The organism is Luteimonas aquatica, assembly GCF_022662575.1.
Classification (GTDB): Bacteria; Pseudomonadota; Gammaproteobacteria; order Xanthomonadales; family Xanthomonadaceae; genus Luteimonas; species Luteimonas aquatica.
In genome coordinates this window covers 75,473-130,699 of the sequence record NZ_JALBFU010000005.1, presented here as the reverse complement: position 1 = coordinate 130,699, position 55,227 = coordinate 75,473, and the positions used below count along the sequence as shown (strand labels likewise).

The following is a 55,227-nucleotide window of genomic DNA, read 5'->3' as shown; positions in this document are numbered from 1 at the left end:
CGGCCAGCACCGCCGCGCGATACAGATCGTCGCCGCCGTGGCCGCCGGCGCGATCGGAGAAGAAGTACAGCCACTTGCCGTCGGCGCTGAAGAAGGGATCGAATTCCTTGGCCGGCGTATTGATCGACAGCGGCCGCGCGTCGGCCCAGCGCCCGTCGCGCTTGTCCGCCTGCCACAGGTCGTAGCTGCCTGCACCGCCGGCGCGTTCACGGCTGCCCCAGACGATGTGCTGCCCGTCGGGACGCACCGCCGCGCGCACCTCGGCCGACGGCGTGGACACCACGCCCATGCCTTCGATGCCGAACTCCTGCAGCGCGGCGGCGGCCGTGCCGCAGGCCAGCGCCGTCAATGCCCATCCCCATCGCCGTACGCGCATCGCCGTTCTCCCCAATGGTCGGCGCGCAGCCTAGTGCACGGCCGACGCGGCGAACAAGTGCGCTTGGTCAGGCCGCCGCCGAGACGGAAACGTGACCGACGGCATAGAGCTGGCGCAGCGGCCGCGCCAGATCGGGGCGCGGCCGATCCCACAGGCGCAGCGCCACCAGGCTCCAGGTCTGCGGATCGAACGCGCTCACTGCCGCCAGCGCGCCGTTGGCCAGGTCTTCGTGCGCCTGCGCGAGCGCCTGCGTGCGGATCTCGCCCAGATCGGCATCGACGGGCAGCGCCCGCAGATCGCGGCTGGCGCAGACCGCCTCGCGCAGCCGCGCCGTGCCGTTCGCCTCCCACGCCGACCACGTGCGCACGTGCGGGCGGCCGAAGGCGTCCGTCAACGCCGCGAATCCGGGACCGGCCAGGAACGCATGCATGCCGGCGGCCTCGCGCCAGGCGTAGAACGGCGCGTAGAGGTTGCCGCGCGTCGGCAGCGCGGCATCGTCGCGGTCGGCGTAGAGGTAGGCCTTGAAGCTGAGCCCCGGGAACCCGTCCAGTTGCGGCCCTTTCTGCGCGATGCGGCGCCGGACGATGTCCATGTCGTAGTCGGCCGGCAGCGCGATGCTGTACTGCATCGCGATCATCGCGGCGGCCCGGACAGGCCGGCATCGGCGGCGGTGATGCCGGCGCGGCCGCCGCCGAAGGACCAGTCGTCGCCGCCGGTGGTCTGGATCACCACCATCACGTCCTCCGGCGCGATGCTCGGCGCCTGCCCCAGTAGCTCCACCAGACGTTTGTAGAAGGCGCGCTTGACGGCGCTCTCGCGCGGCCGGCCGGCGACGATGGCGATGTGCACGAAATCGTCCGAGCGCGGGCCGCCGAGATAGTCGCGGTCGAAGATCAGCTCGCCCGGATCGAGTTGGTGCAGGATCTGGAAACGATCGTGCGCCGGCACGTCGAAGGCCTCGTGCATGGCGCGATAGACGTTGTCGGCCAGTTGCCGCAGATACTCGGGCGACTTGCCGCGATGCAGGCTGATGCGGGCGTAGGGCATGGCTCAGGCTCCGGAAGGTTCGAGCTGGCGCAGCACGGCCAGCGCCGAGAAGGCCACCGGCCAGCCGCCGTAGAAGGCCAGGTGCGTGATCAGCTCGGCCAGCTGCTCGCGCGTCACGCCGTTGTCGACCGCGCGGCGCAGATGGAACGGCAGCTGCTCGAGGCGGTTGAGCGCGATCAGCGCCGACACGGTGGCCAGGCTGCGCTCGCGCGGCGACAGCCCGGGGCGCGTCCAGATGTCGTCGAACAGCAGACCGTCGGTGAGTTCGGCCAGCTTCGGGGCGAGGTCGCCGATGTGGTCGCGGGCGTAGTGGGGATCGTGGGGCATGGCGGGCTCCTGGACTTGACGCGGCCAGCCTAGGCGCGCAATTTAATAAAGAAAATCGGGAAATTTCGAATCAATCGTTCGAAAATTCAGGACTATCTCGCATGCGCGCCCCCCACTTCGACCTCGACGCCCTGCGCAGCTTCACCATCGGCATCGAGCTGGGCAGCTTCGCCAAGGCGGCCGAGCGCCTGAACCGCTCCACTTCGGCGGTCAGCGCTCAGCTGAAGAAGCTGGAGGAACAGGCCGGCGCGCCGATCCTGCGCCGCGCCGGCCGCGGGCTGGCGCTCACCGATGCCGGCGACACCCTGCTCGCCTACGCCCGGCGCCTGCTCGAGCTCAACGACGAGGCCGCCGTGGCGCTGCGCGGCGCCCGCCTGGAAGGCTGGGTGCGGCTGGGCCTGCAGGAGGATTTCGGCGAACGCCTGCTCGCCGACGTGCTCGGCCGCTTCGCGCGCGCCCATCCGCGCGTACGGATCGAGGCGCGCATCGCCCGCAACGCCGAGCTGCTCGATCGCCTGCGCGGCGGCCAGCTCGACCTGGCGCTGGCCTGGGACACCGGCGAGCGGCCGGCGCACGGCGAGCGCCTGGGCGAGGTGCCGATGCGCTGGATCGGAGCCGACACCGGCGACGCGGGCGTGGATGCCTTCGACCGCACGCAGCCGCTGCCGCTGGTGATGCTGGAATCGCCCTGCCTGATGCGCAGCGCCGCGACCGCCGCGCTCGACCGCGCCGGACTGCCCTGGCGCCTGGCCTTCACCAGCGCCAGCCTCGCCGGCGTCTGGGCCGCGGTGAGCGCCGGCCTGGGCCTGAGCCTGCGCACGCCCATCGGCCTGCCCGCGAGCGTGCGCATGCTCGACGGCGCCGGACTGCCGGCACTGCCGGCGCTGGGCCTGGGCCTGTATCGCGGCGAGGCGGCGCCGCCGCCGGCGGTGGCGCGCCTGGCCGAACTGCTGCGTGCCGGCGTACGCGACGCGCTGTCGGCGCGCGATGCGGCGGGCCCTTCCGCGCGGCGCCGTGATGCGGTCGTGGCGCGGGAGTAGACTGCCGTTGTCTCGCGCCGGCCCTCACGCGCCGGCGCCTCCTTGTATCCGCCACGAGGCCGCAATGTCCCCATCCCGCCATGCCGTGTTCGGTCATCCGGTCGCGCACTCGCTCTCGCCGCGCATCCACGCCGCCTTCGCCGCGCAGACCGGCATCGCGCTGCAGTACGAGGCGATCGAAGTCGCGCCGGAAGCCTTCACCGCCTCGCTGGCCTCCTTCGCCGCCGCCGGCGGCAGCGGCGCCAACGTAACCCTGCCGCTGAAGGAGGCCGCGTTCGCCCTGTGCGCCGACACCAGCGCGCGCGCCCGGCGCGCGGGCGCGGTGAACACGCTGATCCGCGAGAACGGCGGCTGGCGCGGCGACAACACCGACGGCGCCGGCCTGCTGCGCGACCTGGGCGACCGCCAGGGATTGGACCTGCGCGAGCGCCGCACGCTGCTGCTCGGCGCCGGCGGCGCGGCGCGCGGCGTGGCGCCGGCGCTGCTGGATGCCGGCATCGGCGAGCTGTTCGTGATCAACCGCGACAGCGCGCGCGCCGATGCGCTGGTCGATGCGCAGGAACAGCCCGGCCGCGTGCATTCGCGCTACTACACCGACCTGACCGCACTCGGCGAATTCGACCTGATCGTCAATGCGACGTCCGCCGCGCGCAACGGCGGCCTGCAGAAGCTGCCGATGTCGCTGGTCGGCGCGCGCACGGCGTGCGTGGACCTGAGCTACGGCGAGGCCTCGATCCCGTTCCTGGCCTGGGCGCGCGCCGCCAGCGCGCACGATGCCGTCGACGGCCTGGGCATGCTGGTGGAGCAGGCCGCCGAGAGCTTCGCGCTCTGGCACGGCGTGCGGCCGGAAACCGACGGCGTCTATGCGGAGCTGCGCGGGCGCAACGCGGCGCTGGTCACGGCCGACTGATCGCGGCGGCGTCAGCCGTGGCTGGACGGTACGACGCCTTCTCGGGTGAAGTGCCAGGACGCCGGCGCGGAAACGCCAGGCACGGCACGATTAACGCGGATCCCCTAGGGGCGGTGACAATCCGCCGGCCGCCCGGCATCAGTCGAAACCCTTGCGAAGGGCGAGCCCGATGATGCGGGGATCCTGAAGGAAGACGTTGGCGGTCAAGCCGTTATCGTCGCCGTTGAGGTAGGTCCCGGTGATCGCTTCGCCATCGAGCGCATTCTTCACGTACAACTGCACGGTCAGGTCGCTTCGCGGTTGATACCAGGTCAACGACACGTTGACGTTGCCCCAATCGTGCAGGCGGTCGATCCTGTCCTGGTAGATGCGTGCCCAGCTTTTGCTCTGGTAATACAGATCCGCGCGCAGGGTCAGATCGCCCCCCTTTAGCGCGAAGGTGTACTGCGGACTGAGATTGACGGTGAGCCTGGGCGCATTGGGCAGTTCGTTGCCGCCCACGTTCTTGGCGAAACCGGCGCCCTGATTGGGCGCGTCCACGAGTGGATTGTAGTAAAGCCCACCCAGGAAGGGCGCGTCGTCGCCGGGTCCGCCATTATTCCCCCCGTCCCTGGTGAATCCCCCCAGCGAAAATAGCGTGTTGACGGTGCAGAAGCTGTTCAGCAGCAGTGCGAGCGTGTCATCGGGATATACGGCATAGAAATTCCTCAGCGCCGTCTCCACCAGCGCCCTGGGTGCGATGCAGTTGGATGCAAGCTGCAGCCAAGGACGCACGACCATCCACCCGGAGTTCCCCGCCGTGCGATCCATCACGTCTATCGAATACTGGTTCGCATCGATGCGCGTGCGAAGCAGGCCGAGATTGCCGCCGACCTGGAAGCGCGATGTCGGCTTCCACAAGGCCTCGATCTCGACGCCCCAGGTCTTGGCGTCGAAATTTTCGTTGAATGTGGCGCGATCGTAGAGCTGCGACACCTGGTAATCGCTGTAGTCGTTGTAGAACATCGTGGCGTTCAGGACCAGCTTGCCGTCCGCCATCACGTTCTTCATTCCCGCCTCGAAGGTCACGACGGACTCCGCCTTGAAACGGGGATCGCGCTGCGTGAAGCTCAAATAGGCCGGATTGGCTCCGATCCCGGGCGCATTGGCGCCGCCGGCCTTGTAGCCCCGCGCCAGCGACCCGTAGAACAGGGTGCTGTCGGAAAACGCCAGATCCGGCGACCAGTCGAGTACCAGGCGCCCCGTAGGTTCCTGCCAGGCCTGACGGATCCTGGGACTCTCCGGATAGCCGTACCCGGCATAGCCTCCCCCGAAGAGGCCCTTGGCCAGCAAAAGCTGGCTCGGCACGGGGGTCGCGACCTTCACGTCGCGGGTCAAGCGCAAGCCCGCGGTCATTCGCGCGGAGTCGGACAACCGCCAGTAGCCTTCGCCGAATATCGCGGTCGAATGCATGGCGGCGAGATTGCGGTTGCGAAAGTAATTGTGCCCCTGCCCGCTGATGCTTCGCAGCGGATTCGGATCGATATAGACGCATGGAGCGTAGTCGCCATTTGCGTTCGGCTTCTCCAGGACCGCCGTTACCGGCAGGCAATCGACTGGGGTGCTTGTCGCGGCATGGCGATTGAACATGCCTTGCGCCATCGCGGTGAAGATGTTGTTGAATATGTAATAGTTCTCGTCGATTCCGTAGTCCAGAAAGTTGGCGCCGACCTTGAAGTCGAACGGGCCGCCAAAGGAGGACTGCAGACGAAATTCCTGCGACCACTGCCTGGCGCCAGAATCGACGAGATCGGCCTGCAGCAGGCGGTTCGAGCAGCCCAGCTGCGGATCGCAATACACGCCTCCGGGAGCGAAGGGATAGACAAGGCCGGGCGCATGGCCCGGAATCATATCGACCAGCAGATTGGTGTCGGTGAAAATCGGGTTTGACTGGAAACGACCATAGTCCTGCGTCGAGTAATAGCTGTCCCGCGTATAGGTGGTCTGCGAAGAAAGCCTCAGGCCTTCGCCGACATCCGCCTCCAGGTTGAGCTGCCCGACATCGTTGACAGCCTGGAATTTCGGATCGTAGCTGGTCGCGATCCTGCGCAAGTCGCGCGATTGCCTGACGCCCGCGTAGGGATCGGTTCCGGGCGAAATCAAGAAAGCCAGCCGACCGGTGTCCGGATAGTCTCCGACGTATCCCCCGATCGATTGCGCAGCGAGCACGAACGGAAAGCCCGCGGCGTTCGGGGCGTCGAATGCGTCGCGATCGTATAGCGACCCGTCCTTGCACCCCTGGTTCAGATAGCCATGATCGATGGGGCGCACGGGCTGATTGCCCACCATCGACAGCTTCGGGTCCCTGTGGCAGAGCTGCTTGCCCGTACGCGATCGATTGTCATCCTCCTGGAAGTGGTCCCAGGTCAGATCGGCGGCGATTTTTTCGCTCGGCTTCCAGGCCAGCGAAGCGCGCACCCCCAGAAGATCGCGGTCGTTGACGTGCTTCCCGGTTACTTCGTTGTAGTCGTACCCGCCCCGCTGCGTATGCTGCATGGCCACGCGCAGGGCCAGCCGATCGCCCAGCGGCGCATTGACCATGCCGTTGATCCGCGCCGTATCGTAGTTGCCCACCTCGCCCATGACACTGGCTTCGAATCCGTCCGGGCTGGCGATGTTCGGGACCATGTTGATCGCGCCGGCGGTGGCGTTGCGGCCTTGCAGGGTGCCTTGCGGACCGCGCAGCACCTCCACCCGGTCCAGATCGAAGTACTCCAGCTCGTACAGACGGCTGCTGATTATCGGCGCGCCGTTGAAGCCAATCCCCACCGCCGGGTCGGCATTCACCGACAGCGTCTGCGTGCCGATGCCGCGGATCTGGAAGTTGTGCGTGGCGAAGTTGGTCTTGGTGAAGCTGGTGTTCGGCACCGCCCGCACCAGCTCCGGCCCGCCTTCGATCTTGTATGCCTCCAGCGCCTGGGCATCGAGCACCGACATCGCCATCGGGACGTCCTGGATGCGTTCGACGCGCTTGCCGGCGGTGACGAGCATGGTGTCGAGGGTGACCGGCCCGGCGTGCGATCCAGGCGCGGCGACCCCCGATTCGCTGCGCGGTTTGGCGGCTGTGACGGCGGGCAAACGGGTCGCCGCCATGGGAACCAGCGCGATGGCGCCAGAGGCATCCTGCTCCGCCGTCAGACGGGTACCGCGCAGGAGCACCGCCAATGCCTGTTCGGGCGAATAGGTGCCGGCGATGCCTTGCGTGCGCAGCCCCCGGACATCGGCCATCCGGTAGATCACCTGTTTTCCGGACTGCCGAAGATAGGCTTCAAGCCCCGTTGCGAGCTCACCGGGAGGCACCCGGAACACCATCCTTGGCGGCTCCGCGGCATATGCCCGCAATGTCGACCCGAAAAGGCAGATCGCCAGCCCGGCAGCGAAGAATCTGAAGTACCCCACGCTTATACGACGATCATGCGCCCCACCGGCCTGGTGCGCACTTTACCCATTCCTTGGGCGAAAGGAATAACGACCCGCGCCTGGCCCCTCCCGGACGGCAACGTTTCCTATGCCATCCTCCCGGGCTTCCCCAACCTTCGTCGCTTGCGCCGCTCCAGGATCGAGCCCGCCCATATCATGCCTCCGCAGGCGACCAGCCCCATGCCGATCCCGAACAGGCCTGGCAGGCGCCAGTTCGATTCGGCGATAACTCCACGCACTCCGCCCCTTTCCACGACCAGACCCGCGGCCAGGCACGCGATCATGTCGAACGCGCCAAGCAGTACGAGCAGGGATCCGCTTTTTTCCCCATGCATCCGTCTTTTCCCGAACAGGATCAGTGCGAGGATGAAGGCGCCCAAGGCCATGCCTGCGATCTCGTAAACCTTCTCGTCGAATCCCATAAGTCTCAGGCGTTGAATGCATGTCCCGTCCACCTGAATGCGGTGAACGGGTCGGGCCGCGCGGGTCATCGCAACCAGGCGGTGATCGCGCCCCCTCTTCCGAACGTTTCAGCCACGCTTTTGCTGCGTGGCGACGATCAAGGTCACCACGATGGCGGGCCACGCGGTGCGACTTGGCTTTCCCCGGCCGCGGGGACCAGCGCGACGGCGCCGGACGCATCGCGGGTGGCGCGCAGCGGCGTGTCCTGCAGCAACAGCCCCAGGGCGTGGCGTGGCGCGTGGTTGCCGGTGACGCCATGCGTCTTCAAGCCCTTGAGGTCGCCGGGGCGATAGATCAGCTGCTCCCCCGACTGACGGATGTACAGGTCCAGGGCCGGTTGCAAGTCCCCCGCCGGGACGACGAAGGCGCGCACCGGCGCCGGCTCCGTCCGCTGCGCGTGCAGTTGCGGTGCCAGGATCGACAGGCAGCCCGACAGGCAGGCTGCCTGCCATCGCCTGGCTCGTCCCATCCGCCTCGCGTTACGCATTTCCCCGCCCTTCGCCGTCGCTTCGGCGCATTACCGGCCATGATCGAAGCCGTGCGCGAGCCGGCCTGCCTCGCCGGCGATCGGCAATATTCCGGCCATCCAGATCAGGTAGACACGCGAACGGGCCAAATCCGGAACATCGCCCGCCCGATCGCCGCGGCGGACGATTGTTGGCGGACGGCAGGGTGTCGCTTGGTGCGCCTCAGCCGGAAATCTCGATCCGCTCCCCGTGGTCGCGCACCCGCAGGCCATAGGCGCTCGCCAGCAGGCGCGCGAAGGCATCGACGTTGGCCGCGTTGAAGCTCCCACTGATGCGGGTCCCTCCCGCCTGCGCGCCGGAAATCTGCAGCTTCCTGCGGTTGTAGCGGTTGAACTCGCCGGCGGCTTCTTCCAGGGTCACGTCGTCGAAGACCAGCAGGCCGCGGCGCCACGCCAGCTCGTTGTCGACCCGCGCCGCGGACGCGGCGACCGAGACGGCGGCGTCCGCGCGGGTGAGGACGATCTCGCCGCGCGTGGCCACGACCGTCCGCGCCGCGGGTGCGGACGCCGGCGGCTCGACGCGCACGCGCCCGTCCACCACCGCGACCTCCAGCCGGTCGCCGTCGCTGCGCACGGAGAAGCGCGTTCCCAGCACCACGACGCGGCGCTCTCCCGCATGCACCACGAAGGGCCGCGCGGCATCATGGGCGACTTCGAAATAGGCCTCTCCCCGCTCCAGCCAGACATCGCGCGCGTCCGAGCCGACCTTGGCGCGCAATTGCGTATCGGTATTGAGCTCCAGACGGGAGCCGTCATCCAGGGAAACGGACGTCCGTCCGCCGATCCCGGTGCTGTAGCGCTGCGCGCCGTCCACGACATGCAGGATTGCCGCGACACCCATCGTCACCGCGCCAAGCGTGGCGGCCAGGGCCAGCCAGCGCAAGGGCCGAGGCCTGGAGACCGGCGCCGCCGCCGGCGCGCGCAATGCCGCCAGGCGATCGATGCGCCGCCAGCCGTATTCCATGCGCAGCCAGGCGACGCGGTGCGCGGTGGAGGCCTCCAGCCACGTGTCGAGGGCCGCCTGATCCTGCGCGCTCCACTCGGGCTCGTCGCGCCGCGCGCGCCAGGCGGCGGCCGTCTGTTCGATGTTCCGTGCCTCGCTCATAGCATTGCCTCGTCGGACGGGGACGCGGCATCGGCATCGCGACGAATCCGGCCGGCGCCCCCCAGCATGAAGTCGGTCAGCGCGCGCAGCCCATACGCCATCTGCTTTTCCACGGTGCTGACCTTCACTCCCAATCGCTCCGCCACCTCGCGCTGCGACAATCCCTCGATCCGGCGCAGCATCACCACCTTGCGGCACCTCGGCGGCAGGCGCTCCAGGCCCGCCTTCAATCGGCGCAGCTCCTCGCGCGCGGTGGCTTCGCGCTCCGGCGTGAGAACGTCCACGGCGGCGCTCAGAGCGTCCAGGTCGGCGATCGACTCCATCGACACCACGCGCGCGCGCCGCACCTGGTTGATCAGCAGATTGCGCAGCGCCCGGAAGGCGAACGCCCGCGTGTGCCTGGGCAGGCCCTTGCGCGCGGACTCGTAGAGCTGCACGTACAGCTCCTGGCGCAGGTCGACCTGCTCGCTCTCGCTGTAGCCGCTGCGCCGCAGCAGGCCCATCAGCGCCGGCTCCAGGGGCAGCACTTCGCGCATGAACCACTCGTCGACCTCGTGCAAGCCCGCCCTCCTCAATGCACCCTGGTTTACTAGACGGTCGAAGCGGCCGAATCCGGAACATCGGCCGCGCAATGCGCGAAACGAATCACAATCGCGCGAACCGGTGAGACCCAATCCCGAGGCAAGATTGCTGCGGCTCGCTCCAGGGCCTTGTGCGTCGCTTCGGAGTTCACCGCTACAGCAAGCCGTCGCGCTTGATGGCGAGGTAGCGCTCCACCAGCGCGGCCGGCAGCTGCTCGCAGGTGACATCGAGCACGGCGACGCGGTGCCGGCGCAGGGCGTCGTGCACCGCGGCGCGCTGGGCGAGGTAGCGCGCCGCCTCGGCGGCGCGGACGGCGCCGGCGTGGTCGTCGGCGGGCCCCTCCAGGGCCTCGTCGACGGCGCGCTCGCGCAGCGAGGCGACCACCACCAGGTGGCGCTTGTGCAGCATGCGCACCGCCGCCAGCAGGTCTTCGCTGTCCTCGTCGCGCAGGTTGGTCACTAGCATCAGCAGGGCGCGGCGGCGCTGGCGCAGGGACAGTTCGGTGGCGGCGGCGAGGTAATCGGTCGCCGCCGCCCGCGGCTGCAGGTCGTAGCAGGCGCCCAGCAGCGTGTCGATCGCGCCGAGGCTGCGCTGCGGCGCGACCCAGCGCCGGCCGTCATCGGCGGTGGCCCCGCCGGCCGTGAACAGGCCGACCGCATCGCCCTGGCGCAGGGCGAGATAGGACACCACCAGGGTGGCGTCCAGGGCATGGTCGAAATGCGCGAGCGCGCCGTCGCGCGCGCGCATGCGGCGGCCGGTGTCCAGCACCATCACCAGCTGCTGGTTCTTCTCGTCCTGGTATTCGCGCGAGATCAGCTTGCGCGCACGCGCCGTGGCCTTCCAGTCGATCTGGCGCAGACTGTCGCCGACCCGGTATTCGCGCATCTGGTGGAAGTCGGTGCCCTCGCCGCGCCGCCGCTTCAGGTGCGCGCCGACCATGCGCGAGGCCTGCTCGGCGCTGAGCAGGGCCATGCGCGCCAGCGGCGCGAAGTTGGGGAACACGCGCACCCGCTGCGGCACGCCCGCCACGCGCGATTGCCGCCACAGCCGCCACGGCGACAGCAGCCGCAGCTGCACGCCGTCGAAGACGAAATCCCCGCGCGCATCCGGACGCAGCCGGTAAGGGAAGCTGGAGACCGTGCCCGGCGCCAGCGCGAGCGCGCGCGGCAGCCCGTGCGCCTCCCAGCCGCCGGGATGCAGGTCGTGCACGTCGACACGCTGGCGCCGCGGCCCGCCTTCCACGTGCAGCAGCACCTCGCGCTCGATGCCGATCGGCAATGCCTCGGGAATCTCGCGCACCACTTCCGGCGTCGCGCGGCGGCGCAGCCGCCAGGCATCGACCAGGGCGATCAGCGCCAAGCCGGCGCCGCCGCAGATCCACGCGCGCGCCGGCAGCCAGCCGAAGCTGGCCAGCGCACCCGAGGCCGCCCACAGCGCGAGCGCGCCCACCAGCAGCGGCGCCGGGCGCGGAAGTCGGGTGTGCAAGGAATGGGACATCTGGAAGGCTCGCGGGTCCTGGGAGGCGGCGCTATTGCGGATCCGGCTTGGCCAGCAGCGCGCGCAGCACGCGCTCGAGGCGGCGTTTCTCGATCCAGAACCAGGCGACCGGACCGAGCAGCGCGACCGCCAGCAGCCCCACGCCGATCGCCATCTCGCCGGGCGTCCCGCTTGGATGCAGCAGCAGCCAGACCAGCGCCGCGATCGCCGCCAGGCACCACGCCAGCAGCAACGGTGAGAGCAACACCCCGGACACCACCGCGCCGTCGCCGCTGGGCCGGACGCGCGCACGCAGCCGGGGCGATCTCAGCGGCGCGCCGTCGCCCGTATCCACAGGTTCCAGCGCCACCGACACCCCCGCACCCTTCACGCGGCCCTCCAGCACATTGCCGCCGGCATGGCGGGCAAGGCGGCGGCGGGCTTCCTCGACGGGAAGGTCGACGGCGATGCGCAGGGGCAGGATCGGCATGCGAGGGACTCCGGTTCGATCAGCGGCAAGCCTGGCCGGTCACTGCCGCGGCGCCTCGACCTTCGCCAGCAGCGCGTGCAGCACCTGGTCGGCGTCCTGCCCCTCGATCTGCAGCTCCGGCGCCAGCTCGATGCGGTGGCGCAACGCCGGCCTGGCGATGTCGCGGATGTCGTCGGGGGTGACGAAGTCGCGCCCCATCAGCACCGCCTGCGCGCGTCCGGCGCGCACCAGCGCCAGGCTGCCGCGCGGCCCCGCGCCGAGCGCGATGCCGGGCCAGGTGCGCGTGGCGGCGGCGATGCGCACCGCGTACTGCACCACGGCATCGTCCACGACGGTGGCGGCGGTGCCGAGCTGCATGGCGACGATGTCCTCGGCCGAGGACACCTGCGCCACCTGCGAGAGATCGAAGTCGGCGGCGGTGCGCCCGGCGCTGACCGCGGCCACCATGCGCGCCTCGTCGGCCTGCGAGGGATAGTCGATCAGCACCTTGAGCAGAAAGCGGTCCAGCTGCGCCTCCGGCAGCGGATAGGTGCCTTCCTGCTCGACCGGATTCTGCGTGGCCAGCGCCATGAACGGCGGCGACAGCGGGAAGCTCGATCCCTCGATGGTCACCTGCTGCTCCTGCATCACTTCCAGCAGCGCCGACTGCGTCTTCGCCGGCGCGCGGTTGATCTCGTCGGCCAGCAGCAGGTTGGTGAACACCGGGCCGCGCCGGATCATGAAGCTCTCGGTCTTCGGGTCGTAGACGGCGTGGCCGCTGACGTCGCTGGGCATCAGGTCGGGGGTGAACTGCACGCGGGCGAAGCCGCAGCCCAGGGCCTGCGCGAGGGCGCGCACCAGCAGGGTCTTGCCGAGGCCGGGGACGCCCTCGATCAGCACGTGCCCGCCGGCCAGCAGCGCGACCAGGATCTGGTCGAGCACCTCGGGCTGCCCGATGAAGGCCTTGCTCACCTCCTCGCGCACGCGCGCCACGCGCTCGGCGAGATCGTTGCCGGTGATCGGTTGGGGATGCGGGGCGATGGCGTTCATAGGATCGGGCTCATAGTGTCTGCCTCATCAGAAGTTGTCTCATCAGCGCCAGTTTGGCGATGCGGTGCCGGAAGTCGGCACCGTCGAAGGGGCGGGGCGGTTGCAGGGCGTGGGCGATCTCGGCGGCCGGCAATCCGATGCGTTCGGCGATGGCCTGCGCCTGGACCTGGCCCTCGAGGGCGGCGGCGAGCGGATCGCACCGGCGCAGGCGCGCCAGGAAGGCTTCGCGCATGGCGTGATGCAGCACCTGCGCGCGGCCGTAACGCCACAGGTGTTCGCCGCTGGCCTGCACGTGCTCGAGCAGGGCGCGACGGCCGGGCTCCGGCGTGGGCCGCAGCGGGCCGAAGCGCTGGGTGCGCATCCACAGCCAGGCCAGCACCGCCAGCAGCAGCGGCACCCAGGCCATCCATGCCTTCTCCAGCAGCAGCCGCCACAGCGGCGGCATGCTAGCGGCATAGATCAGATGCACGGTGCCTTGCTTCCATCCCGGCTGCAGCAGCTGCCGCGCGAAGGCCAGCTTGGCGGGGTGTTCGAGCTCGTCGTTGTCGAGGAAGTCCATGTCCGAGAGCACGTCGACCGTGCCCATGCCGTAGACCAGGCGCGCGTAGACGTAGCCGGCCTCCAGGTCGCCCCAGCTGTGCTGCGGCTCCACGCCGTCCATGGTGAAGCGGGCGCTGCCGCAGAACAGCAGCGTGGCGGCCTGCTCGCCGCCCTCGCCCTCGCCCAGCGGCGCGCAGGCGACCTCGTCCGGCATCGGGCGCAGGTCCAGCGCCCACAGCAGCTGGTCCTCGCGGATCTCGTTGCCCAGGCGCTCGGCCGGCGGCATGCGCAGCAGCAGGTGCCCGCCGGCCTGCACCCAGTCGAGCACGGTGTCGACCTCGTCGCCGGACAAGGTGCGCGGATCGCTGAACAGCAGCAGGGTGTCGCGCCGGCCGGGCGGCGACCGGTCGAGCTGCAGGCGCTGCCGCGACTCGACTTGCACGCCGTCGGCGCGCAGGGCGAGCTTCAACGCATACAGCGGGTTGTAGCTGGCCTCGCCGCGCGGCGGCAGCGGGATCGTCCTTTCCACGCGGTGGTAGGCGTGGCGCCACCACAGGCCGATCAGCACGGCCAGCGCCGCCGCGCCGAGGACCGCGAGCGCGAGCAGGCCCCGCTTGCGCGCCCGCGTGCTCATGCCGCCCAACCGAATCGCCGCGCCAGCGTGCCCAGCAGGGTCTCGAATTCGGTCTCCTGCGGCAGCCGCTGCGCGTAGGCCGCGTACTGCCACACGCGCACCACGCGCGCGAAGGCCTCGCGGTCCTCGCCCTCGGGCATGCGCCGCGAGGCGCGCAGGCATTCGGATTCGGTGGCGCCGGGCACCAGCAGGATGCCGGCACGCTCGGCCATGGCCTCGACGCTGGCGCGGTACAGCAGGGCCAGCGCGCGGCGCGGGCGTCCCTCCCGCCACAGCGCGCGCGCCGCGGCGGCGATGTCATCGGGCAGCACGTCGGGCAGGCTGGCTTCGCTCGTCTGCACCGGCGCCGGCGCCCGCCGACGGGCCGCGCCCGCGCGCAGCCATGGCCACCAGTGCCGCGCCGTCAATGCCAGGGCCAGCACCAGCAGCGCCAGCAGCAGCCACAGGCCGGCCTCGCCGATGACGCCGATCGGGGCCAGCAGCGAGGCAAGCCAGGGCGGCAGTGCGGACGAGGTCGCCTGCCGCCGCTGCTGCAGCTCGCGCGGCTCCCAGCGCATCACCTTCTGCTTGGGACGCAGCAAGGGATCGCGGTAGGCGCGGCCGACGGCGTCCCGGAAGGCGCGCTCGTCGACCAGCTCCTTGCCGAAGATCTCGCGCAACGCGCCCGCCTCGACCTCGGTCTTGGCGGCCTGCAGCGGGCACATCGCCTCGCCCTGCGCATGCGAGGGCGGCGCCAGCGCCATCGTCGCCGCAATCGCGACCAGCAGCGTGGCCGCGCCGGCCTGCAGGCGCGCGCGCAGGCGGCGGAAGGCGATCTCCACGTCCCAGGCCTCGATCTGCGTGCGGCGGTTCAAGTACAGGCCGAAGCCGGCGCCGACGTAGAACGGCTCGACGAGGCTGGTCGCCAGCCACACCAGCAGGTGCAGCAGCACCTGCAGCCAGCCCGGCGGCTCCACCCGCGCCATCGACCAGAGCGCGCGCCCGGTTTCGGGCAGGTATTCGAACGGCACCAGCAGCAGGCCGACCGACACGGCCGAGAACGCCAGCACGGCGACGAAGCCCAGGCAGGTGAAGGTCAGCAGCGCGGTGGTGCCGCCGATGCCGCCGGCCAGCACGCCGCGGCGCTCGCGCAGGCGCCGCGGCTCCACGCCTTCGAGCAGGTCCACCGGCAGCGTCAGCGCGCGCATCGGGCTGAAACGGCGCCACAGCAGCATCGGCCACATCGCGCGCCAGCCCCAGCGCCACTGCGCGCGCAAGGTCTCCCGCGTGTCCGGGGCCTCGCCGAAGACCGCGCGCGAGAGCACGTACATCGGCACGCGGTCGAACACCGGCTTGAGCCACCACATCGCCAGCCACGCCAGCCACACCGCGCCCAGCATCAGCGCGAGCCCGTTGAGCAGCGCGAACACCGGCAGGGTCAGCAGCAGCCAGGGGCGCCAGATCGCCCCGGCGTGCGTGCGCACCAGGGCCATGCCCAACTCGACCGCCTCCCACGGCGAGCGCGGACGCAGTTCCACGCGCAGCGACTCAAGGCGCATGGCGGGGGCTCCTGTCGCCATCCATGGCGCGACCTGCCGGACGCCAGAACGCCCGGCCCGGCCATCCCCGGACGGGCGTGCAGGGCCCTCGCCGCGCGAACGGCGCGGCTCGATGCCCATGCAGCGCGACGATGTCGCGTTCAGCGCGCATGGGCTCCCCCGCGCCACAGCCAGCCCAGCACCAGCGCCCACAGCACGCCGCCGACGCTGAACTTGATCCATGCCGGCATCCAGCCGATCGAGGACCAGAACGCCTCGACGAAGGCCGCGAACACCAGCATCGCGAACACGCCCAGGCACAGCTGCCCGAACACCTTGCCGCCCTCCACCAGCGCATCCAGGCGCCGCCGCCGTCCCGGCGCCAGCACGTCCAGCCCCAGGCGCAGCCCGGCGGCGCCGGCGATCACGATCGCGCTCAGCTCCGGCGCGCCGTGGCCGACCACAAAGCGCCAGAACGGATCGCCGTGCCCGACCGTCTGCAGGTGCGCGGCCAGGCCGCCGAAGATCACGCCGTTGAATCCCAGCGCCAGCAGCGCGCCGATCCCGGCGAAGAAGCCGCTGGCGGCGGTGCGGAAGGCGATGCTGACGTTGTTGAGGATGTAGTAGCCGAACATCGCCAGATCGGTGCCGCTGTCGCGGCCGAGCTTGGCGTCGGGCGCGGCCGGGTCGTACATCGCCTCGAACTGGGCGATCTGCTGCGGATCGAACAGGCTGTGGATCAGCTCCGGCTTCCAGGTCACCGCCAGGTACATGCCCACGGTGGCGGCCACGAACAGCGCCGCCGAGATCCACAGGCAGCCGCGCTGCGCGCGCACCAGGCGCGGGAAATCGGCGATCAGGAACTCCATCGCGCGCCGCCAGTGCAGCGGCCCCGGCCGGTACAGCGCGTTGTGGCCGCGGTGCATCAGATCCTGCAGGCGCGCGGTCACCACCGGGCTGTAGCCGCGGCTGCGCGCCAGCGCCAGCTGCTGGCACAGCCGCCGATAGTGCACGGGCATATCCTCGTCGCGCATCGGCGGTATCGACGGCGCCGCGTCCGGCTTGGCGCCGGGCTTGCCCTTGCGCTTGTCCTCGCCCGGCCGCGACTTGTCGGCGCGGACCTCCAGCCAGCGCTCGAAGGCCTGCCACTCCGCCTCGTGCTGGATGATGAATTGCGATTGCCTCACGAAAGCCGCCTCATGCAAGCCGCCTCACCGCCGCCCCAGCAACCAGGCAGCAATGCCCGCCAGTCGCACCACGCCCAGTTCGCCGCGCGCGCCGGTGACCGGCTCGACGATGTCGGCCAGCTCGCGCTGGCGCTCGGCGGTGAGCTGGGTGGCGCGCTCGGCGAAGGCGATCACCGCCACCTGCTCGCCCGGCCGCAGCGGCGCGGCCGGCGCATGCACGCTCACGCTCGGCGCGGTGCGCGGCAGCTGCAGGCGCGGGGCGTGCACCACTAGGGTGCCGGCGACCAGATCGCCGAGCCGGCGGCCGTACGGGTCGGCCAGGCCGGCGATCACGCCGAAGCCGTAGGCGAACGGCAGCATGTCCACAGTGCGCATCAGGTTGCGCACGATCGAGGCCATCCAGCCGACCGGCGCGCCGTCGGCGGAGACCACGCGCAGCTCCAGCGCGCGCTTGCCCGGCGTCTGCCCGTTGAACACGGCCTCGCAGACCACCGGGTAGGCCCACATCAGCAGGAACATCACGATCAGGTACAGGCCCATGCCGGCGGTGCCCAGCAGCGCCATGAGCATGCCCACGGCGGTCAGCATGCCCAGGCGGATGCCGGCGTCGATCAGCCAGGCCAGCGCGCGCGGCACCGGCCCGGCCGCCGGCAGCTGCAGGGCGACCCCTTCCGGGGTATGCACCTCGCGGAACGTGTCGAGCATCAGGCGTCGACGACGATGGTGTCGGCGAGCATGTCGTGGATGCAGCGCCGTTCGCGGCCGAAGATGAAAAGCACGTCGATCAGCGAGAAGAACGGCACGATCCCGAGCACGCCCTGCGCCAGCAGGTAGCGCAGCCCGAACAGCCGGCCGAGCCCCGTCCGGCTGCCGTCGCTGCGCACGATGCGGATCGCGCACCAGCGCTTGCCCAGCGTCTGCCCCTGCCGCTGCAGCAGGATCAGGTCGACCACCAGCAAGGCCAGCAGCGTGGCCAGCATCGCCAGCACGGCGGCATCGGACATCTGCTCGCTGTCGAGGCGCCCGACGCCGTCGACGGCGATCACCGGCAACAGCACCGCGGCGAAGAACAGCGCGGTATCGATCAGGTAGGCGCCCAGGCGCCGCCAGCGCGACGCCGGCGCGGTCGTCTCCCCGGCCTCCACCCGCGCGAGCGCCGCCTCCGGCGCCGAGTACGGGTTGAACGGCGGTCGAACCTCTTCCATGCGCGACGTCTCCCTGCGCCGTCGACGGGCGAACCCCGCGCACATGCTACTACAGCCGATTGCGACGAAAGTCCGCCGCAATCGCGCAGCGCGCCGCGCCGGCGACGCACGGAACTTGCGCGCGCCGACCGGCGGCGTCACCGGTGTCATCCTGCCGACATCCCGGCCCCGGCCCGCCTCGCGCCGCCGCTGTTTCGCCATCGACGGAACGGGTACCTTGGCCGTCCCGCCGCCCGACTCCGCAGATGCGCCCCCGCTCCCCACCGTCGCCGAGCTTCCGCCATGCGCTGCCGTGAGGGCTGCGGCGCCTGCTGCATCGCCCCGTCGATCGCCTCGCCGATCCCGGGCATGCCGCACGGCAAGCCGGCCGGCATCCCCTGCGTGCAGCTCGACGAGGACTATCGCTGCCGCCTGTTCGGCTCGCCGCTGCGGCCGGCCTTCTGCGCCTCGCTGCGCCCGGCCGGGGACATGTGCGGCGCCTCGCGCGGCCAGGCCCTCTCCCTGCTGACCGCCCTGGAGATCGCGACTTGTCCCGCCGCGCCGGAGGCGTAAGATGGACGCATGGCTAGGAAATCCGCCACCGGCAAGGTCGTCATCAAGCATCTGGGCAAGCGCAGCGGCAATCTCTCCGCGCCGGCCCTGCGCCGGATCGTGCGCGAAGCCAGGAGCCGCGTGCCGGTGAAGAAGGGCGGCGACCTGAAGGTGCGCGACACCGCCACCGGCAGCGGCCACATCGGCTTCGACCGCGATCGCGACGGCAGGTCCGCCAGGGCGCACGCCGCCTGAACCCGCGCATGGCCGGGACGCCAGGGTTCAACGACAACGTCTTCATCAACTGCCCCTTCGACGCCGGCTACTGGCCGCTGTTCGAGGTGGTGGTCTTTACCGTCTATGCCTGCGGCTTCGTGCCGCGCTGCGCGCTGGAGGAATCCGACAGCGGCGACGTGCGCATCGACAAGATCGTGCGCCTGATCCGCGAATCTCGGCTCGGCATCCACGACATCTCGCGGGTCGAGCTCGACGGCGGCCACCAGCTGCCGCGCTTCAACATGCCCTTCGAGCTCGGTCTGGACCTGGGCTTCAAGAAGTTCCACGCCGAGGGCGGGCGCAAGCGCCTGCTCATCCTCGACACCGAGCCTTACCGCTACCAGAAGTTCCTCTCCGACATCGCCGGCCAGGACATCCGCGCCCACGGCAATGCGCCGGAGAAGGTACTGCGCGAGGTCCGCGAATGGCTGCGCGTGGCCTCGCGGCGCGAGACCCTCAAGCCGACCACCTGGATCCGCGACCAGTACCGCGCCTTCGCCACCGCCCTGCCGGAGATCTGCGACAAGTCCGGGCTGGAGCGCGATTCGCTCAACTACCTCGACTACGCCCAGCTGGTGGAGGAATGGCTGCAGCAGGCGGTCAGCTGACACCCTCGCCGCGCAGGTACTCGTCCTTCAGCCGCACGTAGTGCTTGGCGCTGTAGTACAGCGCGTCGATCTCGGCTTCCGAGAGCATCCGCACCTTCCTGGCCGGATTGCCCAGCCACAGCTCGCCCTCGCCCACCACCTTGCCCGGCGCGATCAGCGCGCCGGCGCCGACGAAGCCGTGGCGGCGCACCACCGCACCGTCGAGCACCACCGCGCCCATGCCGATCAGCACCGCGTCCTCGATGCGGCAGGCGTGGATCACCGCCTTGTGGCCGATGGTCACGTCGGCGCCGACCACGGTGGCGAAACCGCCGAGCTTGGCGTGCGGGCCGTCGTGGCTGACGTGCACCACGGTGCCGTCCTGGACATTGGTGCGATCGCCGATGCGGACGAAATTGACGTCGCCGCGGATCACCGTCTGCGGCCACACCGACACATCCTCGCCGAGGACGACGTCGCCGATCAGGGTCGCGGCCGGGTCGAGGTAGGCGCGGGCGCCGAGCACGGGGCGCTTGTCGCGGTAGGGGCGGAGATTGGCGGGCGATGGGGGCGTCATGGGGGGATTTTAGTGCGCGACGGGTGGGCGGCGCGGACAAAAACGCGACCGGCGCCGGATTCGCGCCGGCCCGCTTGCCTGCGCGCTTTCGCCTCGGCCTATAGTGCGGTGCATGGACATGCCCGCCCAGACGCCCGTCGCCGACCTGCACCCCACCCTCGAACGCCTGCGCGGCGCCTGGCGGCGCCACCGCCCCGACGCGCGGCAGCGGCTCGACGACCTGGCGCGGCTGCGCGAGGCGGTCAAGGGCAACACCGAGTCCATGCTGCGGGCGATCTCGGCCGATTTCGGCCACCGCTCCACCCACGAGATGCTGCTCGCCGAGACCATGACGGTGGTGGCCGAGATCGACCACCTGCGCCGCCACCTGCGTGGCTGGATGAAGCCGCGCCGCGTCGGTGCCGGCTGGCGGCTGTGGCCGGCGCGGGCGCAGCTGCGGCCCGAGCCGGTGGGCGTGGTCGGCGTGATGTCGCCCTGGAACTACCCGGTGAACCTGGCGCTGATCCCGCTGGCCACCGCGATCGCCGCCGGCAACCACGTCTTCCTCAAGCCCTCCGAGCACGCGCCGCGCACCAGCGCCTGGCTGCGCGAGGTGCTGGCCGAGGCCTTCCCGGCCGACCGCGTGGCGGTGGCGCTGGGCGATGCCGCGCTCGGCGCCGCCTTCGCCGCGCTGCCCTTCGACCACCTGGTCTTCACCGGCTCCACGGCGGTCGGGCGCAAGGTGATGGCCGCGGCGGCGCCCAACCTGACGCCGCTCACGCTGGAGCTCGGCGGCAAGTCGCCGGCTTTAGTCATGGCCGACTATCCGGTCGAGCAGGCCGCCGCGCGGCTGTCGACCGGCAAGTGGTTCAACGGCGGCCAGACCTGCATCGCCCCCGACTACGTGCTGGTCGAGGAAAGCCGCCGCGACGCCCTGGTGAAAGCGCTGCGCGCGCAGGCGCAGGCGCGCTACGGCGACCTGCGCGAGGCCGACGACTACACCCGCATCATCAACGAAGGCCAGTACCGGCGGCTGCGCGGCTACCTCGACGACGCCCGGGCGCGCGGACTGGAGGTGATCCCGCTGGCCGAGATCGATCCGATCCGCGCCGAGGCCGAGCATCTCATCGCGCCGACCCTGGTGCTGGAACCCGGCGACGACGCCAAGGTGATGCAGGAGGAGATCTTCGGTCCGATCCTGCCGATCCGCAGCTATCGCAGCCTCGACGAGGCATTGGCCTGGATCGAGGCGCGCGACCGGCCGCTGGCGCTGTATCCCTTCAGCCACGACCGCGGCGTGGTCGAGAAGATCCTCGGCCGCATCCTCGCCGGCGGCGTCACCGTCAACGACACCCTGCTGCACTTCGCCGCCAGCAACTTGCCCTTCGGCGGCGTCGGCGCCAGCGGCATGGGCCAGTACCACGGCCGCGCCGGCTTCGACGCCATGACCAAGACCATCCCGGTGCTGTGGCAGTCGCGGCGCTCGGCCACCGACCTGCTCAAGCCGCCGTATCGCGGGCTGGCCGACCGCATGGTGAAGCTGCTGTCGGGACGGAAGTGATTCCCACGGCGTCCCGCCACCGATACCCTCACGCCGTCATTCCCGCGCAGGCCGGAATCCAGCGCCTTCCATTGCGTCGCGGCGGCGTCGGGGCGAGGCCGCCGGATCCCTGCCTGCGCAGGAATGACCGACCATAATCAATCTTTCCACCGGCTCCTCGACCAGACCCATGAAAATCGCCAGCTGGAACGTCAACTCGCTCAACGTCCGCCTGCCGCACCTGCAGCAGTGGCTGCAGGCCGCGCAGCCGGACGTGGTCGGCATCCAGGAAACGAAGCTGGAGGACAGCAAGTTCCCGGACACCGCGCTCGCCGCGCTCGGCTACCGCAGCGTGTTCTCCGGGCAGAAGACCTACAACGGCGTGGCCCTCCTCGCCCGCGAGCGCGCCATCGAGAACGTGCAGGTCGGCATCCCGGATTTCGAGGACGAGCAGAAGCGGGTGATCGCCGCCACCGTCGACGGCGTGCGCATCGTCAACCTGTACGTGGTCAACGGCCAGGACGTGGATACCGAGAAGTACGCCTACAAGCTGCGCTGGCTCGAGGCCGTGCACGGCTGGCTGGCGCGCGAGCTGCAGGCGCATCCGCGCCTGGTGGTGCTGGGCGACTTCAACATCGCCCCCGACGAGCGCGACGTGCACGACCCGGCGATCTGGAACGAGAACCACATCCTCACCTCCACCGCCGAGCGCGCCGCGCTCCGGCGCCTGCTCGATCTCGGCCTGCACGACGCCTATCGCCTGCACCACGAGGCGGGCGGCAAGTTCAGCTGGTGGGACTACCGCCAGGCCGGCTTCCGCCGCGACCTCGGCCTGCGCATCGACCTCACCCTGGTCTCGGACGCGCTGCGCGAGAGCGACGGCGCCGACATCGACCGCGAACCGCGTACCTGGGACCGGCCGAGCGACCACGCGCCGGTGTGGGTGAAGCTACGCACATGACGCTCGAATGACATGAAGCCGCGTGTCATCTTCGTCGATGTCGACGACACCCTGATTCGCTCCTTTGGCACGCGGCGCATTCCGATGCCGGCGATGGTTGAGCGCGTCCGCCAACTGCACCGCCAGGGCGACATGCTCTATCTGTGGAGCTCTGGAGGCGCTGATTACGCGCGCATGTCGGCGATCGAACTGGGCATCGAGCAATGCTTCACGGCCTTCCTGCCCAAACCGGAGGTTTATGTGGACGACCAAGCCGTTGCTGAATGGCGGGGCTGCCGGCATGTGCTCCCGGGAAACGCGGCCGACGCCTGACGCCTCGCTCGCAACCCGCAAAAAAGAAAGGCCCGGCGATGCCGGGCCTTTGCGTCACGCGTTTTCGCGTTTCGAAAAACTGTCAGCGCGCGCGGCCGCGCGTGAACAGATTCACGATCAGCAGCAGGATCACCGCGCCGATCAGCGAGGAGACCAGGCCCATGATGCTGAAGTCGCCGCTGTTGACGGTGCCCGTGCCCAGCATCGGCGCGATCAGCCAACCGCCGAGGAACGAACCGACGATGCCGACGATGATGTTCAGCAGGATGCCCTGCTGCGCATCGCGCCGCATGATGATGCTGGCGAGCCAACCGATGATGCCGCCTACCACCAACCAGATAATGATGCCCATGCTGCGACTCCTGAGAAAGTTGAGCGGGATGCACGCCTCGCTCTACTCCGAGGCCAGCCCAGCGTAGAAGCGAGGCCGTTATGACAGCGTGGGCGACATGAATGCGGGTGCAACACGCCCTTGCGCGGGTGACGCTCAGTTCATGTTGCTTTGCAGCACGCGCAGCAGCTCGGCGCGCGGCAGCTTGCCGGTTTCGTTGCGCGGCAAGGCGTCCACGCGCACCAGGCGGCGCGGCAGGAACACCGGATCGACACTGCGGCGCAGCGCTTCCAGGATGTCGCGCTCGTGCAGGTCGGGCGCGACCACCAGCGCGGCGATGCGGCGCACGCCGCCCGGATGGCGGGCGTCGTCGGGTTCGTCGAGCTGGAACACCACGCCGTCGCGCACGCCCGGAATCGCCAGCAGCCGCCGGGTGAGATCGCCCAGCGACGCGCGCTTGCCGGCGATCTCCAGCAGGTCGGCCTGACGGCCGCGCAGCAGGAAGCGGCCGTCGTCCTGCACTTCCATCAGGTCGGCCAGCACTACCGGCTGCGGCAGATGCGCCGCCTGCACCTGGGTGCCGTCGGGCTGCGGCGTCAGGCGCACGCCCGGCAGCGGCGTCCAGGCCTGCTCGTGCGCGGTGCGGCGGCGCGCGATCACGCAGGTCTCGGTGGAGCCGAACACCTCGCGCACCTCGCAGCCGAAGCGCGCCTCGGCCGCCGCGGCGAGCGCCTGCGGCAAGGGCGCGGTGGCGGTGACGATGCCGGCCATCGGCGGCCAGTCGATCTGCGATTCCACCAGCGCATGCAGGTGCACCGGCGTGGTCACCAGCAGGCGCGGGCCGCGCGCCTCGCCCAGCGCCTGCGCGACGTCCTGCGGGAAGAACGGGCGCCCGCCATGTACGGCGACGTTGCCATGCAGCGGCAGCATCACCGACATCTCCATGCCGTACATGTGCTGCGGCGGCACGGTGGCCACCACGTGCAGCGTCTGCTCTTCCGGCCACAGGCCCGCCAGCGCCGCCAGGTTCTGCGCGGTGCTGGTGCGGAAGTTGCGCCAGGTCTTCGGATTGGGCTTGGGCACGCCGGTGCTGCCGGAGGTGAAGCCGATCGCCACCAGCATCGCGTCGTCGACCAGCGGCAGCGGGCCCGCCTCACGCGGCAGCGGGTCGGGCAGCGCGATGTAGTGCGGCAGCGGCGCCAGATGCGCCTGGTCGCAGCCGCAGGGTTCGCCGTCGCCCAGGCAGTAGCTGCCCGGATGCAGCGCGCGCACCTCGTCGATGGCCGCGCGGGTGCGCGAAGGCGGCAGCAGCGTGGTCTGTCCGCGCAGCGCCACCGCGCAGAACGCCACCAGGAAGCGGTAGCGGTCCTCGCACAGGTTCACCGCATGCGTGGCCTCGGGCAGGCGCGCGGCCAGCGCGCGCACGTGCGCGAAAAAGGTCTCGAGCGGGATTTCGCGATCCGCGTCGAAAGCGATGGCGCGCGTCGGCGCGCCTTGCGCCAATGCGCAGGGTGCCGAGCTGGCGGACGCGAGCTTGCTCTGGATGACTGCCGACATCTGGATGATTGCTGTCCCGCGGCAATCAATGCCGCATGCCCCATATCCTTACTTCCCCGGCGATTAGCTTACGCTGACTGGCACGCGGATGCAGGCGCGGGCGCAGGCGGGCATGGGCGACCGCGTGCGGACTTTGCGGCGCACTCGTGCCAAGCTGCGATTCATGTTCGATCCCGGCGACAGTCTCGATCTGGGCCCGGTCCGCTGCGCCTGGGGGCCCTACCGGCACGGCCAATCGGCCGAGGCGCTGGTGCGTCCGCAACTGGCGCGCTGGCTGCAGACGCCGGCGGAAACGCTGTCGCTGGTGCGCGATGCGTACGGCCGGCCGCGCCTGGACCCGAACACGGCCTTCGATGCCAGCTGGAGCCACAGCGGCGACGGCCTGCTGCTCGCGCTTGGCGCAGGCGTGCGCGTGGGCGCCGACCTGGAATGGCTGCGTCCGCGCCCACGCATGCTGGCCCTGGCCGAGCGGTTTTTCACGCCCGGCGAAACCTCGCTGCTCGCCGCCTGGCCCGAGGCTGGCCGCGAAACGGCCTTCGTGCGGCTGTGGTGCGCCAAGGAAGCGGTGCTCAAGGCCCACGGCCGCGGCCTGGTGTTCGGCCTGGACCGCCTGGAATTCGCCTACGACGGCCAGGACTGGCGCCTGGTGGCCTGCGATCCCGCCCTGGGCACGCCGGCGGACTGGACGCTGCGCGCCTTCGCGCCCATGCCCGGCTACGAAGCCGTGGTGGCATGGGCGAAGAACCGCGCCTAGCCGATGCCCTATCGGCATCGGCTGCGGTTCTGAGCGCCCGGCCATGGAAGGCCGGGCCGGACGTTCCGAAGCCAGTGTGTCGCGCCACGGATGGCAATCGCCCCCTGGCCAAGCGCAATTCCCGGACACGCGTCTGCTGGGTTGCCGAGCCCCCGGCCATGGAAGCCCGGGCCGGACGTTCCGAAGCCAGTGTGTCGCGCCCCGGACGGCAATCGCCCCCTTGCCAAGCGCAATTCCCGGACTCGCGTCGGCTGGGGTGCCGAGCGCCCGGCCATGGAAGGCCGGGCCGGACGTTCCGAAGCCAGTGTGTCGCGCCACGGATGGCAATCGCCCCCTTGCCAAGCGCAATTCCCGGACTAGCGTCTGCTGGGTTGCCGAGCGCCCGGCCATGGAAGGCCGGGCCGGACGTTCCGAAGCCAGTGTGTCGCGCCACGGACGGCAATCGCCCCCTTGCCAAGCGCAATTCCTGGACCAGCGTCTGCTGGGTTGCCGAGCGCCCGACCATGGAAGGCCGGGCCGGACGTTCCGAAGCCGGTGTTGTCGCGCCACGGACGGCAATCGTGCTGGCTTCAAGATCCTTGCTCCACGCGCCGGCAGTCCCGTCCAAAGCCTGTGCCCGGCACCCATACAATGCCGCCATGACGCCCCCCGCCCTCCACCCCCTCGCTCCCGACCTCGTCGCGGGCCTGCAATCCCTGTCCCTCGACCCCGCCCTGGCCGAGCCCCTGCTTGCCTACCTGACCCTGCTCGACCGCTGGAACCGCACCTACAACCTCACCGCCATCCGCGATCCGCGCGAGATGGTGACCTTGCACCTGCTCGATTCGCTGGCGATGCATCCGCACGTGCGCGGCATCGCCACGCTGGCCGACCTTGGCGCCGGCGCTGGCCTGCCCGGCATCCCGCTGGCGATCGCGGTGCCGGCCCTGCGGGTGACCCTGGTGGAATCCAACGGCAAGAAGGCGCGCTTCCTGCGCGAGGCGGTGCGCGTGCTGGGCCTGGACAACGCCCGCGTGGTCGAGGCGCGCGCCGAGGCCGTCGACGAGCCCGGCGCCTTCGACGCCATCACCGCCCGCGCCCTGGCCACGCTGGCCGACATCCTTGCCCTGGGCGGCCACCTGCTCAAGCCGGACGGCCGCCTGCTGGCGATGAAGGGCGCGCGGCCGGACGAGGAGCTCGCCGCGCTGCCGGCCGGCTGGCAAGCGCGCGGGGTGACGCCGCTGCGCGTGCCGGGGCTGGCGGCCGAGCGCCATCTGGTCGAAATCGCGCGGGCATGAACCCGCGCCGCGGCCGCCCTTCCTGAAGCATTCCGCTGCCTCCGGCACAGTGCCGGGGGGCGGCTGGGGCATAATCCCCTGTCCGGCCGGCCGCGCCTTCGCGGCCGGCCGGGCCTCGACCCTTCGCACAAATCCGCTCCCAGACAGCCCGGACCCATGGCCCGCATCATCGCTATCGCCAACCAGAAAGGCGGCGTCGGAAAGACGACGACGGCGGTGAATCTCGCCGCGGCGCTGGCCGCCACGCCCAAGCGCGTGCTGCTGGTGGACCTGGACGCCCAGGGCAACGCCACCATGGGCGTGGGCGTGGACAAGCGCGAGCTGGAGGCCTCCACCTGCGACGTGCTGCTGGAGGAGGTCCATGCCGAGGTCGCCATCGTGCCCACCGAGGAAGGCCTGGACCTGATGCCGGGCAATACCGACCTCACCGCGGCCGAGATCGAGCTGATGGACGAGGAGGGCCGCGAGCAGCGCCTGAAGCGCGCGCTGGACGGCTTGCGCGATCGCTACGACTACATCCTCATCGACTGCCCGCCGGCGCTGTCGCTGCTCACCCTGAACGCGCTCACCGCCGCCGACGCGGTGCTGGTGCCGATGCAGTGCGAGTACTACGCCCTGGAAGGCCTGACCGCGCTGCTGCAGACCATCGAGGCGCTCAAGGCCAAGCTCAATCCCGCCCTCGAGATCGAGGGCGTGCTGCGCACCATGTTCGACGTGCGCAACAACCTCGCCAACGCCGTCTCGGGCGAGCTGACCACGCATTTCGGCGACAAGGTGTTCCGCACCATCGTGCCGCGCAACGTGCGCCTGGCCGAGGCCCCCAGCCACGGCCAGAGCATCGTCGGCTACGACAAGGGCTCGCGCGGCGCGGTCGCCTATCTCGGCCTCGCCGGGGAACTGATGCGTCGCCAGCGCGAACGCGAACAGTCCAAGCCCGCGGCGACGCCCTCCACATCGACGCCCGCCGCGCCGACGTCACCCGCAACTTCGGAGACCCCGGCATGAGCGCCGCCAAGACCATCGAAAAGCCCGCCAAGAAGCGCGGACTCGGACGCGGACTGGAAGCGCTGCTCGGACCCAAGGCCGCCGCCGAGGCGCCGGCGCTGGAAGCCACCCCGGGCGACACCCTGCGCAGCCTGCCGGTGGACGCGCTCGCGCCCGGCAAGTACCAGCCGCGCAAGCACTGGGACGAGGACAAGCTCGGCGAGCTGGCCGAATCGATCAAGGCCCAGGGCGTGATCCAGCCGATCGTGGTGCGCGAGCTGCCGGACCGCACCTACGAGATCATCGCCGGCGAGCGCCGCTGGCGCGCCTCGCGCCTGGCCGGGCTGGCCGAGGTGCCGGTGGTGGTGCGCAGCGTCGACGACCGCACCATGGTGGCGATGGCGCTGATCGAGAACATCCAGCGCGAGGACCTCAACCCGCTGGAAGAGGCGCAGGCCCTGCAGCGCCTGATCGACGAATTCGCCCTCACCCACGCCCAGGCCGCCGAGGCGGTGGGCCGCTCGCGCGCCGCGGTGTCCAACCTGCTGCGCCTGCTGGAACTGCCGCCGGCGATCCGCGCCCTGCTGGAGGCGCGGCGACTGGAGATGGGCCACGCCCGCGCCCTGCTCACGCTCTCGCCCGAGCTGGCCAGCCGCCTGGCCTCCGACGCCGCCGAGCACGGCTGGTCGGTGCGCGAGGTCGAGCACCGCGCACAGCAGTACGCCGCCGGCAAGGTGCCGGTGGCCGCGAACAGGAAGCCGGCCGCCAAGGCCGCGCCGCAGGCCGACATCGCCTCGCTGGAAACCGAGCTGTCCGAATCGCTGGGCACCCGCGTCAGCATCGCCCACGGCCGCGCCGGGCGCGGCAAGCTGGTGATCCACTACTCCGACCTGGATACGCTCGATGGCGTGCTCGAGCGCCTGCGCGCGCAGCGCAGCTGATCGGCTGACTCACCCATTGCCCGCATGACCGTCGAACTTTCCGTCGTCGTCCCCGTCTTCAACGAGCAGGACAACGTCGCGCCGCTGGTCGGCGAGATCGTCGCGGCGCTGCGTGGCGTGCTGCCGTTCGAGATCGTCTACATCGACGACTGCTCGCGCGATGCCACGCTCGAGCGGCTGCAGCAGCTCAAGCGCGAGGTCCCCGAGCTGCGCGTGATCCGCCACCTCTCGCAGAGCGGGCAGAGCACCGCGGTGCGCACCGGCGTGAAGGCGGCCACCGGCGCCTGGATCGCCACCCTCGACGGCGACGGCCAGAACGATCCGGCCGACATCCCCAAGCTGCTGGCCACGCGCGCCACCGCCTCGCCCGACACCAAGCTGTTCGCCGGCTGGCGCGTCAACCGCCAGGACTCGGGCAGCAAGCGCTGGGCCTCGAAGTGGGCCAACGCGATCCGCGCGCGCCTGCTGCGCGACGACACCCCGGACACCGGCTGCGGCATCAAGCTGTTCGAGCGCGCCGCCTTCCTGGACCTGCCCTACTTCGACCACATGCACCGCTACCTGCCGGCGCTGATGCAGCGCGCCGGCTGGCGCACGGTGAGCGTGCCGGTCAACCACCGCCACCGCGCCAGCGGCGTGTCCAAGTACAACAACCTCAATCGCGCCCTGGTCAGCCTGCGCGACCTGCGCGGCGTGGCCTGGCTGATCGCGCGCAGCAAGCGCACCGCGACGGAAGAAGTGGCGTGAGCGGCGATGTCATGAACGAGCCGATCGCCTGGCTCGCCTGGACCGGGCTGCACATGAGCCCGTGGAAGCTGATCGGCCTGGTCGGCGCGCTGATGTTCGGCGGCCGCTGGCTGGTGCAGTTCATCGCCAGCAAGCGCCACGGCAAGCCGGTGATCCCGCGCCTGTTCTGGTACATGAGCCTGGTCGGCAGCGCCATGACGCTGAGCTACTTCGTGTTCTCGCAGAAGCAGGACTCGGTCGGCGTGATCCAGAACCTGTTCCCGGCCTTCACCGCGGCCTACAGCCTGTACCTGGACATCCGCCATCGCGGCTGGCACCGCGACCGGGCCGGGCACTGACCCGCGCGACACCGCGCACCGCATGCGCCGAACGCGCCGCCTCCGGCGCCGGACAGCTCCATCGAATCATCGAGCGGCGCCCGACGTGCCCGCCGCCGCGCCGCCGTCGATCAGCACGTCGCGCCGCAGCTGGTCGCGCAGCGCCTTGTCCGGCGGCGCCGGCGCCGGACCGCCCAGTGCCCGGTGCAGCGTGCGCTCCATCAGGTACAGGTAGGCCTCGCGCGTGCGCGGGTCCTCCAGCTGGTGCCGGGCCCGGGCATCGATGAACAGCGTGAGGTCCTTGTCCAGCGCGCGCAGCTGCGCCGCGTAGTGGGTGACGCTGCGCACCGGCACGCGCTCGTCGTCGCCGCCGGCCAGCAGCAACAGCGGCCGACGCAGCCGCGCGGCGTTGGCGATCGGGGATTGCGCGCGCAGGCGTTCGGCGATCGCGACGTCAAACGGGTCCAGCGACAGCAGGCGCAGCGTCTCCGGGAACAGGATCCCGGGCGAGAGCGCATCGAGGCTGCGCGCATACCAGCGCAGCACCCAGCCGAAATCCGCCGGCGGCACCGCCGCGATGCCGACCTTGAACAGCTCCGGCTGGAAGGTGACGCCCTGCAGCGCCGAATAGCCGCCGAAGGACGCGCCGACGATGCCCACGCGCCGCGCATCGCCGATTCCCTGCGCCAGCAGGTAGCGCACGCCCTCGACGATGTCCTGCTGCACGCGGCCGTTGCCGAAGTCGCCGCGTGCGGCCTGCACGTAGGCGCGGCCGTGGCCGGTGGAACCGCGGAAATTGCTTTCGAACACCACGTAGCCGCGATTGGCGAGGAACTGGCTGGTCGAGCTGAACTCGGGGCGGAACAGGTTGAAGGGCCCGCCGTGGACAAAGGCGATCAGCGGGGCGCGCGCCGCATCCACGCCCGGCGGCACCAACAGGAAGCCGTGCAGGCGCATGCCGTCCGAGGCGGGATAGGAAAAGGCGATCTTGCGCGCCATCGCCGAGGCCGGCAGCGGCGCCACCGGTTTGCCGCGGCTCTGGAACCCGGCCTCGTCGATCGGATCGCGGAAGCGTCGCGTTGCCGGATCGTAGACGTGCAAGCGCTCGCCCTTGATCTCTCCGCCGCGCTCGTGCACCAGCCAATGCGCGCCGGGGCCCGCGCCCACCTCGATGCGCAGGTTGCGTCGCGGATAGCGCCGCTCGATGGCGTCGACATGGCCGCGGGCCTGCGCCGTCAGGCCATAGTTGGTGGCGACCGTGCTGCGGTAGCCGGCGATCAGCGGTTCGCGCGTGGCGGGGTCGAGCACGACCTCGTCCAGGTCGGCCTCGCCGCGCGGATCGGCATGCAGGGTGCGCAACCGGCCGTCCGCGTCCAGGTGCGCGAGACGATGGAAGCCGCTGCCGGCATCCGTGCCCAGCAGCAGGCCGCGCCCCCGGTCGGTGGCGGCGAGCAGGCTGCAGCGCTGCAGGTCGACGCAGCGCATCGCCTCGCGCGGTCGCGCACGCCTGGCCCCGTGCGCATCGGACGTCGCCGGGCGGTCCAGCCGATAGATCACGTACTTGTCGCGCTCGGCCTGGCTGACGAAGGCCAGGCGCCCGTCGTCGTCGAAGGCGAAGTCGACCAGTTGCCGCGCGGAGGCGTGCAGCAAGGTCTGCGTGCCGTCGACCCGCACGCGGTACAGGCGCCATTGCCTGGGCTTGCGCGAGACGCGCGGCGGGCTTTCCAGCACGATCGCCGCCGCCGGCATCACCGGATCGGCTCCCATGAAACGCCGCGGCCAGCGTCCGCCGAGCTTGGCGATGGCGCCGGACCCGGGCTGGCCGGCCACCGCCAGCGCGGACAGCTGGCGCGGCGATTCCAGCAGCAGCCAGCGGCTGTCGCGCGTGAAGGCCACGCGCGTCGCATCGGTATCCAGCAACAGGCGGCGCGCCGTGCCGCCGCCGGCCGGCAGCAGCCAGAGGCCGCGGTTGCGCCCGGATTCGCGCAGGTAAGCGATCCGGCGACCGTCGGGCGAGAGCCAGATGCCGAGCAGGCGCGGCTTGCCGAGGAAGGCGACGCGGTCGAATCGCGGCGCGGTCGCGCGTGCGCGCTCGGCCGACACCGCCGCCCGCAATGCCGCGTCCTCGGCACGCTCCGCCCATGCGGCCGGCGCGGCCAGCGCGCAGACCATCAGGGCGAGCGCGGCCCGCGCCCCGAAAAACTTCGGGAGCCTGATCTTCGGGAGCCTGATCTTCGGAAGCGCGATCATGGGGTTCTCCTGTGCGATCCGCCCGACGGGCGGAGGGGACATCCGTGTCCGGTTATGCCGCCGCGGCCTGGCCGAGCGGCACTTCCTCCAAGCTCTCGCGCGGCGGATACAACAGCCACAGCGCCATCAACGCGGGGATTCCGAACGCGCCGCAGATCACGATCCAGGCCACGCGCGCCGGCATCGACAAGGCCAGCTTCGCCGTTCGCCAGATCGCCGCGAGCATCGACAACAGCATCAGCGCCAGCGCCACCAGCACGACCCGGCGCGGCACCGGCGGCGGATCGGTATCGCGCAGCAGCACGTAGCCGGAGAACAGCCCGGTGATCGCCTTCTGCGCCGCGTACAGCGGCGGCGACACCCACCAGTTCTGGTAGCGCCACAGGTCGGGATAGTCGTGGCCGATCGCGCGGCGGGCGACCTGCACCGCGGGCCCGTGCGCATCGACGCGCACGATCGACTGGAACGAGTCGGCGCCTTCCGCGTTGTGCCCCCAGCGCGCGAAGGTGAAGGACACCAGGTACCCGTCGAGCAGTTCCATCAGGTCCAGCCGCGCCAGGTCGCCGACGCGGCCGGGCAGCGGCACGCGCTGGCGCGGCCGCAGCAGCACGTCGTCGTCGCTGAATCCGGCCAGGTCGTAGAAATACAGCGCGCGATCGCTGAGCAGCAGCATGTCGTCGCCCACCGGCCCATAGCCGGCGAGCACTTCGCCGGCCGGCAGCTGCGCGCGCGGCAGGATCAGCCCCGCGTCGCCGTCGTACTGATAGACCGCCTCCCTGCTCACCAGCAGGTTGTCCGGGCCGGGCAGCGGCGGCGCGGGGAAAGGACGGTCGCCGGCCACGCCCAGGCTGCCCGCCGGCCGCTTGTCGACCAGGCCGTAGCCCTGGAAACGCATGCGGTCGTGGCTGAATACCCAGCGCACGCGACGGGTCTCGTCGTCGAATTCCATCGGCGCCAGATTGGTCAGCTCGTGGCGCACCGGCACCGCGCGCAGATAGGAGGACAGGCCGAAAATCTCGGAGATCTTGGCCTGCTCGCGCCACAGGCGCGCCTCGGGCGCGGCGCTGTCGCGCAGCCCGATCGCCATCATCTCCGCGCCCTTGGCGTTCTCGGCTTCCTTCTCGCCGCCGGCGATCGGCACGGCGCGGTTGTTCGGGTGCGAGCCCTGCGCGATCCAGACGAACTCGACGGCGAAGCCGACCAGCAGCAGCGCGAACCACATCGTCATCGTCAGCGGCGCCGCCGTCAGCGCGACCGCGGCGCCGCGCGGCGGCGCGCTCAGTTCGGGCTTGAACGCGATCAGCACCATCGCCGCGAGATAGGCCAGCGCCGCCCCCTGCACGATGAGCGTCCCCGCGCCGGTGGCCTGGCCGAACACGAACAGCGGGATGAACAGCAGCGCGCAGAATCCGTAGCGGCGATTGGCCAGCATCGCGTAGCAGCCGGCCAGATAGCCGCACGCCGCCATCAGCCAGCCCGAACCGCACAGCAGCAGGTGGCGCGTGTCGACCACGCGCGCGGTCATCGTGCCCTGCCACAGCGCCACCAGCAGCAGCGGCAGCAGCACCGCCACGGCCAGCAGCACGAAACAGGCGCCCAGCAGCGCCGTCGCCACCCGCCAGTGCGGCACCGGCCCGTGCAGCAGGTTCAGCCAGGCGTTCGGCCGCCGATAGCCGCCCATCTGATACAGGCCGAGCAGCAGGCCGGTGGCGGCGTAGATCGCCGCGAACAGTTCATAGGGCGTGGACGGCTGCTGCGCCAGATCGACGAGCTTGGCCAGGAAGCCCAGCGCCAGCAGATGCACCAGGGCGTAGGCCGCCGCCCACAGACGGAAGCGCTGCAGTTCGGCCTTGAAGAGATCCCGCATGGGTTGTCCTGATTGGCATGGCGCGCCGCGTCATGCGGCGCGCCGGAAGGTCAATGGGTCGCGGCGCCCGCCGGCATCGCATGGTTCTTGGCCAGGAAGCCGTTGACCGCGCGGTCCAGGCTGACGGGCATGTTCTGCATCGAGCGCGCGCCGCTGGCGCGCAGGAACTCGGCGAAGCCCTCGTCCTGGTCGAGCACCAGGTAGTGCTGCAGCCCGTCCAGGCGCTGGGCCTGCAGCAGTCCCGGCACGCTGGCCGGGTCCGGTCCCTTGAACGGGATGTCGGCGATCCAGTGCGTGACGCGCGCGCAGAAGTCCTCCGGCGCCGACATGTTCCTCAGCTGGCCGCGCTCGAGGATGATCAGGTTGTCGGCGACGCGCTCGATCTCCTCCATCTGGTGCGAGCAATAGATCACCGTGCAGGCATCGGCCGCGTTGCTGTACATCAGCGATTCGAGGAAGGCGCGCTTGGCGACCACGTCCAGGCCCAGCGTCGGCTCGTCGAGGATCAGCAGTTCCGGCCCCTGCGCCAGCGCCAGCGCCAGGTTGAAGCCGGCGCGCTCGCCGCGCGAGAGCTGGCCGACCTTCTGCTCCGGCAGCACGTGGTAGTGGTCGAGCACGCCGCGGAAGGCGGCCTCGTTCCAGCGCGGGTACAGGCGCCGGCGCATCGCCGTCACCGCGCTCACGCGCATCCATCCCGGCAGGGTGTGCTCCTCGTTGACGAAGCCGATGCGCTCGCGATCGCCGGGCGTCAGGCGGCCGCTGTCGCGGCCGAGGATGCGCGCCTGGCCCGTCGTCGGCGGCAGGAAGCCGAGCAGGACGCGGAACAGCGTCGACTTGCCGGCGCCGTTGGCGCCGACGATGGCGTGGATGCGGCCGCTGGGGATGCGCAGGTCGAGGTGGTCGAGCGCGAGCTTGCGGCCATAGCGCTTGCTCAGCGCCGTGGTCTCGATGACGTAGTCGGTGGAGGGCGTGGCCATGGCGGTTCCGTGCGGCGGGCTTGGATCGACTCGGATGGAAGCGAGGACGGGACGGGATCAGCGGTCAGGCGGTCTTCCTGGGCGCCAGCGCGCGAAACTCGGCCTCCAGGCGCGCCTGCACCTCCCCGGGCGGGTAGTCCAGCGCGATCACGTCGTTGAGGAAGCGCCCGATCGCCTCGTCCAGGCGGCGTTCGCGCTCGGCATCGCTCAGGCGCTGGCGCGGCGTGGCCACGTACAGGCCCAGCCCCTGCCGCGACTCCAGCCAGCCCTCGGCGGTCAGCTCGGCGTAGGCCTTGGCCACCGTGTTCGGATTGACCGTCAGCTGCTGCGCCAGGCCGCGCACGCTCGGCAGCTGGTCGCCCGGCGCCAGCTCGGCCGTGGCGATCTTCATGCGCACCGCATCGACGATCTGCCTGCTGATCGGGCGCGGGTCGCCGGTGGCGATCTGGATCAGCAGGGCTTGGGGACGGGCCATCGGCATCACCGTATTAACTGTACTGTGAATATTAGTACAGTTGAGACATTCGACCTGTCAAGCCCCCGAAGGTCATGCCCGCTTGTGGATCAATCCTTGCCCCGCCCCGGACCGCGCGGCATAATGCGCGGCTCGCTGTGTCCGGCCCAGGCCCGGACCGGGCCGGAAGTGCGATTCCGTCCCCGCCTCCGCACGGCGAACCAAGACACCCGAATCGCGCGGTACCCGATGCTGGCATCGGTTGCCGGGGCCGCCGCCTCCCTGGCCAAGGGGGACACCCATTGCGGATCGCTCCGCGCAGAAGCACGAGGTACGACCATGTCCCGCGTATGCCAAGTCACCGGCAAGCGCGTGCAGACCGGCAACAACGTCTCGCACGCCAACAACAAAACCCGCCGCCGTTTCCTTCCCAACCTGCACGAGCGCCGCTTCTGGGTCGCCAGCGAGAACCGTTGGGTGAAGCTGCGCGTTTCCACCAGCGCCATGCGCACCATCGACAAGAACGGCATCGACGTCGTCCTGGCCGAGCTGCGTGCCCGCGGCGAGAAGATCTGAGGAGCCCATCATGCCCAGCAAACGCGACAAGATCCGCCTGATCTCCTCGGCCAACACCGGCCACTTCTACACCACCGACAAGAACAAGAAGAACACGCCGAACAAGATGGAGGTCAAGAAGTACGACCCCGTCGTCCGGAAGCACGTGATCTACAAGGAAGGCAAGATCAAGTGATCCGCGCCTGACGCGGATCCGGGCCGGCTCGCCGTCCCCGCCTTCACGAAAACCCGCCGCGAGGCGGGTTTTTCGTTTTGCGGACCCGCGTGGCCCGACGCGCGCACCACAGCGTCCCCGGGCCGGCGCTCGGCGCGGCGGCGATTCGTGCTGCAATGGCGGCATGGACCTGCCCGCCATCACCGTCAGCACCCTGCTGCTGGTCGCCGACTGGCTGATCCGCGTCGCGGCGCTGTTCTGGATTCCCACGCGCAGCACGCCGGCAGCGGCGCGCAGCTGGCTGCTGCTGGTCGGCTTCGTGCCGCTGTTCGGCCTGCCGCTGTACCTGGCCTTCGGCCATCCCTGGCTGGCCAGGCAGCGGCGCCAGCGCCAGTCGCAGGCCTCGCAGTTCATCCGCGAGCAGCAGCTGCCGCTGGCGCACCTGCGCTGGACGCCGCCCGGACGCCGCGAGGAAGGCAATCTCGACGACATCGCGCGCCTGGCCGAGCGCCTGGGCGACTTCATGCCGATGACCGGCAATGCCGTGACGCTGCTGGACCGCTACGACGCCTCGCTGCAGTCGCTGCTGTCCGACATCGAGGACGCGCGCGAGGAAGTGCACCTGCTGTACTACCTGATGTTCGACGACGCCGTCGGCCACGCCTTCGCCGACGCCCTGCGCCGCGCCGCCGCGCGCGGCGTGCGCTGCCGCGTGCTGCTCGACGCGGTGGGCGCCAAGCGCGGGCTGCGCGCCTTCGCCAGGCCGCTGCGCGCGGCCGGCGTGGACGTGCGCGCGATGCTGGCCGGCGGCCTGGCCTGGCGCCGCAGCTCGCGCATGGACCTGCGCAACCACCGCAAGATCGCCGTGATCGACGGCCGCGTGGGCTATACCGGCTCGCAGAACCTGGCGGCGCCCGAGTTCGTGCGCGGCTTCCCGAACCGCGAAGTGGTCGCGCGCATCGAAGGCGCCGCGGTGCTGCAATTGGCGGCGCTGTTCGCCAGCGACTGGTACATCGAGACCGGCGAGGCGCTCGCGGTGGCCACCGAATCCGTCACCTCGGCCGCCACGGCCGGCGCCACGCCGGCGCAGGTGCTGCCCAGCGGGCCGGCCTATCCGTTCGAGAACGCCCGCAACCTGGTGGTGGCCGCGGTGCAGCGCGCGCAGCGCAGCGTCACCTTGGCCACGCCCTACTTCGTGCCCGACGACGCCACCCTGACCGCGCTGCGCGTGGCCGCGCTGTCGGGCATCGACGTGCAGCTGATCCTCTCGCGCAGCAACAACCAGCGCCTGACCGCCTGGGCACAGACCTCCTACTACGAGGAACTGCTCGCCGCCGGCGTGCGCATCGCCCTCTACCGGCCGCATTTCCTGCACGCCAAGCATCTGCGCGTGGACGGCGACGTCGCCCTGGTCGGCTCGATCAATCTCGACATCCGCTCCTTCGCCCTCAACGCCGAGGTCGGCGTGCTCTGCTACGACCCGGCCGTGGCGGCGCGGCTGCGCGCGATCGAAGACGACTATCTCGCCGATGCCGACCACGTCGACTACGAGACCTGGCGCCGCCGCCCCACCTGGCGCCGCAGCCGCGAGGGCATCGCCCGGCTGGCCGATTCCTTCCTGTAGCGCGGGCGGCGGCGGGCCGCCGCGCGCGCGATCGGCGTACACTCGCTGCCTCACTCGAGAGCCGCGCACTTGGTCCAGAACTGGGTCCTGACCCTCGTCTCGGTCGGCTACGCCGCCCTGCTGTTCGCAGTGGCCTGGTGGGGCGACCGGCACCCGCAGTATTCGCAGGGGCGCACCTGGCTGCGGCCGCTGGTCTACAGCCTGTCGCTGGCGGTGTACTGCTCCTCCTGGACCTTCTACGGCGCGGTCGGCACCGCCAGCCGCACCGGCCTGGGCTACCTGCCGATCTACCTCGGCCCGCTGCTGATGCTGCTGTTCGGCTGGCGCATCCTGGAGCGGCTGGCGCTGATCGCGCAGTCGCAGAACACCGTCTCCATCGCCGACTTCATCGCCGCCCGCTACGGGCGCGCGCAGCGGCTGGCGGCGCTGGTCGCGCTGATCGCCCTGATCGCCGCCGTGCCCTATCTGGCGCTGCAGTACAAGGCCGTGGCCATCAGCCTGGCGGTGCTCGGCGGCTACGACGCCGCCACCTCCACGCTCGGCGATCCGGCGCTGTACGTGGCCGCGCTGATGGCGCTGTTCGCGATCCTCTACGGCACGCGCCAGGTCGACGCCAGCGAGCACCGGCCGGGCATGATGCTGGCGATCGCGCTGGAATCGCTGGTGAAGCTGATCGCGCTGATCGCGGTGGGCGTGTTCGCCATCGGCTGGCTCGGCGCGCGCGACCTGCATCCGGCCGAGGCCACGCGCGCGCTGCTGGAAAACGCCAAGCCGGTCGGCTTCATCGGCCAGACCCTGCTCGCCTTCGCCGCCATCATCTGCCTGCCGCGGCAGTTCCACGTGGCGGTGGTGGAATGCGTGAACGTGGCCGACATCCGCCGCGCGCGCTGGCTGTTCGGCGCCTACCTGGTGCTGATCTCGCTGATGGTGCTGCCGATCGCCGGCGCCGGCACGCTGCTGATCGGCGACGGCGCGCACGTGGACGCCGACAGCCTGGTGCTGGCGCTGCCGCTGTCCGAGCAGCGCCTGTGGCTGGCGCTGGCCGCCTACGTCGGCGGCTTCTCGGCCGCCACCGGCATGGTGATCGTGGCCAGCGTGGCGCTGGCGACGATGGTCAGCAACGACCTGGTGATGCCGCCGCTGCTGCGCCGCGGCTGGGCGCAGCGCCGCGGCGACATGGCAGCGACCGTGCTGTGGGTGCGGCGCGTGGCCATCGTGCTGCTCGCCGCGCTGGCCTACGGCTACTACCGCACCAGCGGCAGCGACACCACGCTGGCCGCCTACGGGCTGATGGCGTTCGCGGCGGTGGCGCAGTTCGCGCCGGCGCTGATCGGCGGCCTGTACTGGCGCGGCGCCAGCCGCCAGGGCGTGGAGGCGGGCCTGCTGCTCGGCTTCGCGATGTGGATCTACACCTTGCTGCTGCCGGCGCTCACCGAGGCCGGCTGGTTCGATCGCGGCTGGCTCGACCGCGGTCCGTTCGCGATCGGCTGGCTGCGCCCGCACCAGCTGTTCGGCCTGGTCGGCTGGGACCCGCTCACCCACGGCACCTTCTGGTCGCTGCTGGTCAACATCGGCGCGCTGCTGCTGGTGTCCGCGCGCTGGCGGCCGAGCTTCGACGAACGCCTGCGCAGCGCGCCGTTCCTGGATCCCTACGCCGCGCGGCAGACGCTGGTCTCCGGCGTCTCGCACAGCGGCGTGCAGGTCGGCGACCTGCTGGCGCTGGCCGGACGCATCATCGGCGAGCGCCCGGCGCAGCGCGCCTTCGGCGAACAGGCCGAGCAGCAAGGCCGCCCGCTGCGCGCCAACGCCGCCGCCGACCGCGCCTGGGTGCAGTTCACCGAGCGCCTGCTCGCCGCCGCCATCGGCGCCTCCAGCGCGCGCCTGGTGCTGACCAGCACGCTCAAGGGCTCGGGCATGGACGTGGCCGAAGTGGTGGCGGTGCTCGACGAGGCCGGACAGGAACTGCGCTTCAACCGCGGCATCCTCTCCAGCACGCTGGAGAACCTCGACCAGGGCGTGAGCGTGGTCGATCCCAACATGCGCCTGGTGTCGTGGAACCGGCGCTACCAGGAGATGTTCGAGTATCCCGACGGCATGCTCTACGTCGGCCGCCCGGTCGCCGACCTGATCCGCTACAACGCCGAGCGCGGCGAGCTGGGGCCGCTGGAGCCGGCGCAGATCGGCACGCAGATCGACAAGCGCATCGCCTACATGCGCGCCGGCTCCCCGCACGTGTTCGAGCGTGTGCGCGCCAGCGGCCAGGTGATCGAGATGCGCGGCCAGCCGCTGCCCGGCGGCGGCTACGTCACCAGCTACAGCGACGTCACCGAGTACAAGCGCGCCGAGCAGGCCCTGCGCGGGATGAACGAGACGCTGGAGCAGCGCGTGGCCGCGCGCACGCGCGAGGCCGACGCCGCGCAGCAGTCGCGCACCCGCTTCTTCGCCGCGCTCAGCCACGACGTGCTGCAGCCGCTCAACGCCGCGCGCCTGTTCACCTCGGCGCTGCGCGAGAGCACCGATCCGGGCGAGCAGCGGCACCTGGCCGAGCGCGTGGACACCTCGCTGCGCGCGGCCGAGGAACTGCTCGACGGCCTGCTCGACATCTCGCGCCTGGACGCCGGCGCGCTGCAGCCGGCGCTGTCCGACTTCGACGCCGGCGACCTGCTGAGGCAATTGCTGGAGCAGTACGCGCCGGTCGCGGCCGGGCGCGGCATCGACCTGCGCCTGTATCCGCGCGGCCGCGCGCAGGTGCTGCCGGTGCGCAGCGACCGCCGCCTGCTGCGGCGCGTGCTGCAGAACTTCATCGCCAACGCGCTGCGCTATACCCGCAGCGGCCGCATCGTGCTGGCCGCGCGCCTGCGCGGCGACCACATCGAGCTGCAGGTGTGGGACACCGGGCCCGGCATCCCCGAGCACCACCTGCGGCAGATCTTCGAGGAGTTCCGCCGCTTCGAGCAGCCCACCGACTGGGGCGAACAGGGCCTGGGCCTGGGCCTGTCGATCTGCCAGCGCATCTCGCACATCCTCAACCACCATCTCGACGTGCGCTCGCGGCCCGGGCACGGCAGCATGTTCTCGATCCGCGTTCCGCGCGGCCAGTTCTCGGAGCGCGGCGCCGCGCACGACGATGCCGCGCTGCGCGAGGGGCCGCTGCCGTCCGACACGCTGGCCGGCCTGCGCGTACTGTGCCTGGACAACGACCCCGAGATCCTCGACGGCATGCGCGCCCTGCTCCACCGCTGGCACGTGCGCGCGACCACCGCCGCCACGGTCGACGCGGCGCTGGCCGCGGTCGACCCCGTGCCCGACGTGCTGCTGGTCGATTACCACCTGCACGACCGCCTGCACGGGCTCGACGCGCTCGATGCGCTGCGCGCGCGCGCCGGCACCGACGTGCCCGGCGCGCTGCTCACCGCCGACGGCAGCGACGCGCTGAAGCGGGCGGCGCGCGCGCGCGGCTACCGGGTGCTGATCAAGCCGATCAAGCCGGCCTCGCTGCGCGCGTTCCTGGCGGCGCAGCGGCGCGCGCCCGTGGCGCCTGCCCGCTAGCCGGCGGGCGCTGGCGAGAGCGCCCGCCGCCGTGCCGCGATGCGGGGCAGATCGTGCCGGCGGAGGGTTGCAGCCCTCCGTCGCGGCCGGTCACGGCAATGCAATACGCCTCGCGCACAGTGGCGCTCCGCCGATCCCCCGGAGCCCTGTCCATGCGCCATTCCCAGACCCCGCACGCCCCCGCGGCCACCGCCCTGTGCTGCGCCGTCGTCACCGCCCTGATCGCCATGCCGCTGATGGCCGCCGGCAAGAAGCCGGCCGCGCCCCGCAAGGAGAGCCCGCAGCGCTGGTACCAGGAAGGCGCCGAAACCGCGCGCGAAGGCGCTGCGCTGCGCCCCAACGGCGCCAAGGCCCGCAACGTGATCCTGTTCGTCGGCGACGGCATGGGCCTGTCCACGGTGGCGGCCGCGCGCATCCGCGAAGGCCAGCTCAAGGGCGGCAACGGCGAGGAGAACGCGCTCTCCTTCGAACGCCTGCCCTACGTCAGCCTGTCCAAGACCTATTCCGTCGACGGCCAGACGCCGGATTCGGCGCCGACCATGACCGCCATGGTCACCGGCATCAAGACCAACCAGGGCGTGCTCAGCGTCACCCAGCGCGCCCGCTACAACGACTGCGCCTCCGCGCGCGGCCAGAACGTGGCCACCATGCTGGAACTGTCCGAGGCGCTGGGCCTGGCCACCGGCATCGTCAGCACCGCGCGCATCACCCACGCCACGCCGGCGGCGACCTATGCGCACACGCCCAACCGCGACTGGGAGAGCGACGCCGAGCTCACCGACGAGGCCAAGCGCAACGGCTGCAAGGACATCGCCCGCCAGTTGATCGAGTTCCCCTACGGCGACGGCCTGGAAGTGGCGCTCGGCGGCGGCCGCAGCTACTTCCTGCCCAACACCGTGAACGATCCCGAGGACGCCGGCAGCAAGGGCCGCCGCAAGGACGGCCGCAACCTGCCGCGCGAATGGACCGGGCGTCCCGGCGCCGCCTACGTCTGGAACAAGGCGCAGTTCGACGCCATCAACCCGCGCACCACGCGCCACCTGCTTGGCCTGTTCGAGCGCTCGCACATGGAGTACGAGGCCGACCGCGGCAAGGACGCCGGCAAGGAGCCGAGCCTGGCGGAGATGACCGGCAAGGCCATCGACGTGCTGGAGGCCAACAACCGCAAGGGCTATTTCCTGATGGTGGAAGGCGGCCGCATCGACCACGCCCACCATGCCGGCAACGCCAGCCGCGCGCTCACCGACGCCATCGCCCTCTCCGACGCCGTGCGCGCCGCGCTGCGCAAGACCGATCCGCGCGACACGCTGATCGTGGTCACCGCCGACCACAGCCATACCTTCACCGTCGCCGGCTATCCCGACCGCGGCAACGACATCCTCGGCAAGGTGGTCACCGACGGCCAGCTGGCGCTGGACAGCAACGGCAAGCCCTACACCACGCTCGGCTACATCAACGGCCCCGGCTACCGCGGCCCCGGCGCGCGCCCGGACCTGAGCAACGTGGACACCGCGCAGGTCGACTTCCTGCAGGAAGCCGCGGTGCCGCTGGAGTCGGAAACCCATGCCGCCGAGGATGTGGGCATCTACGCGCGCGGCCCCGGCGCGCACGCCTTCCAGGGCGTGGTCGAGCAGAACACGATCTTCCACGTGATGGCGCAGTCGCAGAAGGACGTCTCCGGCTTCCTCTGCCAGCTGTTCGGCGGCTGCGGCCCGCGCAACCGCGCGCACGCGCCGCTGCTCGGACCGCTGCTCGAGGACGACCTGCGCGTGGGCATGGCGCGCAACCGCAACGCCGCCGCGACGCGATGACCGTTCGCAATCCGCGATCGCCGCGGCACCTGCTGCTGGCGTCGCTGCTCGCCCTCGCCGGCCCGCTCTGGGCCGGCGAGGACGCGACGCCGGCGGCAACGCCCGCCGCGCCATCCGCCGATCCGCAGGCGCTGGTCGCCGAATACCAGGTCCGAGATGCCCAGGGCGAGCGCACCCTGGTGCTGGTGCGCGACGCCACGCGCGTGGAATACCGCCTGCAGGACGCACCCGTGCAGCTGTGGCGGCAGACCGGCGACGGCATCGCGCAATGGGAGCTGTTCCCGCGCGAGCGGCGCGCCATCGCCCTCGCCCCCGGCGATCTGCGCACCATCAACCGCGTGCCCGAGTGGGCGCACCTGGCCGGGCTGATCGATCCGGGCGTGCGCGCCGGGCTGCAACGCGACGGCCAGTCCCGCGCCTTCGAGGACGCGGCGATCCGCTATCGGGGCCGCAACGCCCAGGGCGAGCGCGTCACGCTCGAATGGCTGGAGGCCGGCGGCCTGCCCGCGCGCTACCGCATCGGTGCGCGCTACGAGCTGCGCCTGCGCAAGCTGCAGCGCGTGCCGGCCGATGCCGCCTTCACCGCGCTGGACGGCTACCGCGAATCGGACTACGCCGACCTGGGCGACATGGAACTGGATCCCTTCGTCGCCGCCTACTTGCATCGGCAGGGCAACGGGCACGCGCACTGACGCGCCCATGCGGGGCCGCGCCGGGCGCGGTCCCGCCCTCCCCCGGGCAAGCACGGCCCAACGTTACCGCCCCCACTTCCGCTGCGTCTGCTCCGCGGCCTCCAGGATGCGCGCGTCCTCCAGGATCAAGGCATTGATGCAAGCCAGATGCTCTGCGGCGATGCGCCGGCACAGCCGCGCCCAGGCCCGCGCCCGGACCGGGGACTGCCCTCGCGCGCCCAGCTCGACGGCATGCGCGTCGATTTCGTTGGCGAGCAGCAGCAAGGTGTAGCCGTTGGCGTCCTCGCGCATGGCCAGGCCCAGGCGGTCGCGGTCGCGCAAGGCACGGCGCGCGCACGCCACCACGAAGCCGATGGCCACGGCGGCGATCAGGCCGCAGACCGCGGCGATCGCCCAGGCGGTGTCCGCGATGGCGCATTCGTCGGCGTACAAGGGGTTCATGGCATCCGCCCGTGCGCGGGCGCCCGCATCGGGCCGCACGGCCCGGGGAGCGCAGCGACCGGCCGCAGCGGGCGCAAGGACGGGCAATCGTGGCATCGGATTCCTTGCACGGGAGTTCTCGGCAGCAGGCGTCCATGCATTGCTACCACAAGTTGCAAATCACGACAACTGAAAATTGCATTGGCCGATCACCCTTTACGCAACAATGGGTTGCGTTTTCGATCGGGCATGCTGCCGCATGTCGGCGCGGCCTGTCGCGACACAGCGCATTCATCCAAGAACGTGCCGAGATGCCGCACTCCAGCCATGCCGAATTCGCTCGCCGGCTGCACCGCGCGCTGGATGCCTCCGGCTTCGCGCCGGGGCGCCGGCGGACCGGCGCGCTGGCCGAGTACTACGGCGTCAGCCGCGAGACGGCGCGCAAGTGGCTCGGCGGCCTGGCTCTGCCCGAGCTGGACCGGATGATCGAGATCGCGGTCCATCAGCACGTCAGCTTCGAATGGCTGGCCACCGGACGCGGCGCACCGCAGGGCAAGGATCTGTCGGTGCGCGAGGCCTCGGGCAAGTACGGCGACCCGATGGAAGCGCGCCTGCTCGGCGTGCTGCGCAAGCTCTCGCGCAAGCAGCAGCGCGCCTTGATCGAGCTGCTCGACGCGCCCTGAGCACGGCCGTGCAGGCGGTGACGCCGATCACGGGATGCGCGCCCGTCTCCGGCGACGGGCCCCCACTGTCTTCACATCGGGTCTCGGCTCCGGTGCGACCGGCGAACCGCCATCGCAAATTGTTTATCCGAGCAATCGAAAGTTGCGTATGCCAAACATTCCTTACGCAACAATGGGTTGCGTTCGCTCGCGGCATCGATGCCGCATCGCCCCGCAACGGCGGCATGTCGCGACCTGGCGTATTCACTTTCATCAAGATCGCCGCCGCCTCCGATGCCGCAATCCCCGCACGCCGAATTCGCTCGCCGGTTGCACCGCGCGCTGGATGCCTCCGGCTTCGCGCCGGGGCGCCGGCGGACCGGCGCGCTGGCCGAGTACTACGGCGTCAGCCGCGAGACGGCGCGCAAGTGGCTCGGCGGCCTGGCTCTGCCCGAGCTGGACCGGATGATCGAGATCGCGGTCCATCAGCACGTCAGCTTCGAATGGCTGGCCACCGGACGCGGCGCACCGCAGGGCAAGGATCTGTCGGTGCGCGAGGCCTCGGGCAAGTACGGCGACCCGATGGAAGCGCGCCTGCTCGGCGTGCTGCGCAAGCTCTCGCGCAAGCAGCAGCGCGCCTTGATCGAGCTGCTCGACGCGCCCTGAGCACGGCCGTGCAGGCGGTGACGCCGATCACGGGATGCGCGCCCGTCTCCGGCGACGGGCCCCCACTGTCTTCACATCGGGTCTCGGCTCCGGTGCGACCGGCGAACCGCCATCGCAAATTGTTTATCCGAGCAATCGAAAGTTGCGTATGCCAAACATTCCTTACGCAACAATGGGTTGCGTTCGCTCGCGGCATCGATGCCGCATCGCCCCGCAACGGCGGCATGTCGCGACCTGGCGTATTCACTTTCATCAAGATCGCCGCCGCCTCCGATGCCGCAATCCCCGCACGCCGAATTCGCTCGCCGGTTGCACCGCGCGCTGGATGCCTCCGGCTTCGCGCCGGGGCGCCGGCGGACCGGCGCGCTGGCCGAGTACTACGGGGTCAGCCGCGAGACGGCCCGCAAGTGGCTGGGCGGCCTGGCCCTGCCCGAACTGGACCGGATGATCGAGATCGCGGTGCACCAGCACGTCAGCTTCGAATGGCTGGCGACCGGACGCGGCGTGCTCAAGGGCAGCGGGCTGTCGGTGCGCGACAACCCGGGCAAGTACAGCGATCCGATGGAAGCGCGCCTGCTCGGCGTGCTGCGCAAGCTCTCGCGCAAGCAGCAGCGCGCCTTGATCGAACTGCTCGACGCGTCCTGAACGCGATCGCCCGGGCTGAAACGGCACTGGCCGCGCCGCGCTAGTCGGCCTCTTCCGGCGGCGGCGCCACCGACCCCGGGTCCAGGGCCAGCCTGCCGGCGATCAGCACCGCCTGGGTGCGGTTGTTGGCGCCGAGCTTGCGCAGGATCGCGGTCATGTGCGCCTTCACCGTCGCCTCGGACACGCCCAGCTCGTAGCCGATCTGCTTGTTGAGCAGGCCGGCGCTGAGCATCTGCAGCACGCGGAACTGCTGCGGGGTGAGATCGCGCAGCCGCTGCGCGGCGTCGTGCTCGTCCGAGCCGGCCGCCGGCGCGGCCTGGGCGCTGGCCGGCGCCCAGCGATCGCCCTCGAGCACGCGCGTGATCGCCTCGCCCAGGGTGCCGGCGTCGGCGGACTTGGGAATGAAACCCATCGCGCCGTGGTCGAGCGCGCGACGCATCACCGCCGGCTCCTCGCGCGCGGACACCATCACGATGGGCAATTGCGGATACAGCGCGCGCAGGTGCACCAGCGCACTGAAGCCCTGCGCGCCGGGCATGTTCAGGTCGAGCAGCAGCAGGTCGGCGTCCGGCTCGGCCTCGACCATCGCGTACAGCGACTCGGCATCGTCGGCCTCGCGCAGCAGCGCCTGCGGCAGCACGCGCTGCACGGCGCCGCGCAGGGCTTCGCGAAACAGCGGATGGTCGTCGGCGATGAGGAGGGTGGGCATGCCTGTATTTTTAGTGCTTCTGAAAATCCTGATGCGGCGATATCAACAAGAGACCCGGAGGTGTCGAGGACCATCGGTCCGAGGGCACAGGGATGTGCGCCGTTTTTCGACCGAGCCAGGAGGGCGAGTCGAAAAATCCCGATAGCGGAGAAACAGTGGGAGTGCTTCGTCGGGGAAGGCCGTTTTCTTTGGTTCGTTTCTTTTGGGCCAGCAAAAGAAATGAACTCGGCCGCGCCAGCGGACGAAACGCTCTGCTCTTAAAGAACAACAGCGAAGATCAAAATGGGTCCCAGCTTGCGCCGGGATGACGAAACTTTGTGCAGTCGCGCGCATCCCGAGCCGCCCAGGCATCATTCGTTCGGCACGCGACGATTCTTCACCAAGGCATCCACCACCGCCGGGTCGGCCAGCGTCGTGGTATCGCCCAGCTGGTCCGGCGCGTTCTCCGCGATCTTGCGCAGGATGCGCCGCATGATCTTGCCCGAGCGCGTCTTCGGCAACCCCGGCGCCCACTGCAGGTGGTCCGGGGAAGCGATCGGACCGATCTCCTTGCGCACGTGGGTCACCAGGTCCTTGAGCAGCGCGTCGCTGCCTTCCTCGCCGGCCACCAGGGTGACGTAGGCATAGATGCCCTGTCCCTTGATGTCGTGCGGGAAGCCGACCACGGCGGCCTCGGCGACCTTCGGATGCGAGACCAGCGCGCTCTCCACCTCGGCGGTGCCGATGCGATGGCCGCTGACGTTGATCACATCGTCCACCCGGCCGGTGATCCAGTAGTAGCCGTCGGCGTCGCGCCGGCAGCCGTCGCCGGTGAAATAGGTGCCGGGGTAGGTCTTGAAATAGGTGTCGATGAAGCGCTGGTGGTCGCCGTAGACGCTGCGCATCTGTCCGGGCCAGGAATCGAGCAGCACCAGGTTGCCCTCGGCCTCGCCCTCGAGCTGCCGGCCGTTGGCGTCGACGATCGCCGGGCGGATGCCGAAGAAAGGCTTGGTCGCCGAGCCGGGTTTGGCGTCGATGGCGCCGGGCAGGGGCGCGATCAGGATGCCGCCGGTCTCGGTCTGCCACCAGGTGTCCACCACCGGGCAGCGGCCGTCGCCGACCACGTCGAAGTACCAGCGCCAGGCTTCGGGATTGATCGGCTCGCCGACCGTGCCGAGCAGGCGCAGCGAGGCGCGCGAGGTCTTCTTCACCGGCCCCTCGCCCTCGCGCATCAGCGCGCGGATCGCAGTGGGCGCGGTGTAGAACAGGGTCACCCGGTGCTTGTCGATGACCTGCCAGAAGCGCGAGCTGTCCGGGTAGTTCGGCACGCCCTCGAACATCAGCGAGGTGGCGCCGTTGGCCAGCGGCCCGTAGACGATGTAGCTGTGCCCGGTGACCCAGCCGACGTCGGCGGTGCACCAGTAGATGTCGTCGTCCTTCAGGTCGAACACGCAGGCGTGGGTGTAGCTGGCATAGACCAGGTAGCCGCCGCTGGTGTGCAGTACGCCCTTGGGCTTGCCGGTGCTGCCGGAGGTGTAGAGGATGAACAGCGGATCCTCGGCGTTCATGCGCTCGGGCGGGCATTGCTCCGGCTGCGGATCGACCACGGCGTCGAACCAGCGGTCGCGCGGCATCTGCATGTCCACCGCGCCACCGGTGTGGCGCACCACCAGCACCGTCTCCACCGAATGGGTGCCCGGCATCTTCAGCGCGGCGTCGACGTTGGCCTTGAGCGGGATCTTCTTGCCGCCGCGCACGCCCTCGTCGGCGGTGATGATCAGCGTGGACTGGCAGTCGGCGACGCGGTCGGCGATGGAGTTGGGCGAGAAGCCGCCGAACACCACCGAATGCACGGCGCCGATGCGCGCGCAGGCCAACATCGCCACCGCCGCGTCGACGATCATCGGCAGGTAGATGGTGACGCGGTCGCCCTTCTTGACGCCGAGCTGGCGCAGGGCGTTGCCGAGCCGGCACACACGCGCGTGCAGCTCGCGGTAGCTCACGCGCTGCGCCGGGGCGTTCGGATCGTCCGATTCCCAGATCAGCGCGGTCTTCTCGCCGTGCCGCGCGAGATGGCGATCGAGGCAGTTGACGCTGACGTTGAGCTCGCCGTCGGCGTACCAGCGGATGCGGAAGTCCTTCAGGTCGTAGCTGACGTCGCGCACCTGCGTCGGCGCCCGCTCCCAGTGCAGGCGCTCGGCGATCCGGCCCCAGAAGGCATCGGGGTCGCCGACGGAGGCGGCGTAGTCGCGCTCGTAGTCCTCGCGCTTGACGAGGGCCTGGGCGGCGAAGGCATCGGGAACGGGGTAGAGGGCGGGCGTAGTCATCGGATCGGCATCGACGGGAGCGGTACTGATGTCAGTGTGCCGCAAGCCCGGCCGCGAAAGGTTAGACCTTCGTCTAATGGCGGCGCCGCTTTCGACCAATGGCGAATCGACGCGATCTTCACGCACGCGCACCCTGCCCTCGCCGGGCCCCACCAGGCCCTACCGGAGGGAGTTCCATGACGATGCCGACCGCAGTGGGCAGGCGATCGCCTGTCACCGTACAGACGCGCCGCGCGCCCGCGGCGTCGCTGCTTGCCGTTTCCCTGTCGTTCGCCTTGCTGGCGCCGGGCGCGGCGCTGGCGGAAACCGCCAAGGAACGCGAGCTGGAAGCGCGCGTCGCGCAACTGGAAAAGATGGTGCAGCAGCTGGTGTCCCAGCAGCAGCAGACCCAGGCCAGCGTCGCCGAAACGCAGACGCAACTGAGCGAGGTCAAGACGGTGCAGGCGCAGGCACCCGCCGCCTTGCCGGCCGGCAAGGCGCCTATCCAGGGCGGCACCATCATGGCCACCGCCAACCCCGGCACCACTTTCACCTACGGCGGCTTCATCAAGCTCGACGCCTCGGTGACCAGCACCAACGACGGCGACATCCCCGACGGCACGGTCGGCCGCCTGTTCTACGTGCCCAAGGCCATTCCGGTCGGCGGCGGGCACACCAAGGAAGGCGGCGCCGACACCGACATGGGCGCCTACTTCTCGCGCTTCTGGTTCGGCGCCGACACCCAGCTCGACAGCGGCGACAAGCTCAAGGCCTACCTGGAGTTCGACCTGTTCGGCGGCGGCACCACCAGCTTCACCGGCAACGAGGTCGCCACCAACACCTACGCGCTCACCCTGCGCCACGCCTACGTCACCTGGAACAAATGGCTGGCCGGCCAGACCTGGTCCAACTTCCAGGACACCAACGCCCTGCCCGACACCGTCGACTTCCTCGGCCCCACCGAGGGCACGGTGTTCGTGCGCCAGGCGCAGCTGCGCTACACCAGCGGGCCGTGGTCGTTCTCGATCGAGAACCCGGAGACGGTGTACACGCCCTACCGCGGCAACATGGCCCAGGTGCAGGGCGACGACGGGGCGATGCCGGACTTCACCGCGCGCTACACCACCAAGGGCGACTGGGGCCACTTCAGCGTCGCGGCGCTGGCGCGCCAGCTCAAGTACCAGACCGCCGGCACCGCCACCGCGGCCGGCGCCGACGACAGCGGCACCGGCTTCGGCCTGAGCCTGTCGGGCAAGTGGAACATCGGCGCCAACGACGACATCCGCTACATGCTCACCGGCGGCACCGGCATCGGCCGCTACGTCGGCCTGGCGCTGAACAACGACGCGGTGCTCGACGAGAACGGCGACCTGGACAACATCGACGTGGTCGCCGGCTTCGTCGGCTGGCGCCACGTGTTCAGCCCGAAGCTGCGCGGCAACCTGTTCTACTCGCGCGCCGAATACGACAACGACACTTCGCTGACCGGCATGGGCATCACCAAGTCGGCGCAGTCGGCGCACGTGAACCTGATCTACTCGCCGCTGCCCAAGCTCGACGTGGGCGCCGAGCTGATCTGGGGCCAGCGCGAAATCGAGAGCGGCGACCGCGGCGACCTCAATCGCCTGCAGACGCACGTCAAGTACAACTTCTGACCCAGGGGAACCGCATGTCCACCACCACCGCCAACGCCTCGGCCACGCCGCTGACGCGAGGCCACAAGAAGGTCATCTTCGCCTCCAGCCTCGGCACCGTGTTCGAGTGGTACGACTTCTACCTGTACGGGTCGCTGGCCGCGATCATCGGCAAGCAGTTCTTCGGCGGCCTCAACGAGACCAGCCAGTTCATCTTCGCCCTGCTCGCCTTCGCGGTCGGCTTCGCGGTGCGCCCGTTCGGCGCGCTGGTGTTCGGGCGCCTGGGCGACATGATCGGCCGCAAGTACACCTTCCTGGTCACCATCGTGATCATGGGCCTGTCGACCTTCCTGGTCGGCGTCCTGCCCAGCTACGCCACGCTCGGCTTCGCCGCGCCGGTGATCCTGATCCTGCTGCGCCTGCTGCAGGGCCTGGCGCTGGGCGGCGAGTACGGCGGCGCGGCCACCTACGTGGCCGAGCACGCGCCCAACGGCAAGCGCGGCTTCTACACCAGCTTCATCCAGACCACCGCCACGCTCGGCCTGTTCCTCTCGCTGCTGGTGATCTGGGCCTGCCGCAACTACTTCGGCAAGGAGACCTTCGAGGCCTGGGCCTGGCGCCTGCCGTTCATCGTCTCGGTGGTGCTGCTGGGCATCTCGGTGTGGATCCGCATGCAGCTGTCCGAGTCGCCGCTGTTCCAGCAGATGAAGGCCGAGGGCAAGACCTCGAAGGCGCCGATCACCGAAAGCTTCTTCAGCAGCAACGGCAAGCTGGTGCTGCTCGCCCTGCTCGGCGCCACCGCGGGCCAGGGCGTGGTCTGGTATGGCGGACAGTTCTATTCGCTGTTCTTCCTCACCAAGACGCTCGGCGTGGACGCCAATACCGCCGACATCCTGATCGCCATCGCGCTGGCGATCGCCACCGGCGGCTTCATCTTCTTCGGCTGGCTCTCGGACAGGATCGGCCGCAAGAAGATCATCATGGCCGGCTGCCTGCTGGCGGCGATCACCTACATTCCGACCTTCAAGGCGCTCACCCACAACGTCAATCCCGCCCTGGAGGCCGCCGTCGCCGCAGCGCCGGTGACGGTGACCGCCGATCCGGACCGTTGCGCCTTCCAGTTCGACCCGGTGGGCAAGAAGACCTTCAAGCAGTCCTGCGACATCATCAAGTCGGCGCTGGCCAAGAAAGGCATTCCCTACGACAACGCCGCCGCGCCCGCCGGCAGCGTCGCCACCGTTTCCATCGGAGGCACCGTGGTCGACAGCTTCGAGGGCGAGGTGCTGGACAAGGACGCGTTCAAGACGCAGTCCGACGCCTTCGGCCAGCAACTGGGCGATGCGCTCAAGGCCGCCGGCTATCCGGAGAAGGCCGACCCGGCGCAGATCAACAAGCCGATGGTCGTCCTGCTGCTGACCTACCTGGTGCTGCTGGTGACCATGGTGTACGGCCCGATCGCGGCCTGGCTGGTGGAGCTGTTCCCCACCCGCATCCGCTACACCTCGATGAGCCTGCCCTACCACATCGGCAACGGCTGGTTCGGCGGCTTCCTGCCGGTCACCGCCTTCGCCATCGTGGCGGCCACCGGCAACATCTATTCAGGTTTGTGGTATCCGATCGTGTTCGCGCTGATGACCTTCGTGATCGGCTCGCTGTTCCTGCGCGAGACCAAGGACGTGGACATCACCCAGTAGCCGCCGCGCGCACGGCATCGGCGCTATCATCGGTCCCGCCGCGCCCCCGCGCGCGACGGGACCGGCACCCTTCGCCGGTCGTGGGAGGCGCGCATGCAAGACACCGTGCAGACGTTCCGGGACCGCTATCGCGCCCAGGTCAGTCCGCGCTACAGCGCCGTGGCGCATGCGTCCTTCATCACCCTGTTCGGCGCCGGCTGCGTCGCCTTCGCCCTGTCCGGACTGCGGCGCTTCTCCTGGCCCGAGGCGCTGGCGCTGGCCGCCGGGCTGCTGGCCTTCAACGGCGGCGTCTATCTGGTGCATCGTTGGCTGGGACACCGCAAGACCCGGCTCGGCAAGCTGTTCTACCGGCGCCACACCGGCGACCATCACAGCTTCTTCAGCCCGCAGCGGATGAGCTACGAGCAGCGCCGCGACTGGCGCGTGATCCTGTTCCCGCCGTGGCTGATCGTGCTGTTCGCCGGCGCCTTCGTGCTTCCGGCCGCGCTGCTCGCCGCCTGGCTGACCTCGCCCGACATGGCCCGCCTGCTGGCCTGCGGCCTGATCGCCGGCTACCTGCTCTACGAGTTCTTCCACACCTGCCACCACCTGCCCGACGGCCACCCGCTCACCCGGCTGCCGTGGCTGAGGCAGATGCGTCGCCTGCACCAGCTGCACCACCACCGCGGCCTGATGGGCCGCAGCAACTTCAACATCGTGCTGCCGCTGACCGACTGGGTCTGCGGCACGCTGCGATGGATCCCCGAGCGCGACGCTTCGCGCGCCTCGCGCTGATCCGCGCCCGGCAGCACGGATCGGCACGCGATGCCTCAGCGCATGCGCCACTCCATTCCGACGTAGAGCGCACGCCCCTCGCCGGGCAGGAAGTTCGCCGTGTCCCGGCCGCGGGCGTCGGCGATCACGCCGGTGGTGGCGATCCATTTGCGGTCGGTGAGGTTGCGCGCGTCGGCGAACCAGGACCATTGCGGACCGGCTTCGCCGCCGATGCGCAGGCCGAGGATCGCGTAGCCCGGCGCCTTGAAGCTGTTCGCATGATCGACGTCATAGTCCTGCGGCGCCCATTCCAGGCCCGGCGTGACATGCCAGCGCGGGCCTGGCGACCAGCGCAAGGCGGCGCGCAGCAGGTGCGGCGGGATCCCCGCCAGGCGGTTGCGGCCGTAGACGGGGTCGCCGTCGAAGCGGAAGTCGTTCCACAGATAGTTCGCCGACAGCCGCCAATCCCGGGCGAAATCCCAGTCCGCGCCCAGCTCCAGGCCCTGGTGGCGGGTGCGGCCGGCGTTGCGGGTGCCGAGCGGATTGCCCTCGGCGTCGTTGAGCGAGAGCAGTTCGCCGTCCACGCGGGCGCGGTAGTAGGCGGCGTCCAGCGACAGCGCGTCGCGCCGCAGGCGCAGGCCGATCTCGGCGGTGGTGGCACGCTGCTTGTCGACCGGCGTGGCGGCGGGGCCGCCGGCGAGCTCGCCGAAGCTCGGCGGTTCCAGGCTGCGGCTGAGGTTGGCGAACAGCTGCACGCCGTCCGCGGCCAGGTAGCGCAGGCCGAGCTTGGGGCTGACGCCGGCGTAGGTCCTGTCGAAGCTCTCGTCGATGCCGCGGTCGACGAAGCGGTCGCGGGAGCGCCGCGTCGCGCGCAGCGCCTGCGCGCCGAGGCTCACCGCCCAGCTGTCGTCCAGCCAGGTCTGGTTCTCGAGATAGAACACGGCGCTGGCGGCGCGCTGCGCGTAGCGGTTGGTGCGCTCGCCGCGCCGGCCGTCGACGTTCCGGTAGCGGTCGTCGTCGATCTCGCCCTGCGCGAAGGCGACGCCCGCGGTCAGCACGTTGCGCCGCGCGCCCAGCCGTCCCTCGCCACGCCAGCGCAGGTCGATGCCGGCATCGCGCGAATCCTGCTCCAGCACCTGGAAGATCGGGTGGTGCAACGCCTTGTCGGCGAGGTAGGCCGACAGCGTCAGCGTCCTGCCTTCGCCGGGCACCCAGGCCAGCTTGCCGCCGATCCGGTCCAGGCGGAAGTCGCGGCGCTGGTCGAGCTGCCTGTTGCCGGCCGCCGCCATCCGCGGATCGTGCCTGGCCTGCGCCAGGGTCAGGCTGCCCGGCAACTCGGAGCGCGTATCGACGTGGGTGAGGTAGATCCGGCCATCGAGCGTGTCGCTGAAACGCCAACCCGCGTTGCCGAACAGGCGCTCGTTCTCCTGCCGCGCGTGCGCGCGATAGCCGTCCGCATGCAGCCCGGTCAAGCTCAGATAGCCGTCGGCGCGATCGCCGCTGCCGGCGAACGCGGCCTGGCCGCGCCGGTAGCCGAAACTGCCGCCCTCCGCGCGCAGCTGCACCGCCGGCGCGTCGTAGCCGGTGGGCGCGACGAAGCCGATCGCCCCGCCCAGCGTCGCCGCGCCGTACTCGAGCGCGTTGGCGCCGCGATAGACCTCGACGTAGCGCGCGGCCAGCGGTTCGATGGCCTGCATGTCGAAACTGCCGTCGGCCAGGTTGAGCGGACTGCCGTCCTGCAGCACCTGCAGGCCGCGCCCATGGAAGGTGCGCTGCAGGCCGGAGCCGCGGATGGCGATGCGCGCCTCCTCGGCGCCGAAGCGCGGCTGCACGAACACGCCCGGCGCGAAGCCGAGCGCATCGGCGAGCGTGCTGACGCGGCCGTCGCGGTAACGCTCGGCATCGAGCACGGCGGTGCCGCCGGCGCGTTCGTCGAGACGCTCGCGCGCCTGTTCGAGGCTGTCGCCGGTGGCGATCGGCGGACGCTGGCCGTGCACCTGGATGCGGTCGAGGGTGGTGGCCTGGCGCGATGGCGGCGTTTCCTGCGCGCGGACGGGCGAGGCTGTCGCCGAGAGCGTCAAGGCCAGGGCGAGGGCAAGCGGCGAAACAGGCGGCGTGGCCGCGGTCGGAACGGACATGAGGAATCCCCAGGCAACGATGCGCGCGCGGATCTCCGCGCGCGGCAAGACATGGGCGCGCCGCGTCGAACGCGGCGCGCGGCG

At 70.6% G+C, this 55,227-nt stretch carries 54 protein-coding genes (1 of these 54 running past the window's edge); 26 read left to right on the top strand and 28 right to left on the bottom strand.

Translation table 11 applies throughout. From position 1 onward, the window contains the following. From MD221_RS12210 to MD221_RS12195, 4 genes are all read right to left on the bottom strand, one after another. A protein-coding gene (locus MD221_RS12210) for a TolB family protein (protein WP_242112052.1) crosses the window boundary here: on the bottom strand, positions 1-376 show its 5' portion. It extends 515 nt beyond the left edge of the window; the window shows 376 of its 891 coding nt (coding positions 1-376); its start codon is at positions 374-376; its stop codon lies beyond the left edge, outside the window. 67 nt (positions 377-443) lie between these two features. Further along, positions 444-1,013, bottom strand: a complete 570-nt coding sequence (locus MD221_RS12205; RefSeq protein ID WP_242112051.1) for a DUF4865 family protein — start codon at positions 1,011-1,013, stop codon at positions 444-446. After that, positions 1,010-1,423: a tautomerase family protein gene (locus MD221_RS12200; protein ID WP_242112050.1), complete on the bottom strand. Its 414-nt coding sequence runs from the start codon at positions 1,421-1,423 to the stop codon at positions 1,010-1,012. The genes MD221_RS12205 and MD221_RS12200 overlap by 4 nt, the downstream gene beginning before the upstream one ends. 3 nt (positions 1,424-1,426) lie before the next feature. Continuing rightward, positions 1,427-1,750, bottom strand: coding sequence for a carboxymuconolactone decarboxylase family protein (locus tag MD221_RS12195; protein WP_242112049.1), 324 nt, complete (start codon positions 1,748-1,750; stop codon positions 1,427-1,429). A 101-nt stretch (positions 1,751-1,851) separates the two neighbouring features. Here MD221_RS12195 and MD221_RS12190 point away from each other — a divergent pair, with 101 nt between their 5' ends. Then, complete coding sequence (locus MD221_RS12190) at positions 1,852-2,790, top strand: LysR substrate-binding domain-containing protein (protein WP_242112047.1); 939 nt, start codon at positions 1,852-1,854, stop codon at positions 2,788-2,790. 64 nt (positions 2,791-2,854) lie between these two features. Continuing rightward, positions 2,855-3,700, top strand: coding sequence for a shikimate dehydrogenase (gene aroE, locus MD221_RS12185; protein ID WP_242112046.1), 846 nt, complete (start codon positions 2,855-2,857; stop codon positions 3,698-3,700). Positions 3,701-3,838: 138 nt separating this feature from the next. Here the strand turns inward: aroE and MD221_RS12180 are convergent, their stop codons facing one another. From MD221_RS12180 to MD221_RS12120, 13 genes are all read right to left on the bottom strand, one after another. After that, positions 3,839-7,051 (bottom strand): TonB-dependent receptor, encoded by a 3,213-nt coding sequence (locus tag MD221_RS12180; RefSeq protein WP_242112045.1) that lies wholly within the window; start codon positions 7,049-7,051, stop codon positions 3,839-3,841. Between the two features lie 194 nt (positions 7,052-7,245). Then, complete coding sequence (locus tag MD221_RS12175; protein WP_242112044.1) at positions 7,246-7,581, bottom strand: hypothetical protein; 336 nt, start codon at positions 7,579-7,581, stop codon at positions 7,246-7,248. Between the two features lie 143 nt (positions 7,582-7,724). Beyond that, positions 7,725-8,090, bottom strand: coding sequence for an STN domain-containing protein (locus MD221_RS12170; protein WP_242112042.1), 366 nt, complete (start codon positions 8,088-8,090; stop codon positions 7,725-7,727). A 220-nt stretch (positions 8,091-8,310) separates the two neighbouring features. Continuing rightward, on the bottom strand, positions 8,311-9,252 hold the full coding sequence (locus MD221_RS12165; protein WP_242112041.1) for a FecR family protein: 942 nt from the start codon (positions 9,250-9,252) through the stop codon (positions 8,311-8,313). Next, positions 9,249-9,812 carry an RNA polymerase sigma factor gene (locus MD221_RS12160; RefSeq protein WP_242112040.1) on the bottom strand — a complete coding sequence of 188 codons (564 nt, stop codon included), beginning with the start codon at positions 9,810-9,812 and terminating at the stop codon, positions 9,249-9,251. The genes MD221_RS12165 and MD221_RS12160 overlap by 4 nt, the downstream gene beginning before the upstream one ends. Positions 9,813-9,987: 175 nt before the next feature. Continuing rightward, on the bottom strand, positions 9,988-11,331 hold the full coding sequence (locus tag MD221_RS12155; RefSeq protein WP_242112038.1) for a DUF58 domain-containing protein: 1,344 nt from the start codon (positions 11,329-11,331) through the stop codon (positions 9,988-9,990). Between the two features lie 31 nt (positions 11,332-11,362). After that, positions 11,363-11,800 carry a hypothetical protein gene (locus MD221_RS12150; RefSeq protein WP_242112037.1) on the bottom strand — a complete coding sequence of 146 codons (438 nt, stop codon included), beginning with the start codon at positions 11,798-11,800 and terminating at the stop codon, positions 11,363-11,365. 39 nt (positions 11,801-11,839) lie between these two features. After that, positions 11,840-12,829 (bottom strand): AAA family ATPase, encoded by a 990-nt coding sequence (locus tag MD221_RS12145; protein WP_242112035.1) that lies wholly within the window; start codon positions 12,827-12,829, stop codon positions 11,840-11,842. A gap of 10 nt (positions 12,830-12,839) precedes the next feature. After that, on the bottom strand, positions 12,840-14,003 hold the full coding sequence (locus tag MD221_RS12140; protein ID WP_242112034.1) for a DUF4350 domain-containing protein: 1,164 nt from the start codon (positions 14,001-14,003) through the stop codon (positions 12,840-12,842). Further along, positions 14,000-15,541, bottom strand: coding sequence for a DUF4129 domain-containing protein (locus tag MD221_RS12135; RefSeq protein WP_242112032.1), 1,542 nt, complete (start codon positions 15,539-15,541; stop codon positions 14,000-14,002). The genes MD221_RS12140 and MD221_RS12135 overlap by 4 nt, the downstream gene beginning before the upstream one ends. A 140-nt stretch (positions 15,542-15,681) precedes the next feature. Next, on the bottom strand, positions 15,682-16,707 hold the full coding sequence (locus tag MD221_RS12130; RefSeq protein ID WP_242112031.1) for a stage II sporulation protein M: 1,026 nt from the start codon (positions 16,705-16,707) through the stop codon (positions 15,682-15,684). A gap of 24 nt (positions 16,708-16,731) precedes the next feature. After that, positions 16,732-17,412, bottom strand: coding sequence for an RDD family protein (locus MD221_RS12125; protein ID WP_242112030.1), 681 nt, complete (start codon positions 17,410-17,412; stop codon positions 16,732-16,734). After that, complete coding sequence (locus MD221_RS12120) at positions 17,412-17,912, bottom strand: RDD family protein (RefSeq protein WP_242112029.1); 501 nt, start codon at positions 17,910-17,912, stop codon at positions 17,412-17,414. The genes MD221_RS12125 and MD221_RS12120 overlap by 1 nt, the downstream gene beginning before the upstream one ends. Positions 17,913-18,194: 282 nt before the next feature. Between MD221_RS12120 and MD221_RS12115 the strand changes: the two genes are divergently transcribed. The 3 genes from MD221_RS12115 to MD221_RS12105 are packed head-to-tail and all read left to right on the top strand — an operon-like array spanning position 18,195 to position 19,327. Beyond that, entirely contained in the window at positions 18,195-18,464 is a 270-nt protein-coding gene (locus MD221_RS12115; protein WP_242112028.1) for a YkgJ family cysteine cluster protein, read from the top strand. Between the two features lie 9 nt (positions 18,465-18,473). Next, positions 18,474-18,698, top strand: a complete 225-nt coding sequence (locus tag MD221_RS12110; RefSeq protein WP_242112027.1) for a hypothetical protein — start codon at positions 18,474-18,476, stop codon at positions 18,696-18,698. Positions 18,699-18,706: 8 nt separating this feature from the next. Continuing rightward, the gene (locus MD221_RS12105; protein ID WP_242112026.1) at positions 18,707-19,327 is read left to right on the top strand and encodes a hypothetical protein; all 621 of its coding nucleotides are present in this window, start codon (positions 18,707-18,709) and stop codon (positions 19,325-19,327) included. Here the strand turns inward: MD221_RS12105 and MD221_RS12100 are convergent. Next, the gene (locus MD221_RS12100) at positions 19,320-19,883 is read right to left on the bottom strand and encodes a gamma carbonic anhydrase family protein (protein WP_242112025.1); all 564 of its coding nucleotides are present in this window, start codon (positions 19,881-19,883) and stop codon (positions 19,320-19,322) included. The two genes, MD221_RS12105 and MD221_RS12100, sit on opposite strands and share 8 nt — an antisense overlap. Before the next feature lie 118 nt (positions 19,884-20,001). Here MD221_RS12100 and MD221_RS12095 point away from each other — a divergent pair, with 118 nt between their 5' ends. The 3 genes from MD221_RS12095 to MD221_RS12085 all read left to right on the top strand — a co-directional run bounded on the left by MD221_RS12095 (position 20,002) and on the right by MD221_RS12085 (position 22,675). After that, positions 20,002-21,423: a coniferyl aldehyde dehydrogenase gene (locus MD221_RS12095; protein WP_242112024.1), complete on the top strand. Its 1,422-nt coding sequence runs from the start codon at positions 20,002-20,004 to the stop codon at positions 21,421-21,423. 169 nt (positions 21,424-21,592) lie between these two features. Further along, positions 21,593-22,363: an exodeoxyribonuclease III gene (gene xth / locus MD221_RS12090; protein WP_242112023.1), complete on the top strand. Its 771-nt coding sequence runs from the start codon at positions 21,593-21,595 to the stop codon at positions 22,361-22,363. Between the two features lie 12 nt (positions 22,364-22,375). Further along, positions 22,376-22,675 (top strand): DUF705 domain-containing protein, encoded by a 300-nt coding sequence (locus MD221_RS12085; protein WP_242112022.1) that lies wholly within the window; start codon positions 22,376-22,378, stop codon positions 22,673-22,675. An 82-nt stretch (positions 22,676-22,757) separates the two neighbouring features. Here MD221_RS12085 and MD221_RS12080 read toward each other — a convergent pair whose 3' ends face one another. Further along, positions 22,758-23,027: a GlsB/YeaQ/YmgE family stress response membrane protein gene (locus tag MD221_RS12080; protein WP_242112021.1), complete on the bottom strand. Its 270-nt coding sequence runs from the start codon at positions 23,025-23,027 to the stop codon at positions 22,758-22,760. A 135-nt stretch (positions 23,028-23,162) separates the two neighbouring features. Then, positions 23,163-24,551, bottom strand: a complete 1,389-nt coding sequence (locus MD221_RS12075; RefSeq protein WP_425602271.1) for an AMP-binding protein — start codon at positions 24,549-24,551, stop codon at positions 23,163-23,165. A gap of 175 nt (positions 24,552-24,726) precedes the next feature. On the opposite strand from MD221_RS12075, the gene MD221_RS12070 reads away from it, so the two are divergent. From MD221_RS12070 to MD221_RS12045, 6 genes are all read left to right on the top strand, one after another. Beyond that, entirely contained in the window at positions 24,727-25,317 is a 591-nt protein-coding gene (locus MD221_RS12070; RefSeq protein ID WP_242112019.1) for a 4'-phosphopantetheinyl transferase family protein, read from the top strand. Positions 25,318-25,955: 638 nt separating this feature from the next. Beyond that, positions 25,956-26,594 carry a 16S rRNA (guanine(527)-N(7))-methyltransferase RsmG gene (rsmG, locus tag MD221_RS12065; protein WP_242112018.1) on the top strand — a complete coding sequence of 213 codons (639 nt, stop codon included), beginning with the start codon at positions 25,956-25,958 and terminating at the stop codon, positions 26,592-26,594. 156 nt (positions 26,595-26,750) lie between these two features. Continuing rightward, a complete protein-coding gene (locus MD221_RS12060; protein ID WP_242112017.1) occupies positions 26,751-27,599 on the top strand; it encodes a ParA family protein in 849 nt (282 codons plus the stop codon). Next, positions 27,596-28,519 (top strand): ParB/RepB/Spo0J family partition protein, encoded by a 924-nt coding sequence (locus MD221_RS12055; protein WP_242112016.1) that lies wholly within the window; start codon positions 27,596-27,598, stop codon positions 28,517-28,519. Before MD221_RS12060 ends, MD221_RS12055 begins: the two co-directional genes overlap by 4 nt. Before the next feature lie 24 nt (positions 28,520-28,543). Next, positions 28,544-29,266 carry a glycosyltransferase family 2 protein gene (locus tag MD221_RS12050; protein ID WP_242112015.1) on the top strand — a complete coding sequence of 241 codons (723 nt, stop codon included), beginning with the start codon at positions 28,544-28,546 and terminating at the stop codon, positions 29,264-29,266. A gap of 11 nt (positions 29,267-29,277) precedes the next feature. Next, entirely contained in the window at positions 29,278-29,604 is a 327-nt protein-coding gene (locus MD221_RS12045; RefSeq protein ID WP_425602263.1) for a lipid-A-disaccharide synthase N-terminal domain-containing protein, read from the top strand. A 66-nt stretch (positions 29,605-29,670) separates the two neighbouring features. On the opposite strand, the gene MD221_RS12040 is transcribed toward MD221_RS12045, so the two are convergent. From MD221_RS12040 to MD221_RS12025, 4 genes are all read right to left on the bottom strand, one after another. Further along, positions 29,671-31,833, bottom strand: a complete 2,163-nt coding sequence (locus MD221_RS12040) for an alpha/beta hydrolase family protein (protein WP_242112013.1) — start codon at positions 31,831-31,833, stop codon at positions 29,671-29,673. Between the two features lie 52 nt (positions 31,834-31,885). Beyond that, a complete protein-coding gene (locus tag MD221_RS12035) occupies positions 31,886-33,700 on the bottom strand; it encodes a hypothetical protein (RefSeq protein WP_242112012.1) in 1,815 nt (604 codons plus the stop codon). 50 nt (positions 33,701-33,750) lie between these two features. Continuing rightward, positions 33,751-34,677 carry an ABC transporter ATP-binding protein gene (locus MD221_RS12030; RefSeq protein ID WP_242112011.1) on the bottom strand — a complete coding sequence of 309 codons (927 nt, stop codon included), beginning with the start codon at positions 34,675-34,677 and terminating at the stop codon, positions 33,751-33,753. A 64-nt stretch (positions 34,678-34,741) separates the two neighbouring features. Next, positions 34,742-35,152, bottom strand: a complete 411-nt coding sequence (locus MD221_RS12025) for a GntR family transcriptional regulator (RefSeq protein ID WP_242112010.1) — start codon at positions 35,150-35,152, stop codon at positions 34,742-34,744. 318 nt (positions 35,153-35,470) lie between these two features. On the opposite strand from MD221_RS12025, the gene rpmB reads away from it, so the two are divergent. From rpmB to MD221_RS11995, 6 genes are all read left to right on the top strand, one after another. Next, positions 35,471-35,707 (top strand): 50S ribosomal protein L28, encoded by a 237-nt coding sequence (rpmB, locus tag MD221_RS12020; protein ID WP_242112008.1) that lies wholly within the window; start codon positions 35,471-35,473, stop codon positions 35,705-35,707. Between the two features lie 7 nt (positions 35,708-35,714). Next, positions 35,715-35,882: a 50S ribosomal protein L33 gene (gene rpmG, locus MD221_RS12015; protein WP_425490963.1), complete on the top strand. Its 168-nt coding sequence runs from the start codon at positions 35,715-35,717 to the stop codon at positions 35,880-35,882. 163 nt (positions 35,883-36,045) lie between these two features. After that, positions 36,046-37,485, top strand: coding sequence for a cardiolipin synthase (gene cls / locus MD221_RS12010; RefSeq protein ID WP_242112006.1), 1,440 nt, complete (start codon positions 36,046-36,048; stop codon positions 37,483-37,485). Between the two features lie 69 nt (positions 37,486-37,554). After that, positions 37,555-41,034 (top strand): hybrid sensor histidine kinase/response regulator, encoded by a 3,480-nt coding sequence (locus MD221_RS12005; protein WP_242112004.1) that lies wholly within the window; start codon positions 37,555-37,557, stop codon positions 41,032-41,034. A 152-nt stretch (positions 41,035-41,186) separates the two neighbouring features. Further along, positions 41,187-42,845 (top strand): alkaline phosphatase family protein, encoded by a 1,659-nt coding sequence (locus tag MD221_RS12000; RefSeq protein WP_242112003.1) that lies wholly within the window; start codon positions 41,187-41,189, stop codon positions 42,843-42,845. Beyond that, on the top strand, positions 42,842-43,537 hold the full coding sequence (locus tag MD221_RS11995) for a hypothetical protein (protein ID WP_242112002.1): 696 nt from the start codon (positions 42,842-42,844) through the stop codon (positions 43,535-43,537). The genes MD221_RS12000 and MD221_RS11995 overlap by 4 nt, the downstream gene beginning before the upstream one ends. Positions 43,538-43,600: 63 nt before the next feature. On the opposite strand, the gene MD221_RS11990 is transcribed toward MD221_RS11995, so the two are convergent. Then, positions 43,601-43,978, bottom strand: coding sequence for a hypothetical protein (locus tag MD221_RS11990; RefSeq protein WP_242112000.1), 378 nt, complete (start codon positions 43,976-43,978; stop codon positions 43,601-43,603). A gap of 290 nt (positions 43,979-44,268) precedes the next feature. Between MD221_RS11990 and MD221_RS11985 the strand changes: the two genes are divergently transcribed. From MD221_RS11985 to MD221_RS11975, 3 genes are all read left to right on the top strand, one after another. Then, positions 44,269-44,640, top strand: a complete 372-nt coding sequence (locus MD221_RS11985; protein ID WP_242111998.1) for a helix-turn-helix domain-containing protein — start codon at positions 44,269-44,271, stop codon at positions 44,638-44,640. 273 nt (positions 44,641-44,913) lie between these two features. Next, a complete protein-coding gene (locus MD221_RS11980) occupies positions 44,914-45,285 on the top strand; it encodes a helix-turn-helix domain-containing protein (RefSeq protein WP_242111996.1) in 372 nt (123 codons plus the stop codon). A gap of 273 nt (positions 45,286-45,558) precedes the next feature. Then, positions 45,559-45,930, top strand: a complete 372-nt coding sequence (locus MD221_RS11975) for a helix-turn-helix domain-containing protein (protein WP_242111995.1) — start codon at positions 45,559-45,561, stop codon at positions 45,928-45,930. Positions 45,931-45,970: 40 nt separating this feature from the next. Here the strand turns inward: MD221_RS11975 and MD221_RS11970 are convergent, their stop codons facing one another. Both MD221_RS11970 and acs read right to left on the bottom strand, forming a co-directional pair. Continuing rightward, a complete protein-coding gene (locus tag MD221_RS11970) occupies positions 45,971-46,639 on the bottom strand; it encodes a response regulator transcription factor (RefSeq protein ID WP_242111993.1) in 669 nt (222 codons plus the stop codon). Between the two features lie 350 nt (positions 46,640-46,989). Beyond that, positions 46,990-48,945 carry an acetate--CoA ligase gene (gene acs / locus MD221_RS11965; protein ID WP_242111992.1) on the bottom strand — a complete coding sequence of 652 codons (1,956 nt, stop codon included), beginning with the start codon at positions 48,943-48,945 and terminating at the stop codon, positions 46,990-46,992. A gap of 176 nt (positions 48,946-49,121) precedes the next feature. Between acs and MD221_RS11960 the strand changes: the two genes are divergently transcribed. From MD221_RS11960 to MD221_RS11950, 3 genes are all read left to right on the top strand, one after another. Next, entirely contained in the window at positions 49,122-50,579 is a 1,458-nt protein-coding gene (locus MD221_RS11960) for a DcaP family trimeric outer membrane transporter (RefSeq protein ID WP_242111991.1), read from the top strand. A 14-nt stretch (positions 50,580-50,593) separates the two neighbouring features. Further along, positions 50,594-52,252, top strand: coding sequence for an MFS transporter (locus tag MD221_RS11955; RefSeq protein ID WP_242111990.1), 1,659 nt, complete (start codon positions 50,594-50,596; stop codon positions 52,250-52,252). A 93-nt stretch (positions 52,253-52,345) separates the two neighbouring features. Next, positions 52,346-53,026 (top strand): sterol desaturase family protein, encoded by a 681-nt coding sequence (locus tag MD221_RS11950; RefSeq protein ID WP_242111989.1) that lies wholly within the window; start codon positions 52,346-52,348, stop codon positions 53,024-53,026. 35 nt (positions 53,027-53,061) lie between these two features. On the opposite strand, the gene MD221_RS11945 is transcribed toward MD221_RS11950, so the two are convergent. Next, the gene (locus MD221_RS11945; RefSeq protein WP_242111988.1) at positions 53,062-55,143 is read right to left on the bottom strand and encodes a TonB-dependent receptor family protein; all 2,082 of its coding nucleotides are present in this window, start codon (positions 55,141-55,143) and stop codon (positions 53,062-53,064) included. Positions 55,144-55,227: the final 84 nt, after the last annotated feature.

Bases quoted from the DNA above. Each gene is read 5' to 3' on its own strand.
- MD221_RS11980 (WP_242111996.1), top strand. From the start codon at position 44,914: ATGCCGCAATCCCCGCACGCCGAATTCGCTCGCCGGTTGCACCGCGCG.
- MD221_RS12155 (WP_242112038.1), bottom strand. From the start codon at position 11,331: ATGTCCCATTCCTTGCACACCCGACTTCCGCGCCCGGCGCCGCTGCTG.
- MD221_RS12050 (WP_242112015.1), top strand. From the start codon at position 28,544: ATGACCGTCGAACTTTCCGTCGTCGTCCCCGTCTTCAACGAGCAGGAC.
- MD221_RS12170 (WP_242112042.1), bottom strand. From the start codon at position 8,090: ATGGGACGAGCCAGGCGATGGCAGGCAGCCTGCCTGTCGGGCTGCCTG.
- MD221_RS12110 (WP_242112027.1), top strand. From the start codon at position 18,474: ATGGCTAGGAAATCCGCCACCGGCAAGGTCGTCATCAAGCATCTGGGC.
- MD221_RS12035 (WP_242112012.1), bottom strand. From the start codon at position 33,700: ATGCGGGATCTCTTCAAGGCCGAACTGCAGCGCTTCCGTCTGTGGGCG.
- rpmB (WP_242112008.1), top strand. From the start codon at position 35,471: ATGTCCCGCGTATGCCAAGTCACCGGCAAGCGCGTGCAGACCGGCAAC.
- MD221_RS11970 (WP_242111993.1), bottom strand. From the start codon at position 46,639: ATGCCCACCCTCCTCATCGCCGACGACCATCCGCTGTTTCGCGAAGCC.
- MD221_RS12120 (WP_242112029.1), bottom strand. From the start codon at position 17,912: ATGGAAGAGGTTCGACCGCCGTTCAACCCGTACTCGGCGCCGGAGGCG.
- MD221_RS12200 (WP_242112050.1), bottom strand. From the start codon at position 1,423: ATGCCCTACGCCCGCATCAGCCTGCATCGCGGCAAGTCGCCCGAGTAT.
- MD221_RS12175 (WP_242112044.1), bottom strand. From the start codon at position 7,581: ATGGGATTCGACGAGAAGGTTTACGAGATCGCAGGCATGGCCTTGGGC.
- MD221_RS12125 (WP_242112030.1), bottom strand. From the start codon at position 17,412: ATGCTCGACACGTTCCGCGAGGTGCATACCCCGGAAGGGGTCGCCCTG.
- acs (WP_242111992.1), bottom strand. From the start codon at position 48,945: ATGACTACGCCCGCCCTCTACCCCGTTCCCGATGCCTTCGCCGCCCAG.
- cls (WP_242112006.1), top strand. From the start codon at position 36,046: ATGGACCTGCCCGCCATCACCGTCAGCACCCTGCTGCTGGTCGCCGAC.
- MD221_RS12140 (WP_242112034.1), bottom strand. From the start codon at position 14,003: ATGAGCACGCGGGCGCGCAAGCGGGGCCTGCTCGCGCTCGCGGTCCTC.
- MD221_RS12055 (WP_242112016.1), top strand. From the start codon at position 27,596: ATGAGCGCCGCCAAGACCATCGAAAAGCCCGCCAAGAAGCGCGGACTC.
- MD221_RS11990 (WP_242112000.1), bottom strand. From the start codon at position 43,978: ATGAACCCCTTGTACGCCGACGAATGCGCCATCGCGGACACCGCCTGG.
- MD221_RS12095 (WP_242112024.1), top strand. From the start codon at position 20,002: ATGCCCGCCCAGACGCCCGTCGCCGACCTGCACCCCACCCTCGAACGC.
- MD221_RS12165 (WP_242112041.1), bottom strand. From the start codon at position 9,252: ATGAGCGAGGCACGGAACATCGAACAGACGGCCGCCGCCTGGCGCGCG.
- MD221_RS11975 (WP_242111995.1), top strand. From the start codon at position 45,559: ATGCCGCAATCCCCGCACGCCGAATTCGCTCGCCGGTTGCACCGCGCG.
- MD221_RS12070 (WP_242112019.1), top strand. From the start codon at position 24,727: ATGTTCGATCCCGGCGACAGTCTCGATCTGGGCCCGGTCCGCTGCGCC.
- MD221_RS12080 (WP_242112021.1), bottom strand. From the start codon at position 23,027: ATGGGCATCATTATCTGGTTGGTGGTAGGCGGCATCATCGGTTGGCTC.
- MD221_RS11955 (WP_242111990.1), top strand. From the start codon at position 50,594: ATGTCCACCACCACCGCCAACGCCTCGGCCACGCCGCTGACGCGAGGC.
- MD221_RS12105 (WP_242112026.1), top strand. From the start codon at position 18,707: ATGGCCGGGACGCCAGGGTTCAACGACAACGTCTTCATCAACTGCCCC.
- MD221_RS12030 (WP_242112011.1), bottom strand. From the start codon at position 34,677: ATGGCCACGCCCTCCACCGACTACGTCATCGAGACCACGGCGCTGAGC.
- MD221_RS11985 (WP_242111998.1), top strand. From the start codon at position 44,269: ATGCCGCACTCCAGCCATGCCGAATTCGCTCGCCGGCTGCACCGCGCG.
- MD221_RS12180 (WP_242112045.1), bottom strand. From the start codon at position 7,051: ATGGTGTTCCGGGTGCCTCCCGGTGAGCTCGCAACGGGGCTTGAAGCC.
- MD221_RS12085 (WP_242112022.1), top strand. From the start codon at position 22,376: ATGAAGCCGCGTGTCATCTTCGTCGATGTCGACGACACCCTGATTCGC.
- MD221_RS11945 (WP_242111988.1), bottom strand. From the start codon at position 55,143: ATGTCCGTTCCGACCGCGGCCACGCCGCCTGTTTCGCCGCTTGCCCTC.
- MD221_RS11950 (WP_242111989.1), top strand. From the start codon at position 52,346: ATGCAAGACACCGTGCAGACGTTCCGGGACCGCTATCGCGCCCAGGTC.
- MD221_RS12115 (WP_242112028.1), top strand. From the start codon at position 18,195: ATGCGCTGCCGTGAGGGCTGCGGCGCCTGCTGCATCGCCCCGTCGATC.
- MD221_RS12040 (WP_242112013.1), bottom strand. From the start codon at position 31,833: ATGATCGCGCTTCCGAAGATCAGGCTCCCGAAGATCAGGCTCCCGAAG.
- MD221_RS12145 (WP_242112035.1), bottom strand. From the start codon at position 12,829: ATGAACGCCATCGCCCCGCATCCCCAACCGATCACCGGCAACGATCTC.
- MD221_RS12045 (WP_425602263.1), top strand. From the start codon at position 29,278: ATGAACGAGCCGATCGCCTGGCTCGCCTGGACCGGGCTGCACATGAGC.
- MD221_RS11995 (WP_242112002.1), top strand. From the start codon at position 42,842: ATGACCGTTCGCAATCCGCGATCGCCGCGGCACCTGCTGCTGGCGTCG.
- MD221_RS12150 (WP_242112037.1), bottom strand. From the start codon at position 11,800: ATGCCGATCCTGCCCCTGCGCATCGCCGTCGACCTTCCCGTCGAGGAA.
- MD221_RS11960 (WP_242111991.1), top strand. From the start codon at position 49,122: ATGACGATGCCGACCGCAGTGGGCAGGCGATCGCCTGTCACCGTACAG.
- xth (WP_242112023.1), top strand. From the start codon at position 21,593: ATGAAAATCGCCAGCTGGAACGTCAACTCGCTCAACGTCCGCCTGCCG.
- MD221_RS12000 (WP_242112003.1), top strand. From the start codon at position 41,187: ATGCGCCATTCCCAGACCCCGCACGCCCCCGCGGCCACCGCCCTGTGC.
- MD221_RS12060 (WP_242112017.1), top strand. From the start codon at position 26,751: ATGGCCCGCATCATCGCTATCGCCAACCAGAAAGGCGGCGTCGGAAAG.
- MD221_RS12100 (WP_242112025.1), bottom strand. From the start codon at position 19,883: ATGACGCCCCCATCGCCCGCCAATCTCCGCCCCTACCGCGACAAGCGC.
- MD221_RS12135 (WP_242112032.1), bottom strand. From the start codon at position 15,541: ATGCGCCTTGAGTCGCTGCGCGTGGAACTGCGTCCGCGCTCGCCGTGG.
- MD221_RS12190 (WP_242112047.1), top strand. From the start codon at position 1,852: ATGCGCGCCCCCCACTTCGACCTCGACGCCCTGCGCAGCTTCACCATC.
- MD221_RS12025 (WP_242112010.1), bottom strand. From the start codon at position 35,152: ATGGCCCGTCCCCAAGCCCTGCTGATCCAGATCGCCACCGGCGACCCG.
- rsmG (WP_242112018.1), top strand. From the start codon at position 25,956: ATGACGCCCCCCGCCCTCCACCCCCTCGCTCCCGACCTCGTCGCGGGC.
- MD221_RS12205 (WP_242112051.1), bottom strand. From the start codon at position 1,013: ATGATCGCGATGCAGTACAGCATCGCGCTGCCGGCCGACTACGACATG.
- MD221_RS12195 (WP_242112049.1), bottom strand. From the start codon at position 1,750: ATGCCCCACGATCCCCACTACGCCCGCGACCACATCGGCGACCTCGCC.
- aroE (WP_242112046.1), top strand. From the start codon at position 2,855: ATGTCCCCATCCCGCCATGCCGTGTTCGGTCATCCGGTCGCGCACTCG.